Genomic DNA, 56,369 nt, shown 5'->3' with positions numbered 1-56,369 from the left:
GGTCAGGCGCGCTTCCACCGGGGCGGCGCGGGCGTTGCTGCGTGCCTGGGCCAGCCACTGGGCCAGCGCGTCGGCGGGGGCGCCCTTGAGCGTGACGGTGGCGCGGTCGCCCACCACGTTGAGCTGGGCCGCATTGCCCAGGCGTTGTGCGAGCGCCGTGCGCAGCGCACCGACGGAATCGCCGCGCGTATTGCGCGGGGCCGACTGCAGCTGCTGCGCCTCGGAGCGCAGGCCTTGCATGCGCTGCAACTGTGTGTCCAGCTCGGCGTGGCGCGCTGGCGCGGCGCGCAGCGTGGACAGGGCCGGTGCCACGGCCAGCCACCACAGCAGGGCGAAGGCGATGAGGCCACCCGCGGCAAGGACCATGTTTTGCTCACGCGGGGCCAGGGCCTGCCAGCGGGCGCGCAGGGCGGGGGAGGTAATGGTGGTCATGGTGTGCCTTCCGCGCGCAGCAGCAGGCTGCCATCGTCCAGCCGGGCCCGGTAGCCCGCCGCCTGCAGGCGGGCCGAGAGCACGGATTCTTCATCGGGGGCCAGCGTGACACCGCGCAGGCGCAGCTCGCCGGGGGCGTATTCGATGCCCGTGGGCTGGCGGCCGCTGGGCAAGGTTGCTCCAGCGGCAGCGAGCAAGGGCTCCAGGTCACGGGCCGATACAGCACCGGCCGCCTGCCGCAGCTGGGCCAGTTCGCGTTCCATCTGCACCGGGGCGTCCACCACGACCTGCACCTTGGGGAAAGTCTGCGTCAGCGTGGACCGAACGGCTGCCTGTTTGGCGGCCAGCGCCTGGCGCTCCTGCCAGGCCCAGGCATTGAGCCCGATCAGATGGGCCACCACCAGCAGTCCCGCACCCCAGCGCGCCGCGCGCCACTGTGGGGCATTCAGCAGTGCGCTGGCCAGGCTGCCTGCCTTGCGCAGTGCACGGGTGCGGCCTGTGCTGGCCAGATCGAACTGGGCCAGATCCCAGTCGCCGCGTGCGGCGTCCAGCGCCCGCTGGCTGGCGGTGAGCAGTGCCACGCGCTGGCCCAGGGTGCGCTCTGCCAGGGCCGCGACCGCAGGCTCGGCGCGCACCACCGGTGCATTGTCTTCGTCCGTGGCTGCATCCTGGGGCAGCCCGGCACGGGCCAGCATCACGGAGGCAATGGACAGGGGCAACACGGCCACGCCGTGGTCCGCACCCTGGCCAGTCAGCACCACGCAGGCGTCTTCGGGGGTGCCCAGGGCACACAGCTCGGGACGGCCACTGGGGGTGGGGCCAGGGGCGAATTCAGGCACGACACGCGACACACGGCGGCCGGCGGCTTCCAGGGCCTGCAGGTTTTCGCGCAACCAGTTGCGGTCACACACCGCCACCCACACGGGTTCGCCCGCATTTGCATCGGGCTGGATGGCGAAATGCAGTTGTGCTGCATCGTCGAGCACGCGGTCTTCGAGCAGCCCCTCCAAGGCCGACCTCAGGCGCGGTGTCTGCTGGCCCGCGCCCAATGCCAAGCCAGGCGGCAGTTGCACCCGTTGCCAGGACAGTGCCCGCGCCGGCACCACGGCCACCACTTCGCCGCCAGGGCGTGTGGGTTCGGGCAGCAGCGCGGCCGGGGCGATGGCGTGGCGAAGGGCGGTGTGGCCGTCCGCCGTCAGCGTGTAGCTGTACTCGGTGGCCGGCCCCGGACGGGCCGGCGGCAGGAAAAGAATGAGGGTGCTCATGGACAGGTTTTGCGGGCCATTTTAGGGGGCGGGCTTGACGGTGCGGGCCGAACCTGCGGATGTGTTGCAGATGTGTCAGATTTCAGCGCGTTGCCTCCGGCGTGCCGGGGGCAGTTTCGCGGTCAAAAGCACCCCGTTCGCGCCACAGCGTTGTGACCTCGATGCCCTGTTTGCGCACCAGCGATCGCTCGTCCACCATGGCATCGCCCAGGCGCAGGCGGCCGCGCACCTCGAAGTACGAGGAGGCCACGGCATGTGCGCCTTCATTGATGTCGATGCTGGCGCCCAGCAGGTCGCGCACCTCGCTGAGCGTGCGGAAATGCCGGGCTTCGCGGGCTTGCAGCATCTTTTGGGCACTGGCCATGTCCAGGCCGTCGATGGCGGCCAGCAGCACATCGATGTCGGCGGTGTTGAGGTTGACCGGCGCGCGCACGGGCAGCAGCGTCACGTGGGGCGCCAGGCGGGCCACGGTGGTGGGCGCCAGGCCCAGCCAGCCCAATTGGGACATGGTGGGGGGCAAAAGAGGGGCGGTGTTGACGTCGGCGCCGGTGGTGGCCTGCGCGCGCCGCAGAGCGTCGGTGAGCAGGCTCAGTTCCTGCTGCGGAAGTGCCAGGCGCTCGAACAGCCGCGTGAACTGCCGCAGCGTCAGGGTTTGCACATTGCCGCCATCGACCAGGTTGGTCAGGTTCAGCCGGCCCTGCATGTCCGAAATCTGCCCCGACAGAAACGCCTCGGTGGTGTCGGTGGTGGCGTCGTCCACCTGGCTCACGTTCTTGTCGGCCGCGAGAAAGGTGGACAGCCGCGCCTCCTGCAGTGGCACGGCCCAGGGCTCGGCCAGGTGGTCGGCGCCGCCCGAGCGGCCGTCTTCGCGCAGGATCAGGCGCGACCAGTCGAGCGCGCCGACCAGAATCCAGGTGGACTGCACGCGGCCGCGCTCGGCCGTCTCGACCTCCACCGCGCGCCACTGCTGCCACATGGACGCCGCCGCGAAAGTGGCCACGAGGGTGACGGTGAGCATGGCCAGCAGCAGTGCAGCGCCGCGCTCCCTGCGAACCGGGCGCGGCCACGTGTGGAATCCCCCTGAGGCGCTGTGAAACTGGCGCGACCCAGACCAGTGCCACCGTGGAACTGGCTTTGCCAGGCCACGGGTGGCGTCCCCCTGGGGGGAAGCGGCGCAGCTGCTCAGGGGGGGGCTTGTCATTGTCATGTCCGCCCCCCACCCAGCACGGGGTTCACCCAGTCGCGCGTGAGCCGGCCCACCAGCGCCTGGCCGGGCGGCAGGGTGATCTGCAGGCGCACGCCATCGGGGATGGCCGAGGTGCCCGCCGGCGTGGCGCCGCTGCTGGACAGCGGGTTGGACCACGCACCGCCCCGGTAATAAAAGATCTGCCAGTCCTCCAGTGGCAGCAGCGTCATCTCACGGCGCCGCTCGGCCTCGCCCGGGCTGCGCGCCCATTGCCCGGCCAGCTGCCACGCTTCCTGCCATTCGGCGCGCGTGCGCACCGGTGGCGACTGCCAGCGCATCCACTGGCCGACACCCTGGGCACCCCGGCGCGTCCACGCCACCACCAGGGCGCCCTCGTCGGGCACCGCGCTGCTGCGCCGCGTCAAACGCAGCACCTGGCCATCCCAGTCGAGCGGCGTGGTGTTGGCAATGGGCATCAGTGCATCCAGGTCCGTGCCCCACTGGCCCAGGGCCGACTGCAGCACCAGCATCTCGTCGGCCCGCTGGCGCGTGATCTCTTGCGCCCGCACCATGCCATCAAGCCCCCGCCAGCTCAGGATGGCCAGCAGGCTCATCACCGCAATGGCCAGCAGCAGCTCCACCAGCGTGAAGCCGCGCGCGCCTTTCAAAACCGGCGCGGCGCGAGGCCAGTGCACCCGTGGAACTGGCTCTGCCAGGCCACCGGGTGCGTCCCCCCCAAGGGGGGAAGGCGCGAAGCGACTCAGGGGGGACATCTGGTCAATACCTTCCGATGATGGTGGAGATGCGCAGGATGGAGTTGTCGCCATCCAGCACCTGCGCGTCCATGCGGCGGAAGCTCGGGTTGGGCGTGGGCCGCACGATCAGGGCCACGGTGAGCTGGCGCCCGGCCTGTTCGCAGGTGAGCTGGCTGTCGCCCACGCTGGGCATCTGGCGTGAAAGGCGCGCATAGACCAGTTCGTTCTCGGCGCACAGCTGGGCCAGCACGATGTCTGACTGGCGCAGCGCATTGCGCGTGAGCGCCGTGGTGGCCTGCAGCCCCGCCATGAGTGCGATGGCCACGATGCTGAGCGCCACCAGCACCTCCACCAGCGTGAAGCCGTGCAGTCGCTTGCGGCGGCAGGGGGGCAGGGGGGTGTTCATTGGACGGTCTCGACGGTGAAGGGACGCACCCCGTCGGTAGCGACGCGCAGCGTGCGCTCGGGATAGGCGTGGTGGGTGATCAGCACCTGCTGGGGCCCAATGAGGGGCTCCGGCCCCAGCACCAGCAGCGTGGGCGCGCGCACCGTGGTGCCTGCATCCAGCCACTGGCCGGGCATTGCCGCCAGTGCGCTGGGCGGCAGGCCCTCGAACCGGAAACCACGCGCGTCGGCACGCCAGCGCACAGGCATGCCCCCGGCGCGCGACTGGGCCCGCGCGGATTCCAGCAGCGCCGCGAGCCGGGCCGCCTCGCGCTCGACCAGCGTCTGCCCGCTGTCGCGCATCGCCAGCCCTACCCCGGCCGTGGCCAGGGCAATGATGCTGATGACCACCAGCAATTCAAGGAGGGTGAAGCCGCGTGAGCGGTTCATGGGCCTATGCAACGTGAGGTTGCAACGGTCGCGGCGTTTCCAGAAGGCGAGCGGCCGCAGCGCCGGGCCGCCCCAAGCAAGGCCCGGCCCCCTCGGGGGGCAGGGAGCGACACGCAGTGCGCGACCGTGGGGACCACACTACTGCCAGCTGCCAACATCCGCGTCCTTGCCTTCGCCGCCCGACTGCCCATCGGCGCCGAACGACATCACGTCGATCTCGCCCTTGATGCCGGGGTTCAGGTACTGGTACGGACGGCCCCAGGGGTCGTTGGGCAGTTTTTCGAGGTACAGCTTCCAGTTGTTGGGCACCGGCCCCGAGGTGGGTTTGATGATGAGCGACTGCAGGCCCTGTTCGGCCGTGGGGTAGCGCTGGTTGTCCAGGCGGTACAGCTTGAGCGCCTGCATGATGTTGGTGATGTCGGTGCGGGCGGCGGTCACGCGGGCATCGTCGGCACGTTCCAGCACATTGGGCACGATGAGGGCGGCCAGCACGCCGATGATGACGAGCACCACCATGAGTTCGATGAGGGTGAAGCCACGGGCCACATTCCTGGCCAGGCGGTGGTGTGCGGAGCGCAAGAGGCGGGGAAAAGAAGTGTTCACTGCTGGCGGTCTCTCGGATGGTCGAATCGCGTGAATCATAATCCCCGCATGGTGACCAATACGTACAGCAAATGGGGCGTCCGCCTGGGGACTCTGGCGCTATGGGCCGCCGCAGGCGCCAGCGTGGTCTTTTGGGGACTGCGCCTGTCGGCCCCTGCGGCCGGAACCGCAGCGCCCGTGGTGCTGCCCGCGCCCGTGGCGCCCGATGCGCAGGCCTTGGCCCGGCTGTTGGGGGCTGTGCCCGCAGCCCCGGGTGTGGTGGCGGCCGCCCCGGTGGCGACGCTGGCCAGCCGGTTCGCGCTGATCGGGGTGCTTTCGGGCCGCAACAGCGGGGGCGGTGCCGCGCTGATCGCGGTGGATGGCAAGCCCGCCAAGCCGTTCCGGGTGGGCACGGCGGTGGATGAGGGGCTGCTGCTGCAGGCGGTGGGCCCACGCCAGGCACAGCTGGGGCGCGAAGCCGGTGGCCCGGCCACGCTCACGCTGGACATGCCGCTCAAGCGTTGATTCCGGGGCTGCGGGTTTCTGGCATTTGCGCTAGCCCAGGTCGATTCTTTCCCACTCGCCCCAGCCCGGCGCGGCGACGGGCCATTCTTCCGGGCACGGCAGCACGCCGCTGCCGTGCGCCTTCAGCCACGCCACACTGCGGATGACCCCGGCGTGGGTGATCCACACCACATCCTGCGTGGCCCCACGGGGGGCATGGCCGCCGGGGCCGTGGTCCTGCAGCGCAGCCGCCACGCGGGCCAGCACCGCCGCCAGGTTTTCCCCCTTGCCTGGGCGGTAGTGGGCAAATGCGGCTGTCCAGGCGTCGATGTCGCTGCGGGCAATGGAATCCCAGGCCTGCCCCTCCCAGCTGCCAAAGTCCATTTCGCGCAGGCGGGCGTCGGGTTGTGGGGTCAAATCAGGCCGCATCGCTTGCAGTTCTTGCGCAAGCTGCTCACATCTTTGTAGCGTAGAGTGAACCACCCGCGTCTGGGTCGGCAACGCGGTGGCCAGGCGTTCTGCGGCAGCGCGGGTGGCGGTGGGGTCGGCGGGGATGTCCAGCGCGCCATAGCAGGTACCGGGTGCCACCAGAGGTTGGGCGTGGCGCACCAGCCAGAGGCGGGCACCGCGCTGCGGTTGAGCCAGGGGCTTCACATCCAGCGCAAGGCCAGCGCCGCGCCCAGGTAAAAGCCGATTTCGCTGACCTGCTGCGTGGCCCCCAGGCAATCCCCCGTGAAGCCCTGCAGCCGGCGCGCAAACCAGCGCGCCATCCAGGCGGCGGCGAGGGCACTCAGCAGGATAGACGCTATTAAAAATATAGCTTTTTGCGCTTGCCAGACAAGCGCCAGCGGCACAAAACACCATAAAAATGCCGTCACCAGCGCCGCGCCCGAGATCTGGTCCGCCAGCGGCTTGCTTTTGGACCGGGCCGTGTCGCCCACATGCGGCAGTTTGCGCACGATGAGCAGCGGCCAGAAGCGCGACACCACATGCGCGCCCACCAGCCCGGCCAGCGCAGCCGGCAGGCTGTGGGCACCCAGCAGTGCCAGCAGGCTGAGCTTGGCGAGCAGCGCCAGCACCAGCGCCATGGCCCCGAAGGCGCCGATGCGCGAGTCTTTCATGATGTCGAGCGCCCGCTCGCGGTCGGCACTGCCGCCCAGGCCGTCGGCCACATCGGCCAGGCCGTCTTCGTGAAAACCCCCGGTCATCAGCACCGTGGCGATGGTGCAGAACACGGCAGCCACGGCCGGGGCGAGCGGATTGGGCGCCAGGGCCCAGTGCAGCGCGGCATACACGGCGGTGGACAGCAGTGCCGCCAGCCAGCCAATGCCCGGAAAATGCGCCGCGCTGGCCCGCAGCATGGCGGGGCTGTAGCCCACCCAGTCTGCCAGCCGACCGGTGACGGGAATGCGGGTGAAGAACTGCACGGCCAGCAGGTAGTGGCGCAGGGCTTGCATGGGCTGGCGGTGGTTATGTCAGATTTGATAGCTGCCAGCGCTTATTGGATAAGCGCTGGATGCCAATTTGACCCATATTCTGGTTATTTGGAACGCAAGAACAATCGGTAGGCCGGGTTCAGCGTCTCTTCCACATACGGATAGCCCAGCGTGGCCAGGAAGGCGTCGAACGTGACAGCGTCCTCGGGTGGCACCTGCATGCCCACGAGGATGCGGCCATAGTCGGCGCCCTGGTTGCGGTAGTGGAACAGGCTGATGTTCCAGGTCGGCTGCATCAGGCTCAAAAACTTGAGCAGCGCGCCCGGCCGCTCGGGGAAGGTAAAGCGCATCAGCCGCTCGTCCTGCGCCAGCGCCGAGTGCCCGCCCACCAGATGGCGCAGGTGTTCCTTGGCCAGCTCGTCGTGGGTCAGGTCCAGCGCTTCGAAGCCGTGGAGGCTGAAGTTCTGGGCGATGGTTTCGGATTCGCCCTTGCCCTGCGTGGTCAGGCCCACAAACACATGGGCCTGGGCGGCGTCGCTGATGCGGTAGTTGAACTCGGTCACGTTGCGCGTGCCACCTGGCAGTTCGCCCACCAGTTCACAAAAGCGCTTGAAGCTGCCGCGCTCTTCGGGAATCGTCACCGCAAACAGCGCCTCGCGCTCCTCGCCCACCTCGGCGCGCTCGGCCACGAAGCGCAAGCGGTCGAAGTTCATGTTGGCGCCGCACAGGATGGCGGCGTAGGTCTCGCCCTGGGTCTTGTGGGTGTCCACATACTGCTTGATGGCGGCCACGGCCAGCGCCCCTGCGGGCTCGACGATGCTGCGCGTGTCCACGAAGATGTCCTTGATGGCGGCGCAGACGGCATCGGTGTCCACCGTGATGAACTCGTCCACCAGGCCGCTGTGGGTGATGCGGAAGGTTTCCTCGCCCACCAGCTTCACGGCGGTGCCGTCGGAGAACAGGCCCACGTCTGCCAGCGTCACGCGCTCGTGCGCCTTGACGGACTGGATCATGGCGTCCGAGTCGTTCATCTGCACGCCAATCACCTTGATCTCGGGCCGCACGGCCTTGATGTAGTTGGCCACGCCCGAGATGAGCCCACCACCGCCGATGGCCACGAACACGGCGTCCAGCTGGTTGCTGCCCAGGCTTTGCAGCTGGCGCAGGATCTCCATGGCGATGGTGCCCTGGCCCGCAATCACGTCCGGGTCATCAAAGGGGTGCACAAAGGTCAGGCCCTGTTCCTTCTCGAGCTTCACCGAGTGGCCGTAGGCGTCGGAATAGCTCTCGCCAAACAACACGACCTCGCCGCCCAGCGTTTTCACCGCGTCGATCTTGAGCTGCGGCGTGGTGGTCGGCATGACGATCACTGCGCGCGTGCCGAGCTTGTGGGCGCTCATGGCCACGCCCTGGGCGTGGTTGCCGGCCGAGGCGCAGATTACGCCGCGCTGGAGCTGCTCGGGCGTGAGGTGCGCCATCTTGTTGTAGGCGCCGCGCAGCTTGAAGCTGAACACCGCCTGCTGGTCCTCGCGCTTCAAGAGCACCTTGTTGTTCAGGCGGCGGCTGAGGTTCTTGGCGGGCTCCAGGGCCGACTCCACCGCCACGTCGTACACGCGGGCGGTCAGGATTTTCTTCAGGTAGTCGGCGGGGGTCAGGTGCTGGGTCATGGCAGGGCAGGTGGGGCCGCCACGGGGCAGCGGCGGGGGTCCACATCATAGGGGGTCGGTTTTTGCAGGCCGATTCGCCGGTGGGGGCCGCTGCGCGGCCGGTCCAGCCAAAAAAAAGCCCCGGGCCGTGAGGCCTGGGGCTAATCCATCCTTTGAGGAGATGGAGGAGACAATCGGTGCGGGGCAAGATCCAGATGCCGGGCTTCTTGCCATCTGCCTTTTCTATCCAGAAAAAGCAGCGCTTGGGGGAAGTTTAGCGCGAGTCTTGTTGCATTGCAGCAAAATCAACACCAAATTTTTGTTTCGCCGGGCCATTCCGTGCGAAAAAACCACGTATCACACAGGAGAAACACAATGGAATGCACAGTCAGCTGGACCGGCGGGTCGGGAACCCGTTCCGGCATGGGTTTTGTGGCCGAGACCGGCAGCGGCCACGTCTTGACCATGGACGGCGCGCCCGACGCGGCCAATCCGGCCAACGGCGGCCAGAACCTGGCGCCCCGGCCCATGGAGACCGTGCTGGCCGGCACGGGCGGCTGCACGGCCTACGACGTGGTGCTGATCCTCAAGCGGGGCCGCCACGATGTGCGAGGCTGCAGCGTCAAATTGACCACCGAACGTGCACAGACGGACCCCAAGGTGTTCACTAAGATCCACATGCACTTCACCGTGACGGGCAAGGGCATCCCGCCCGCTGCGGTGGAGCGCGCGATTGCCATGAGCCATGACAAATATTGCTCGGCCAGCATCATGCTGGGCAAGACGGCGGAGATCACCACCGGGTTTGAGGTGGTCGAAGCATGAAATAACCCCCCCTGAGTCGCCTTCGGCGCCTTCCCCCCAGGGGGACGACGCCAGTGGCCTGGCGAAGCCAGTTCCATGGCGTCTGCTGGCCTAGCCTGGGCTGCGCCAGTTTCAGAGGCTGTGGGCGCGCGGCACCTTTTGCGGTCCCCGTCTGCGCGTTCGCTGGGCGGTAGCGGTCAGAGGTAGTGTGCGGTGGTGGTCATCACCTTGGCCGCTGCCTTCATCGCCGCCCGAGCGGGGGGCGGCAGCTCCAGCGCGCCGGAGGCCCGGGCCTGGGCCGCGTGGCGTTCCTCGTCGTCCTTCATGCGGGCCACCACGGCCCGCGAGGCCAGATCCTGCGTGGGAAGCCGTGCAAGATGGCTCTGCAGGTGCGCCGCCACCTGGTTTTCCGTTTCTGCCACAAAACCCAGGCTCGCCCGGTCGCTGACCTTGGCCGCGACCAACCCCAGCGCGAAGGCGCCCGCAAACCACAGGGGGTTGAGCAGGCTGGGGCGCGCGCCCAGGGCGTCCAGGCGCTGCTGGGTCCATGCCAGGTGGTCTGTTTCTTCGCGGGCGGCCTCCAGCAGGTGAACCCGGAGTGCGGGGTCGCGCGTGACGGCTGCCTGCGCCGTGTAAAGGGCTTGCGCACAGACTTCACCCACGTGATTGACGCGCATCAGTGCCCCCGCCAGCTTCTTTTGTGCAGGGTCGAGTGTGCCTTCCTCCATGCCGCGCGCTGGCGTGGGTTCGGAGGCACGGGGGGTTGCAAAAAGGGTGCGCAGGGCAGTGTCGGCGGCAGTGAGCAAAGAGTCCATGGAGGCTTTCAGATTGGCAAGGGCTCGGAAACACAAATTTCACTTGGATACAAATATCGGAGGCTGCCGGGAAGCCGTCCCAAGGCGAGCAGATCGATTTTGCCGCTGTTCATTGAAATGTTGCAACACTGCAACGATTTTCCCCTTTCGGGGCGATTGTGGGTGAATTCCTTTGCGAAACCTGGCCGGGTCTGGTGCAATAAGAGCAACTTCCCCACCAGGAGGTTGGCCCGGGGAACCGGCGGGACTGTGCAGGTGCTTTCACCATAGACCCCCCGTACCGGCGCCCTATGTTTAACCTTGGAGTAACTCGCAATGAAAAAATCCCTGATTGCCCTGGCTGTGCTGGCTGCTTCCGGCGCTGCAATGGCTCAATCGTCCGTGACCCTGTTCGGCGTGGTTGATGCAACCTACGCTTACGGTTCCGGTAGCGTCGCTAACAAGTCCCAACTGACGAACTCCGGCTACAACAGCAGCCGTCTGGGCTTCCGCGGCGTTGAAGATCTGGGTGGCGGCATGTCCGCTTCGTTCTGGCTCGAAGCTGGTCTGAACAACGACAACGGTACCGGCGGCGTTACCAACACCAACAACCAAGCAGCTGTCAGCTCCGGCGGCGGTCTGGTGTTCAACCGTCGTTCGACGGTCAGCCTGAACGGCGGCTTCGGTGAAGTGCGTCTGGGCCGTGACTACACCCCACAATTCTGGAACCTGACCGTGTTCGATCCGTTCGGCACGAACGGCGTTGGCACCAGCCAAACCCTGAACTCCAGCCTGGGTGGCCCAACCAACGTGCGCGCTTCGAACGCCATCGGCTACTTCCTGCCTGGCAACCTGGGCGGCTTCTACGGCCAAGCACAGTACTACATGGGTGAAAACCTGAGCAACACGGCCAACAAGAAGGACGGCAACGGCCTGGCCCTGCGCGCTGGTTACGCCAATGGCCCCATCAACGTGGCTCTGGCTTTCTCTGACACCAAGTTCCTGAACGCCAACATCAAGGCGTTCAACCTGGGTGGTCAGTACGACCTGGGCGTGGCCAAGATCATGGCTCACTACAACAGCGACGACATCAAGAACGGCAACGAAGGCAAGGGCTTCCTGATCGGTGGTCTGGTGCCCGTGGGCGCTGGCGAAATCCGTCTGGCTTACTCCACCTACAAGATCGAAACCCCCGGTGCCGATCCACGTGCCAACAAGCTGGCTCTGGGCTACGTGCACAACCTGTCCAAGCGCACGGCTCTGTACGCTACGTACGCTCACGTGAGCAACAAGAACGGCTCCGCTCAGTCCCTGAACGGTTCCGTGACTGCTGCTGGCGACAACTCCAACGGCTACGACTTCGGTATCCGTCACAGCTTCTAATATTGAAACTGGCTTTTGGCCAGTTGACGATATCCAAGCTAAAAAGCCGCCTTCGGGCGGCTTTTTTTCGTTCTCATTTTGGTTTTTGATGAGGCTGCCGAGGGTCGCTAGATTCCGGGCGTACCAAGCGCCCTTCCTCATTCACCCGTCGTTTGTCTTGGGAGCATGGGGTAATCGCCATCGCAGTGTTTCTTGGGGGAGAACTCGGAATGTTGATCTCCCAAGCCACCCATTTTCATCCGTTCTGGCATGTAACTCCGGGAACATGCCGACCACCTCTGTGCCAAGCGATGCCACGTGATGGCATTTTTGGACTGTCTCCGAGGTTTCTTCCCCTTCTTTGCATTGGTGCAGATTATTGGCACCATCCTTGCGTACTTCACCTCTACAAAATCGGCCTTCAAGGCCCTTCGTGGTGCCGGGGATTCAGGGATTTCCCGTTGGCTATAGAGCAACCTTTACTGCATAGTAAAACTTTTATTCAAGAGGGTTCCATGAAACTCAAATACAGTCTTTTGTCCGTGGCTGCGGCGGCTGCACTGCTGGCAGCGCCAGCGCTGCACGCCAAGCCTTTCAAATGGGCGAGCCAGGGGGAGATCGCGACCTGGGACATTCATTCGCAGAACAATGCGCTCCAGAACGGCATCCATGCGAACGTGTACGAAAGCCTGGTCTACTACAACAGCAAGACCTTTGACGTGGAACCCGTGCTTGCAACTGCCTGGAAAGAGGTCAGCCCCACACAGGTGCGTTTTACGCTGCGCCAGGGTGTGAAGTTCCATGATGGTTCGGCCTTTACGGCCGACGATGCGGTGTATTCGCTGCAGCGCGCGATGGCCAAGACATCGAATTTCACCCCTTACATCCAGGGCATCAGCAAAATCAACAAGGTGGATGCGCAGACCATTGACGTCATCCTGACCGCGCCGAACCCAGTGCTGCTGCGCCAGATGACCGAACTGCGCATGATGAGCAAGGCCTGGGCGGAAAAAAACAAGTCCGTGGAGCCCAAGGACATCAAGGGCACGGATGAAAACTTTGCCCACCGCAATGCCATGGGCACTGGCCCCTACACGCTGGACTCGTGGCAGCCGGACGTGAAGATGGTGTTCAAGCGCAACCCCAACTGGTGGGGCAAGATGGACGGCAATGTGACCGAAATCGTCTACACCCCGATCAAGTCTGCCGCCACGCGCATTGCAGCCCTGTTGTCGGGCGAAGTGGATATGGTGCTGGACCCCACTCCCCAGGATCTGGGCCGCCTGCGCGCCAGTCCCGATCTCAAGGTGATCGACGGCATTGAGAACCGCACCATCTTCCTGGGCATGGACCAGTTCCGTGAAGAACTGCCGGGTTCCAACATCAAGGGCAAGAATCCGCTCAAGGACGTGCGCGTGCGCAAGGCCTTGTACCAGGCGATCGATGCGGAAACCATTTCCCGCAACATCATGCGCGGCCTGGGCAAGCCCACGGGCACCATCGTTGCCCCACAAGTGGCGGGTTATACCGAGGCGGTGGGCAAGCGTTTTCCCTACAGCGTAGAGGCCTCCAAGAAGCTCCTGGCCGAGGCTGGCTACCCTGACGGCTTTGAAGTGGACTTTGCCTGCCCCAACAACCGCTACATCAACGACGAAGCCATCTGCCAGGCCGTGACCGCCATGTGGTCGCGCGTGGGCGTGAAGGCCAAGCTGCGCACGTTGCCGCTGGTCAACTACTTCCCCATGATCCAGCGCTACGAAGCCAGCATCTACATGCTTGGCTGGGGCGTGCCTACCTTCGATGCGCTGTACAGCCTGCAATCGCTGGTCCGCAGCGTCGGCCAGGGTGGTGACGGCAACTACAACGTGGGCCGCTACAGCAACCAGCGCATGGATTACCTGGTGGACCGCATCAAGGCCGAAACCGATGCACCCGTGCGCGCCCGCATGCTGACAGAGGCGCTGCAACTGTCCAACGACACCGTGTCCCACATTCCTCTGCATGACCAGGTGATCCCATGGGCCGTGAAGAAGAACATTGAACTGGTCCACCGCGCAGACAACCGTGTGGACATGCGCACCGTCAAGGTGAATTGACCGGTTCCTGACACACTGAGAACAAGGGCCCTGAGGCCCTTGCTTTCTTTGGTTCGGTTTTTGGTCTGGTTTGACGACCGCCTATTGCCTGCCAGCGCCCTGCCATCAAAAGTGGCTGCGGCGTTCCCATCGAACACTCAATCGACTCTCCGATGCTCGCCTTTATATTGCGCCGCCTGATACAGGCTGTGATTGTCATGGTCACGGTGGCCTTCATCTCCTTCATGCTGTTCCAGTACGTGGGAGACCCTGTGGTGTTCCTGCTGGGCCAGGACGCCACCCCGGAGCAGATCCGTGAACTGCGCGCCTCCCTGGGCCTGGACAAGCCCTTTTTCATTCAGTTCTGGCACTTTCTGGTCAACGCAGCCCAAGGCGAGTTTGGCCTGAGCCTGCGCCAGGGTGCCAAAGTCTCGCGCCTCATCGCGGAGCGCTTCCCTGCCACGCTGGAGCTGGCGCTGGTGGCGGCCGTACTGGCCCTGGCCATTGGTGTTCCCATGGGCGTGTATGCGGCCCTCAAGCGTGGCACCTTCACGAGCCAGTTGTTCATGACGCTGTCTCTGCTGGGCGTGTCGCTGCCGACCTTCCTCATCGGCATCCTGCTGATCCTGGTGTTCGCGGTCACGCTGGGCTGGTTCCCGAGCTTTGGACGGGGCGAGGTGGTGCAGATGGGGTGGTGGAGCACCGGCCTGCTCAAGGCCAAGGGCTGGCACCACATCACGCTGCCTGCCATCACGCTGGCGATCTTTCAGCTCACGCTGATCATGCGGCTGGTGCGCGCCGAAATGCTGGAAGTGCTGCGCACCGACTACATCAAGTTCGCACGCGCCCGGGGCCTCTCCAACCGGGCCATCCACTTCGGCCATGCGCTCAAGAACACGCTGGTGCCCGTGATGACCATCACCGGCCTGCAGCTGGGTGGCTTGATTGCGTTCGCCATCATCACCGAGACCGTGTTCCAGTGGCCGGGCATGGGCCTGCTCTTCATTCAGGCCGTCACCTTTGCCGACATCCCGGTGATGGCCGCCTACCTGTGCCTGATTGCCTTGATCTTTGTGGTGATCAACCTGGTGGTGGATCTGCTGTACTTTGCCGTGGACCCGCGCCTGCGCGTGGGCAAGGCAGGAGGGCACTAGAGATGATGCACCCCCTGAGTCGCTTCGCGCCTTCCCCCTCTCTCGTTTCGCTTCGCGAAGCGGGAGGGGGACGCCCCCAGCGCGGCGGGGCGGCCCTTGCGCGGGGGCACTGGCCTGGGCCGTGCCGGTTTCAAGCGCCGTGGGGCCTGTGCAGCTCCGTGGCCAATTGAAATGCAGTCGCTTCGATACAAAGCCGGTGGCCGGGCGTTTGCGCACATTGCGCAGTACCACCCCGAGTTGACCGCGCTGCGCCGGGATCTGCATGCCCACCCTGAACTGGGTTTTGAAGAAATCTACACCAGCACGCGCGTCAAAGAGGCCTTGAAGCTCTGCGGCGTGGACGAGATCCATGACGGCATCGGCCGCACAGGGGTCGTGGGCGTGATCCGGGGCCGCAGCACCTCCAGTGGCAGCATGGTGGGCCTGCGCGCCGACATGGATGCACTGCCCCTGTCCGAACACAACGATTTTTCGTGGAAGTCGTGCAAGCCCGGCCTGATGCACGGCTGCGGCCATGACGGCCACACAGCCATGCTGGTCGGGGCTGCGCGCTACCTGGCTGAGACCCGCAATTTCGACGGCACGGCCGTGCTGGTGTTCCAGCCTGGCGAAGAAGGCTTTGCCGGGGCCCGCGTGATGATGGAAGACGGCCTGTTTGACCGCTTCCCGGTGCAGTCCATCTATGCCATGCACAACTGGCCGGCGATGAAACCCGGCACGGTGGGCATCAACTCGGGCCCCATGATGGCTGCGGCCGATCGCTTCACCATCGAGATCACCGGCCGGGGCGGCCATGGCGCCCATGCCTACCAGACGGTGGACGTGGTGGTGGTGGCCGCACACATCATCACGGCCGCGCAAAGTATCGTCTCGCGCAATGTGCGACCCATTGAAAGCGCCGTGGTCAGCCTGTGTGCTGTGCAAGCGGGTGATCTGGGCGCCTTCAGCGTGCTGCCCGGCTCCGCCACCCTGGTGGGTACCGTGCGTACGTTCGACCCTGTGGTGCAGGAGATGGTGGAGAAGCGCCTCAAGGAGCTGTGCAACGCCATTGCCCTGGGGTTCGGGGCCACGGCCACCGTGCATTACGAGCGCATCTACCCGGCCACGATCAACAGCGAGAGCGAAGCCATTTTTGCCGGCGATGTGGCCGAGTCCCTGCTGGGTGCCGACCATGTGGTGCGAGACCTGGAACCCAGCATGGGCGCCGAGGACTTTGCCTTCATGCTCCAGACCCGCCCCGGTGCCTACCTGCGCATCGGCCAGGGCACGGGGGCCAGCGGCAGCGCCTTGCACAACAGCCGCTACGACTTCAACGACGACATCCTGCCCCTGGGCTCGGCGTTGCACGCAAGCCTTATCGAGCAGGCCATGCCTTTGGCGGCAGCTTGAAGCACAGTCCTGCCTGCCCATTTGCACTACCGCGCCACGGCCCACCCCTTTCACCCCGCTTTCCCCAACCTGGAGGTTTCCATGAAATTCCATAAAAAAATCGCTCTGACCGCTCTCTTTACCGCGTTGGCGGCGGCGAGCCTGGTGGCCCAAGCTCAGACCATCCGCATCGCCAACCAGGGCGATTCCCTGTCGATGGACCCCCACTCGCTCAACGAGTCGCTGCAGCTGAGCGTCACCGGCAACGTCTATGAGCCACTGGTGGGCCGCAACAAGGACCTGAGCCTGGCCCCCGCGCTGGCGACCAGCTGGAAGCAGACATCCCCCACCGTGTGGCGCTTCGAGCTGCGCAAGGGCGTGCAATTCCACGATGGCACTCCTTTCACGGCCGATGACGTGGTGTTCAGCTTCGGGCGCACCCAGGTGGAAGGCTCGGACATGAAGAGCTACACCAACGACTTCAAGGAAGTGCGCAAGGTGGATGACCACACGGTCGAAATCGAAACCAAGACCCCCTTCCCGATCCTGCCGGACGTGATCTCGCTCGTGTACATGATGAGCAAGAAGTGGTGCGAGACCAATCAGGCCGTGGGCCCGGTGGACCGCCGCAAGGGTATCGAGAACGCGGCCTCGTTCCGCGCGAATGGCACGGGTCCCTTCCGCCTGCGTGAGCGCCAGCCCAACGTGCGTTCGGTGTTCACGCGCAACGGCACCTATTGGGGCAAGATCGACGGCAACGTCAGCGAAGTGGTGTTCACCCCCATTGGCAACGATGCAACCCGTGTGGCCGCCTTGCTGTCGGGTGAAGTGGACGTGATGGAGCCCGTGCCAGTGCAGGACATCGAGCGTGTCAATGGCAGCGCCAACACCCGTGCCATCACCGGCCCCGAACTGCGCACCATCTTCCTGGGCATGGACCAAAAGCGTGACGAACTGCTGTACTCCAACGTCAAGGGCAAGAACCCCTTCAAGGACAAGCGCGTGCGCCAGGCCTTCTACCAGGCCATCGACATCGACGGCATCAAGAAGACCGTGATGCGCGGCGCATCCAACCCATCGGCCCTGCTGGTAGGCCCAGGCATCAACGGCTTCCAGCCAGACGCGAAGCGCCTTCCCTACGATGTGGAAGCCGCCAAGAAGCTGATGGTGGAAGCGGGCTACCCCAATGGTTTTGAAGTGGCCATGAACTGCCCGAACGACCGCTACGTGAACGACGGCCGCATCTGCCAGACCGTGGCCGCCAACCTCTCGCGCATCAACGTCAAGATCAACCTCCAGGCCGAGACCAAGGGCACCTACTTCCCCAAGGTGCTGCGCCGCGACACCAGCTTCTACATGCTGGGCTGGACACCCGCTACCTACGACTCGCACAACGCGCTCAACGCCCTCATGCGCTGCGTGGATGACAAGGGATCGGGCCAGTTCAACCTGGGCGCCTACTGCAACCCCAAGGTGGATGAGCTGACGCTCAAGATCCAGGCCGAGACCGACAAGGTCAAGCGCAACGCGATGATCAAGGAAGTCTTCGATCTGCACGCGGCCGATGTGGGCCACATTCCACTGCACCAGCAAGCGTTGGCCTGGGGCGTGGGCAAGAACGTCAAGCTCGTGCAGCTGGCCGACAACTTCATGCACTTCAAGTGGATGAGCATCAGCAAGTAAGACGAAGCGCAGAAGTCCCTCAGTTAGTAGATCGCCGAGAAAAGAGAGAACGACCGGTTCTTTGAAAGTCCACACCACGCAGGGCCCCTACCCGGGCCTTGCGTTGGTGCTTGTTTACTGGTTCCCACAATGAAAAAAACCCTTGCCCGCTGGTTTGACAGCGATATCGGCTACAGCTTCCGCACTTCGCCCATGGCGATGGTGGCTGCCGCCATCGCGCTGATCTGTGTGTTCTGTTCGGTGTTTGCCGGATGGGTCGCACCCCACAACCCTTTTGACCTTGCCACGCTCGAACTCAGCGATGCGCGGCTGCCCCCCGCCTGGAGCCCCGAAGGCTCCCTGAAGTACCCGCTGGGCACCGATGACCAGGGCCGCGACATCCTGTCCGCGCTCATCTACGGTGCGCGCATCTCCCTCGTGGTGGGCCTCGCTTCCGTGGTGCTTTCCGTGGTGGTGGGCGTGGCGTTTGGGCTGCTCGCCGGTTTTCGGGGCGGCTGGATCGATGCGGTGCTCATGCGCCTGTGCGACGTGATGCTGTCCTTCCCCGCCATCCTGGTGGCGCTGCTGATTGCCGGTGTCGGCCGGGCGCTCTTCCCCAACGCGCACGAGTCGCTGGCCTTTGGTGTGCTCATCATTTCCATCTCGCTCACCGGCTGGGTGCAGTACGCGCGCACGGTGCGCGGCTCCACCCTGGTCGAGCGCAACAAGGAATATGTGCAGGCCGCCCGCGTGACGGGCGTCTCGCCGCTGCGCATCATGCGCAAGCACGTGCTGCCCAACGTCATGGGCCCCGTGATGGTGCTCGCCACCATCCAGGTGGCCACGGCCATCATCACCGAGGCCACGCTGTCCTTCCTGGGCGTGGGCGCACCCCCCACATCGCCTTCGCTGGGCACGCTGATCCGCATCGGCAATGACTACCTGTTCTCCGGCGAATGGTGGATCACCGTGTTCCCCGGTGCCATGCTGGTGCTGATTGCTCTTTCCGTGAATCTATTGGGCGACTGGTTGCGTGATGCCCTCAATCCGCGCCTGCGCTGAACAAGAACAAGAAAAGCGATATCCCCATGAGCCTTCTAGAAGTCAAAAACCTCGTTGTCGAATTCCCGGGCCGCCGCGGTACCCTGCGCGCCCTGGACGACATTTCCTTCTCCATTGCACCCGGCGAGATCCTGGGTGTGGTGGGTGAGTCTGGCGCGGGCAAGTCGCTCACCGGCGCCGCCATCATCGGCCTGCTGGAGCCACCAGGCCGCGTCGCATCCGGCCAGATCCTGCTCGAGGGCCAGCGCATCGACAACCTCAGCAATGAGGAAATGCGGCACATCCGTGGCCGCCGCATCGGCGCGATCTTTCAAGACCCGCTGACCTCGCTGAACCCGCTGTACACCGTGGGCCGCCAGTTGACCGAAACCATCCTGGCCCACCTGCCCGTGACGCCCGCCGAGGCCCGCCAGCGCGCCATTGCACTGCTGCAGGACACCGGCATTCCGGCTGCGGCAGAGCGCATCGACCACTACCCGCACCAGTTCTCCGGCGGCATGCGCCAGCGCGTGGTGATTGCCCTGGCCCTGGCGGCCGAGCCCAAGCTCATCGTCGCCGACGAGCCCACCACGGCGCTCGACGTGTCCATCCAGGCGCAGATCATCACGCTGCTGAAAAACATCTGCAAATCGCGCGGCGCCGCCGTGATGCTGATCACCCACGACATGGGTGTGATTGCCGAAACCTGCGACCGCGTGGCCGTGCTGTATGCCGGGCGCGTGGCCGAGATCGGCCCGGTGCACAACGTGATCAACAAGCCCTCGCACCCCTACACCAGCGGCTTGATGGCTTCCATCCCCGACATGGCGGTGGACCGTGAACGCCTGAACCAGATCGACGGAGCCATGCCCCGCCTGAACGCCATTCCCCAGGGCTGCGCTTACAACCCGCGCTGCCCCAAAGTCTTTGACCGCTGCATGACCGACCGCCCCAACCTGATGGACGCAGGCCCCACCCGCGCCGCCTGCTGGCTGCACGCTGGCGCCACGACCACCAAAGCCGAGGTGGCCGCATGAGCGCCGCCGCTACCACCCCCACCACCTCCCAGACCGGCGCCGTGAAAAGCAAGGCCCTGGTGCAGGCGCACGATCTGGCCAAGACCTTTGACGTCTCAGCACCGTGGCTCAACCGCGTGATCGAACGCAAGCCGCGCACGCTGCTGCATGCCGTGGACGGCGTGAGCTTCGAGATCGAAAAAGGCAAGACGCTGGCCCTGGTGGGCGAGTCTGGCTGTGGCAAGAGCACCGTGGCACGCCTGCTCGTGGGTTTGTACGAACCCACGCGCGGCGGCCTCACGTTTGACAGCCAGGATGCACACGCCGCCTTCAAGGGCAACGATGCCAAGGCCATGCGCCGCCGCATCCAGATGATCTTCCAGGACCCGTATGCCAGCCTGAACCCCCGCTGGCTGGTCGAGGACATCATTGGCGAGCCGCTGAAGGAGCACGGCCTCATCACCGACAAGGCCGAGCTGAAACAGCGTGTGGGTGAGCTGCTCAAGTCCGTGGGCCTGTCGCCGCTGGACATGGTGAAGTACCCGCACCAGTTCTCCGGCGGCCAGCGCCAGCGCATCTCCATCGCGCGCGCCCTGGCCACTGAGCCCGAGTTCCTGGTGTGCGACGAACCGACGAGTGCGCTTGACGTGTCGGTGCAGGCCCAGGTGCTCAACATCATGAAGGACCTGCAGCGCGAGCGGCAGCTGACCTACCTGTTCATCAGCCACAACTTGGCCGTGGTGCGCCACGTGAGCGACCAGGTCGGCGTGATGTACCTGGGCCGCCTGGTGGAGCTGGCCGACAAACACACGCTGTTCGACACCCCGCGCCACCCCTACACGCGCATGCTGCTCGATGCCATCCCCAAGATGCACGACACCGGCAAGGCGCGCACCCCCGTGCAGGGCGAGGTGCCCAACCCTTTGAACCCGCCTCCCGGCTGCGCCTTCAACCCGCGCTGCCCCCATGTGAACGAGCGCTGCCGTGCCGAGCGGCCGCAGCTGCTCAGCATCGGTGGCATCCGCATTGCGTGCCATGCGGTGGAAGAAGGACGGATTTGAGCGAATGCTCCTGAAAATATAGCTGCTTGCGCTTGATGGATAAGCGCCAGGGGCCAATTGGGTTCATAAACCGGTCGGCTCGATGCCACGGGCAGGCGTGATGGCCCCATTTGTCCGCAACACCACGGGCTCCTTCGGGAGCCTGTGGTGTTTTGATGGCCGGCGGGAGAAGCTGACGGCCGACGTGAACGCGGACGCAGCCGTCCGCCCATTGGCTTGCGCTGCCCGCGCCCAGTGCCCCGCCAGACATCCTGCGATCGCAACGAACGTTGTGGCACATGCAAGGTGCCACGTGCTGTACGCTCCTTGGCGTGAACAATGTCCCGCATTCAAGTCCCAACGCCATGAACCCAAACCGCGGAAAAACACTGGCCCTGACGGTCTCCGCCCTGTTCGCCGGGCTGGTCCTGGGCCTGCCCGTGGTCTACGGGCGTTGTGTGGAGGGTTTTTTCAGCCTCTGGATGTTGCCGTCCTGGACCGTGCTCGTCTTTGCCGTCTTCGCGGCGAAGTCCAGGTTCCCGTTGATGTCAGTCCTGGTGTGTCTGCTGTGGGCGCCCATGCACTATGCCTTGGTGACGGAGCCTTGCACGCCGCCCAGGTCGCAGGGTGCGGGTGGGTTCATCTATCTGCTCGCCCTGGCAGCGCTGCCGTTGGTCCTGGCAGGTGGCGCGCTTCTGGGCCGACTGCTTCACTTCCTGGGGGCGTTCTGCAAAGGGTTGCCGCACTTTCGGCAGCGGTGACACGTGCCGGGTGCCGCGCGGTCCTTCAATGGAACAACCTGAAAGATGCAGTGATACGGGGTGTGAGATTTGCTATTGTTTTGGTAGCTGTCAACGCTTTTCACACAAGCGCTAGAGCCCAAAAAATCCAAAATTCACGCGTACCGCTTCGCCCGCAGGTTCTCTTTCATCTGCTGCAGGATCGGCTGCAGCGAGCTGCCAATGCGCAACGCCACACAGGTCGCCAGCACGTCAATGATCATCAGGTGCATCAGCCGCGACACCATGGGACTGTAGCGGTCGTAGCCCTCGGGGTGGTCCGCGGCCAGGTGGATCTGGCAGGTGCTGGCCAGGGGCGAGCCGCTGGCGGTGATGGCAATGGTGGTAGCGCCGTTCTTGCGCGCGATGTCGGCGGCGTCCATCAGGTCGCGGGTGCGGCCGGAGTTGGAGATGATCACGGCGCAGTCGCCCGGGCCGAGCAGCGTGGCGCTCATCACCTGCATGTGGCCATCGCTGGTGGCAATCGACGTGACGCCCAGGCGAAAGAACTTGTGCTGTGCGTCCTGGGCCACGATGCCTGAATTGCCCACGCCATAGAACTCGATGCGCTTGCCGGTTTTCCAGGTGGCGGCAATGCATTCGGCTGCGCGCTCCAGCGCCACGGTGCTGGCGGCGTTGCGGTATTGCAGGAAAGCGGCCACGGCGTTGTCCACCACCTTCACGAGCACGTCGCCCGTCTTGTCGTCGGCATCGACGCTGCGGTGGATGAAGGGCACTCCCTCGCTCACGCTGCCCGCGAGCTTGAGCTTGAAATCCGCGAGCCCGTCATACCCCATGCTGCGGCAAAAGCGCACCACCGTGGGCTTGCTCACGTGTGCGCGCTCGGCCAGTTCGCGCACGGGCAGGCGTGCAAAGGTGCGCGGGTCGGTCAGCACCAGCCGGGCGACGCGCTGTTCGGCGGGGGCCAGTGAAGGCAGGGAGGCAGTGATGCGGTCGAGCATGTCTCAGTCAGGGTGTGCAGCGCGTGCTGCTCAGGTGAGGCCTTCGAACAGGTTGGGTCAGCCATTCTTAATGTAACTTGGTTCCCAACGTGGCGGGGAGGGCGCTATCCCTGCCTTTCATCCCGCTTGCACCGGGCCTGGGAGTTTCCCCCCTGACCCTTGGCAGGCCTGCGGGCTAGCATCCTTGCATCACGTTATCCAGATACTGAGGAGCCTTCCATGCGCAAACCTTTGCTGACGAATCTACTGGCCGGTGCGGCCCTGCTGGCTGCCACCTCCGGCAGCTGGGCCCAGGGCCAGGTCAACATCATCTGTTCGGTGCAGGCCGAATGGTGCAACCTGATGTCCACCGTGTATGCCAAGACCACGGGCACCAAGGTGAACATGGCGGCCAAGGGCTCGGGCGAGGCGCTGGCGCAGCTCAACGCGGAGCGCGCCAACCCCAAGACCGACATCTGGTTTGGCGGCACGGGCGACCCGCACCTGCAGGCCGCCGAGCAAGGCCTGACGCTCGAATACAAGTCGCCCCAGCTTGCGCAGTTGCACCCCTGGGCGCAGAAGCAGGCGGTCGACTCCAAGTACCGCACCGTTGGGGTGTACCTGGGCCCGCTTGGTTTTGGCTACAACAAGGAGCTGCTGGCCAAGCGCAAGCTCAACCCGCCGCAGTCGTGGGCCGACCTGCTCAAGCCCGAGTTCAAGGGCGAGGTGCAGATGGCCAACCCCGCATCCAGCGGCACGGCCTACACCATGATCGCCACGCTGGTGCAGATCATGGGCGAGGAGAAGGCGTTTGAATACCTCAAGGCCCTGCACCCCAACGTGAGCACCTACACGCGTTCGGGCACGGCGCCTGTCAAGGCCGCAGCCCGGGGCGAGACCACGGTGTCGGTGAGTTTCGTGCACGACGTGACCACCGAGGCGGTCAACGGCTTTCCGGTGGGCTCGATCACGCCATCGGAAGGCACGGGCGCCGAGGTGGGTTCGATGAGCATCGTCAAGAACAGCCCCAACACCGAGGCCGCCAAGAAGTTCTACGAATGGGCGCTGACCCCCGGTGGCCAGCAGTTTGGCCTGGCAGCCAAGCAGTTCCAGCTGCCCAGCAACACGCTGGTGCCCAAGGACCCGCGCATGACCGATCCGGCCAAGATGAAGCTCATCAACTACGACTACGCCAAATACGGCGCGAGTGCCGAGCGCCGGCGCCTGATTGCGCGCTGGGAAAAAGAAGTCCAGAACGCAGCGCGCTGAGGAACCCACCATCATGTCGGTAGCAACGGCGGCGTACGCAACCCCACGAACCAACGCGACGGGCGTTGCGGTCAACCGGCCCCTGTGGGTCTGGCTGGTCGTGGGCGTGCTGGGGTATCTCGTGTTCCCCTGGTATGCGCAGCAGGACGCCAATGGCCTCCTTGCGGTGGGCCAGGTTTTCAGCAGCGAACAGGCGGGCAATGGGTTGATGCAGGCGGCACTGTTTGGCCGGTCCTGGCTGTGGCTGGGCCTGGTCGGACTGGCGGTGGCCGGGCTGGGCGCCTGCCTGCCGGCGGGCCGCAAGCAGGGGGCAGTGCTGGCTGCCGGTGGCGCGCTGGGGTTGCTGGCGCTGTTGCTCAGCGGTTTTGCGATTGGCGCACGCGGCTGGGCCTTTGAATGGATGAACACCAGTCTGGGTGAACTGGGTGCGCGCCAGCCCGGCATGGGTTGGGGCGGGTTTGTGGTGCTCTCTGCGCTGCTGGTGCTGCTGGCGTTTGGCGTCGCGCGGCGCGGCTTCTTCAAGGGCGACCTCTTCGTGGCGGCGGCCGTGCTGGGTTGTGGCAGCCTGCTGGCGCTGTTCATCGTGTTCCCGGTGCTCAAGGCGCTGTCGGCCGCGTTTTTCCTCGAAGACGGCCCGTTCTCGCTGGCCGTGGTGTGGGAGCGCATTGCGCACGAGCGCAACTTCGGCCTGTCGTGCCTGGCCGGGGGGCAGCGTTGCGGCGTAGCCTGGAACACGCTGTTCCTGGGGCTGATGACCGCCACCAGCACCACGCTGCTGGGCAGCTTCATGGCGCTGATGGCCGAGCGCGCCTCGCGCCGCTATGCACGCCCGCTCAATATCGTGGCGCTGCTGCCCATCATCACGCCGCCGTTTGTGGTGGGCCTGGGGCTCATCCTGCTGTTTGGCCGCGCCGGGGTGTTCAACCAGTTTCTGGAAGTCGCCTTTGGCATCACGCCCACGCGCTGGTTCTATGGCTGGTTTGGCGTCTGGGTGGCACAGACCTTTGCGTTCACCCCCATCGCCTTCATGATCATGCGCGGTGTGGTGCAGGGCGTGGCGCCCAGCCTGGAAGAGGCCGCGCAAACCCTGCGCGCCAGCCCGCACCGCACCTTCATGACCGTGACCTTGCCGCTGCTCAAGCCCGGCCTGGCCAACGCGTTCCTGGTGGGCTTCATCGAAAGCATGGCCGACTTCGGCAACCCCATCGTCGTGGGGGGGCAGTTCTCGGTGCTGTCCACCGAAATCTTCTTTGCCATCGTGGGCGCGCAGTACGACCAGGGGCGTGCGGCCTCGCTGGCCTGGATCCTCACGTTCTTTGCGCTCACGGTGTTTGCGATCCAGCGTGGCCTGCTGGGCAAGCAGAACTTCACCACCGTGTCGGGCAAGGGCGACGCGGGCATTGCCATGCCGCTGCCTGCGGGCGTGCGGCGTGTGGTGCATTCCATTGCGCTGCCCTGGATGGCGTTCACGCTCATCGTTTACCTGTTTGCGCTGGCCGGTGGTTTTGTGCAGACCTGGGGGCGCGACTACACCATCACGCTGGCGCACTTTCGCACCGCGTTCAACGTGGAATGGGGCCAGTTCGGCGTGGTGTGGGCAGGCACGGCGTGGAACTCGTTCTTCACCACGGTCAAGCTGGCGGCCATCTCGGCGCCGCTCACGGCCACGCTGGGCATCGGCATTGCGTGGCTGCTGGCGCGCACCGAGTTCCGGGGGCAGGGCGCGTTTGAATTTGCGGCGCTGCTCGCGTTTGCCATCCCGGGCACGGTGCTGGGCGTGAGCTACATCCTGGCCTTCAACGTGCCACCGTTCGAGCTGACGGGCACCGCGCTCATCATCGTGCTGTGCTTCATGTTCCGCAACCTGCCGGTGGGCGTGCGTGCGGGCACGGCGGCCTTCAAGCAGCTGGACCGCTCGCTCGATGAAGCGTCCGTCATGCTGCGTGCGGGCAGCGTGCAGACGCTGCGCCATGTGGTGCTGCCGCTGCTCAAGCCCGCCCTGGTGGCAGCGCTGGTCTACAGCTTTGTGCGTGCCATCACCACCGTGAGCGCGGTGATCTTCCTGGTCACGGCCGAGAACGAACTCGCAACGACCTACATCATCGGCCGCGTGGGCAATGGCGACTATGGCGTGGCGCTGGCGTACTGCACGGTGCTCATCGTGTTGATGTCCGCCTCCATCGGGCTGATCCAGCTGGTGGTGGGGGAACGCAAGCTGGGCCGGCGTGGCGCTGCCGCGCGCGTGGCGCACTGATTTTTTGATCTTTCTCTTGCACACAGGAATCGAGTTCGATATGAACGACAACGCGGCAGGCATCGTTTTTCGCGACATTACCAAGCGCTATGGCAGCGACCCCTCGGCGGGTCTGGCCGTCAAGGGCATCAACTTCGAAGTGCCGCGTGGCACGCTGGCCACCATCCTGGGGCCCTCGGGGTGTGGCAAGACCACCACCTTGCGCATGATCGCGGGGCTGGAGTCGCCCACCTCCGGCACGATCCTGATTGGCGGCAAGGATGTGACCACGCTGGGCCCCGCGCAGCGCAATGTGAGCATGATGTTCCAGAGCTACGCGCTGTTTCCACACATGAACGTGGTCGAGAACGTGATGTACGGCCTGCGCATGTCGGGCCAGCCCAAGGACGTGGCCCGCACCAAGGCCGTGGAGGCCCTGCGCGGCGTGGGCCTGGTGGGGTATGACGACCGCCTGCCCAGCGAGCTCTCGGGCGGCCAGCAGCAGCGGGTGGCGCTGGCGCGTGCGCTGGTGCTGGAGCCCGAAGTGCTGCTGTTCGACGAGCCCTTGTCCAACCTGGACGCCCGCCTGCGCCGCGAGATGCGCGAGGAAATCCGTGCGCTGCAGCAGCGCCTGTCGCTGACGGTGGCCTATGTCACGCACGACCAGGCCGAGGCCATGGCCGTGAGCGACCAGATCATCGTGATGAACCAGGGGCTGATTGCGCAAAAGGGCACGCCCCGCGCACTGTATGAGACACCCCACAGCGAATTCGTGGCGGGCTTCATGGGCGAGGCGATGTTGTTCCCGGCGACCGCACAGGCCGATGGTTCGGTCTCGCTCGGGCCGCTGGTGCTGCGCCCCCGCATGGCGGTGCGCAGCGGGGCCGTGAAGGTGGCAGTGCGCCCGGAGGCCTGGCGCATTCACCGCCAGGGCGCAGGCCTGCTGCCGGCCCGGCTGGACAAACTGGCCTATCTGGGTGCGGTGCACGAATACACCTTCGAGACGGCGCTGGGCAGCATCTTTGTGGTGTCGTCCGACCTGGACGATGTGCTGTCTGTGGGTGACGACGTGCAGCTGAGCCTGGGTGCGCACGGCGTATCGGTGGTTGGTAGTACCGAAGGCGCTCAGCGCGATGCGGAATAATGGCGCCATGACGAACCAACTCGACGCCCTCAAACAGTTCACCACCGTGGTTGCCGACACCGGCGACTTCAAGCAACTGGCGCAGTTCCAGCCCCAGGATGCCACCACCAACCCCTCGCTGATCCTCAAGGCTGTCCAAAAGCCCGAGTACGCGCCGCTGCTGCAAGACACCGTGGCGCAGTTCCGGGGCCGTCCGATGGACGAGATCATCGACCGCCTGCTGGTCCGCTTCGGCCGCGAAATCCTGGCCACCATCCCGGGCCGGGTCTCCACCGAGGTCGATGCCCGCCTGAGCTTTGACACCAGCGCCACCGTGACCCGTGCCGAACGCATCATCGAGCTGTACCAGGCCGAAGGCATCCACATCGACCGCGTGTTGATCAAGGTTGCCGCCACCTGGGAAGGCATCAAGGCTGCCGAGCAATTGGAGCGCAAGGGCATTCACACCAACCTCACGCTGCTGTTCTCGTTCGCCCAGGCCGTGGCCTGCGGCCAGGCCAAGGTGCAGCTGATCTCGCCGTTTGTCGGTCGTATCTACGACTGGTACAAGAAGCAGGCCGGCGCCAGCTGGGACGAGGCCGCGCGCGCCGGGGCCAACGACCCGGGCGTGCAATCGGTCACGCAGATCTACAACCACTACAAGCACTTTGGCATTGCGACCGAGGTGATGGGCGCGAGCTTTCGCAACGTGGGGCAGATCACGGCGCTGGCGGGTTGCGACTTGCTGACCATCGCACCCGATCTGTTGGCCCAGCTGGCCGCGAGCGACGCGCCGTTGCAGCGGGCGCTCAATGCCGATGCGGCGAAGGGGATGGACTTGCCTGCGGTGAACTATGACGAGGCAGGGTTCCGGTTTGCGCTGAATGAAGATGCCATGGCGACGGAGAAATTGGCCGAGGGCATTCGGGCGTTTGCGGTGGATGCCGTGAAGCTGGAGAAGCTGATCCTGGCGGCTTGAGGTCGGAATTTTTAGTGTTTAGGCGGCTGGCGCTTGTGTAGCAAGCGCCAGCCGCTATTGTTTTTATAGCTTTGTGGTTTCCACAGCCCGAACGGCAAGCGCGAGAACCAGCTGCTATTAAAACAATAGCTGTTGGCGCTTATTCAGCAAGCACCAGGCTCCAAAAACACCAAAAACCTCACCCCGCGGGCAGCCGCATCCCCACCCGCAACCCCCTCGGCACGATCCCCTCGGCCACCGTCCGGCCGCCGTGCCGCAGCGCAATCTCCTCCACGATCGACAAGCCCAGCCCACACCCGCCCGCCTTGTCCGATCCGCGCCAGAAGCGTGCAAACAGATCGCCCAGGTGCTCGGCCGGCACGCCCGGCCCATCGTCCTCCACCACCAGCAGGGCCCAGCGCCCGGGCTCCTCGTGGCCCACGCGCACCGTGACGGTGGCGCCTTCGCCTGCATAGTGCAGTGCGTTGTCGATGAGGTTGTTGAGCGCCTCGCGCAGCAGCAGCGGATGGCCTTGTACCGCCAGCCGCTCGTCGCCCTCATAGCCCAGGTCCATGCCCTGCGCCAGCGCGCGGGCCGCCCATTCACGGGCCACTTCGCGGGCCAGGCTGCCGAGGTCGATGGTCTGCATTTCCACGTTCGATTCCGAGCGCGCCAGCTGCAGCAGCTGGTGCACCAGGTGGGCGCTGCGCTGTGCGGCCGACAACACCTTGTGCAGCCGCTCCTGCACAGCGGGCTCGTGGCTTTCGTGCAGGGCCAGCTCGGTCTGGCCAATGAGCCCGGCCAGCGGTGTGCGCAGCTGGTGCGCCGCGTCGTTCAGGAAGCGTTTTTCCTTTTGCTGGCCGCGTGCCACGGTCTCCAGCAGCCGGTTGATGGTGCTGGCCAGCGAATGCACCTCCTGCGGGGCCGAGGTCAGCTCGATGGGGGGCAGCGGCGTGGTGCCGGCCTGCGGCAGGGCGCCGGCCCGTTCGATCTGGGCCTCCAGGCGTTTGAGGGGCTGCAGGCCGCGCAGCACACCCGCGTAGACCACAGCGCTCAAGGCCAGCCCCATCAGCCCCATGGGGAACACCATTTGTTCCAGCAACTCGCGCGCAATGCGTTCGCGCACCGTCAGGCTTTGGGCCACCTGCACGCGCAGGCGCTGCCGGGTGGAGGCGGTACCGTAGTCCACGTCCAGCAAGGCTACGCGCACGGGTTTGTCGTCCACCCGTGCCTGGTACAAAAACGCCTCGCCCACAGCCACCTCCACCAGCGGGGGCGCGGGCAGCTGTGCGTTGCCCAGCAAAAAGCGGCCGGGCGGGGACGACACCATGTAGGTGATGCGGTCGGCCGGGTCCTGCTCCAGGATGTCCTGCGCAGCCTTGGGGAAGTCCACCAGCAGCCCGTCGCCAATGGGCTTGATCTGCCGCGCCAGCGCACGCACGGACTGGGTCAACGTCTGGTCGATGCCCTTCTCCCCGTTCTGCAGCGCAATGCGCCAGGCCAGAAACCCGCCCGACAGCCACAGCACCAGCTGCGGCAACAGCAACCACAGCAGCAGCTTTCGTTGCAGAGAAACACCAGGGACTTGGCGCATGAATGACCGTAAAAATTAAGCGGCACGCGGCTTGCAACTGGCGCGACCGAGGCCAGTGCCGCGCAAGGGCCGCCAAGCCGCAGATACGGCGCTGCGCTTGTGTGCGCTGGCGGCGTCCCCCCCACGGGGGGAAGATGCGAAGCATCTCAGGGGGGGCTTCATGGCCTGTTCAGCATGTACCCCAGCCCCCGGATGTTGCGGATGGCCAGCGGCGAGGTGTCGAGCTTCTTGCGCAGGCGGTGCACATACACCTCCAGCGCATTGGAGTTCAGGGGCGCGGCGGTTTGTCCGGGTTCCGGGGGGCTGGCGCGCCAGGCGGCCAGCACATCGTCGCGCGTGACGACCTCGCCGCAGCGGTGCACCAGCAGCTCCAGCAGTTCCCACTCGCGCTGCGTGAGGTCGAGCAGGTCGCCATTGAGCGCCGCTGAATGGCTGGCGTGGTCCAGCACCAGGGGGCCGATGGTGGTGCTGGCGCCGCCTGCGGCGCTGCTGGCCTGGGTAAAGGCGGGCTGGCGTGCACGGCGCAGCATGGCCTGCAGGCGGGCTTGCAGCTCCTGCATGTTGAAGGGTTTGGTGATGTAGTCGTCGGCCCCGGCATTGAGGCCCAGCACGCGGTCCTCCACGCCATCGCGCGCGGTCAGGATCAGCACGGGCAGGCCGGCAATGTGGGTGCGTGCCCAGGTCAGCAGCTCCATGCCGTCGGCGCCGGGCAGGCCCAGGTCCAGGATGATGCCGTCCACTGCCTGCGACTGCAGCAGCGTGGTGGCCTGGGCCACACTGGAGGCCGTGTGCACGCCGAATTCCAGCTGCTCGAGCTGGCCAGTCAGCGCGTCCAGCAGCAGGGCATCATCTTCAACAATCAGTATCGTGGCCATGGGATTGAGCATAACAAAGCACCCTGCCAAAGGCCCCTGCGGGGTGGCAATGCCTGCACGCGCAGCGGTTGGTAATTCAATAACGGACTAATGGCGTTGGTATGTAACCCACACCCGGGAAAGCCCTGATATGTTCATTAATTATTGTAATTAAAGTACCGACTGCGCTGAACAGCACCGGATTCCGGCGCACCCAACGGATTCAAACATCGAGGAGACAAGGGTATGTGGAAGTTGACAAAAATCGCCGCAGTGGCGGTGGGCCTGGCGGCAGCGATGTCGGCCAGCGCGGGGGAGGTCGAGGTCTTGCATTACTGGACTTCGGGCGGCGAGGCCAAGTCGGTGGCCGAGCTCAAGAAGATCATGCAGGCCAAGGGCCACACCTGGCGCGATTTCGCCGTGGCAGGTGGCGGTGGCGACAGCGCCATGACCGTGCTCAAGAGCCGCGTGATCTCGGGCAACCCCCCTTCGGCCGCCCAGACCAAGGGCCCGGCCATCCAGGAGTGGGCGTCCGAAGGCGTGCTGGCCAACATGGACACCCTGGCCAAGGCCGAGAAGTGGGATGAGCTGCTGCCCAAGGTCGTTGCCGATGTCATGAAATACAAGGGCGCCTATGTGGCCGCCCCCGTCAACGTGCACCGCGTCAACTGGATGTGGGGCAGCTCCGAGGCCCTGAAGAAGGCCGGCGTGGCCGCCATGCCCAAGACCTGGGACGAGTTCTTTGCCGCGGCCGACAAGCTCAAGGCCGCCGGCCTGGTGCCCGTGGCCCACGGTGGCCAGAACTGGCAGGACTTCACCACCTTCGAATCCGTGGTGCTCGGTGTCGGTGGTCCCAAGTTCTACCAGGACGCACTGGTCAAGCTTGACGACAAGGCCATCAACAGCGACACGATGAAGAAGTCGCTCGAGACCTTCCGCCGCATCAAGTCGTACACCGACCCTGGCGCCCCCGGCCGCGACTGGAACCTGGCCACGGCCATGCTGATCCAGGGCAAGGCAGGCTTTCAGCTGATGGGCGACTGGGCCAAGGGCGAGTTCCTGGCGGCCAACAAGGCGCCCGGCAAGGACTTCCTGTGCGCCGCAGCACCGGGCACGACCACGTCGTACACCTTCAACGTGGATTCGTTCATCCTCTTCAAGCTCAAGGATGCCGCCGCCCAAAAGGCGCAGAGCGACCTGGCCAGCTCCATCATGAGCACCGAGTTCCAGGAAGTGTTCAACCTGAACAAGGGCTCGATCCCGGTGCGCGCCGGCCAGAAGATGGACAAGTTCGACGACTGCGCCAAGGCCTCGGCCAAGGACTTCGTCGACACCGCCAAGAGCGGCAGCCTGCTGCCCAGCGTGGCCCACGGCATGGCGATTGCGCCCGCCACCGAAGGTGCCATCAAGGATGTTGTCAGCCAGTTCTGGAATGACGACAAGGTGAGCGTTGCCGACGCGATGAAGAAGATCGCGACCGCCGCCAAGACCAAGTAAGCCAAGTAAACCACCACTAGAGGGATCCCATCATGATGAAAAGAAACCGCCTCACGGCGGTGGCTTTAGCCGCCGCATGCGCGATGAGTAGTGCCATGGCAATGGATGTTGCCGGCTTTGAGTTCAACGGTTACTCACGGGGCGGCCCGGTGTTCAACCACTCCGACGGCGTCAAGGGCAACCTTTCGCTCGGCGGCGAGCTGCAGAAATACCGCCTGGGCAATGAGGGCGACAACGGCATCGAAGTCAACTTCGCACGCGGGTTTGAAGCCGGCGGTGTCAAGTGGAAGGTGAACTACATGCCCGCCAAGTGGGGCAGTGGCGACATCAGCACCGAGCAGGCCTTTGTGGAAATGAGCGGCTTCTCGTTCTCCCCCGAAGCCAAGTTCTGGGTCGGCCAGCGCCGCCTGCGGATTCAGGACGTGCACATCGTCGACTACTTCCTGCTCAACTACGGTGACAACATCGGTGCGGGTGTGACCGATGTGCCGATCGGTGGCATGAAGCTGGGTGTGGGCGTGTTCACCGGCGACAAGTTCGACGGTGGCTTGCCCAACAACGTGAAGGCGCACCGCATCAACGCCGACCTGTCGGAGATCAACACCAACCCTGGCGGCAAGCTGCGGGTGCTGCTGACGGCAGTGGGTGGCAAGGGCCAGGTCAACGGTGGTTCGGGTTCGGGCATCTCCTTCATGCACAACCAGAAGGAATTCCTGCTGCCCAGCATCAGCAATACCCTGTACCTGCAAACGTCGCGGGGCCATGCACGCATCGACGGAGAGTTCGAGGCCATCGAGGGCACGAGCGCGGGCAAGCGCGCCACCCGCATCGCCGACTCCATCAACTGGCAAAGCGGTCCGTTTGGTGGCCAGGCCCTCATTGGCTACCAGACCAACAAGGCCGACCTGACGGGCGTGGAGACCAAGGACTTCTCGCTGGGCGGCCGCGGTTCGTACGCGTTCACCAAGAACTTCAAGGGCCTGGTGGAACTGTCCACCACCACCCGCAAGGGCACCGGCCCTGACCAGCGCCTGTCCAAGGCAACGCTGGCGGGCGCCCTGGCCCTGTCGGAAGACTTCTGGTCACGTCCCGAGTTGCGCCTGTATGTGACGAAGGCCAACTGGAACCAGGCGGCTGCGGTGGCCAATGCGGCCACGTTCGGCGCCAACGGCAAGACCTCGCGCACGCTGGTGGGCGTGCAATATGAGGTCTGGTGGTAAGTGATTCCACTTCGGGCCGCAGGGAGCGCGGGGCGCTCGTCCCGCAAAGCCTTGTGGCCCGGACATGGAATGGTTGAGTGAGTTAGCGAGTTAGTCAGAGGTTACTTTGTTCATTTGGGGGGCACTCCTGCGTGCCCCCCGCTTTTTCTAGTGCAGGACGATGACAAACACATACCGTGGCCATGAGCAAGAACACGTTTGAAACATGGCTGCCCAAGCTGGTCGTGACACCGGCTTTTGTTCTGGGCTTTGCCTTCATCTATGGCCTGATGGTCTGGAATGGAGTGTTGAGCCTCTCCGCATCGCGCATGCTCCCCAACTACGAGTGGGTGGGCCTCGCACAGTACGAAAAACTCTGGGAGATGGACCGCTGGTGGGTGGCCCTCAAGAACCTGGGCATCTTCGGGGTGGGCTACGTGGGCGGGTCCCTGGCCATCGGTGTGGTGCTGGCGGTGCTGCTGGACCAGAAGATTCGCGCCGAGGGCGCGCTGCGCACCATCTACCTGTACCCCATGGCGCTGTCCTTCGTGGTCACGGGCACGGCCTGGAAGTGGCTGCTGAACCCGGGCCTGGGCATCGAAAAAATGGTGCGCGACTGGGGCTTTCCCAATTTTGAATTTGGCTGGCTGGTGGACACCGAGATGGCCATCTATTGCGTGGTGATCGCGGGCATCTGGCAAAGCGCGGGCTTTGCGATGGCGCTGTTCCTCGCCGGCCTGCGCGGCATCGACGACAGCATCATCAAGGCCGCCCAGGTCGATGGCGCCTCGCTGCCCCGCATCTACTGGCGCATCGTGCTGCCGGCGCTGCGGCCCGTGTTCTTCTCCACCGTCATGGTGCTGTCGCACCTGGCGATCAAGAGCTTTGACCTGGTGATGGCACTCACGGCCGGTGGCCCCGGCTTTGCCACCGACGTGCCTGCAACGTTCATGTACACCATGTCGTTCTCGCGCGGCCAGATCGGCCTGGGCGCCGCCAGCGCCACCATGATGCTGGCCACCGTGGCGGCCCTGGTCATCCCCTACCTGTACAGCGAACTGCGCAGCAAACCCCATGACCGCTAAGCCTTCTGTCTTTCCTTCCGTGGGCCGCCTGCTGGTCTATGCGGTGCTGGCCCTGGCCACCGCCTTCTTTTTGCTGCCGCTGTATGCGATGCTGGTCACGTCGTTCAAGGACGCCGAGGAAATCCGCAGCACGTCGCTGCTGGCCTTGCCCGCAGCGCTGAACTGGTCGGCCTGGGGTACCGCGTGGTCCAGCGCCTGTACGGGGGTCGACTGCAACGGACTGCGTCCGTTTTTCCTGAACTCGGTGGCCATGGCCGTGCCGGCCGTGATGATCTCCACCGTGTGGGGCGCGCTCAATGGCTATGTACTCAGCCTGTGGAAGTTCCGGGGCAGCGATGCGCTGTTTGGCATGCTGCTGTTCGGCGTGTTCATGCCCTTCCAGGTGGTGCTGCTGCCGATGAGCCAGGTGCTCGGCTGGCTGGGGCTGTCGAGCTCCATCACCGGGCTGGTGCTGGTGCACTGCCTGGCGGGGCTGGCGGGCACCACGCTGTTCTTCCGCAACTACTACGCGGCCATCCCGAAAGAGCTGGTGAATGCCGCACGCATGGACGGCGCGAGCTTCTTCCAGATCTTCTGGCGCATCGTGCTGCCGCTGTCCACGCCCATCATCATGGTCACGCTGATCTGGCAGTTCACCAACATCTGGAACGACTTCCTGTTTGGCGTGGTGTTCTCGGGCACCGACTCGAAGCCCGTGACCGTGGGCCTGAACAACCTGGCCAACACCAGCAGCAGTGTGAAGGCCTACAACGTGGACATGGCGGCCGCGATCATCGCAGGCTTGCCCACCATGGTGATCTACGTTCTCGCAGGCAAGTTTTTTGTGCGCGGCCTGACGGCTGGCGCGGTGAAAGGTTAAGGAAAATCATGGCGTCTTCATTGGACATCGCGGGCATCAACAAGCGCTTTGGCAAGGGTGAAAAGAGCGTGGAAGTGCTGCGCAAGATCGACATCCACGTGGCACCGGGCGAATTCCTGATCCTGGTCGGCCCCTCGGGCTGCGGCAAGTCCACGCTGCTCAACATCATTGCGGGCCTGGACGAGCCCACCGAAGGCGAGATCCGCATCGCCGGCAAGAACGTGGTGGGCATGCCTCCGCGCGACCGCGACATCGCCATGGTGTTCCAGAGCTACGCGCTGTACCCCACGCTCTCCGTGGCCGACAACATCGGCTTTGCGCTGGAGATGCGAAAGATGCCCAAGCCCGAGCGGCAAAAGCGCATCGACGAAGTGGCGGCCATGCTGCAGATCAGCCACCTGCTGGACCGCCGGCCCAGCCAGCTCTCGGGCGGCCAGCGCCAGCGCGTGGCCATGGGCCGGGCCCTGGCGCGCCAGCCGCAGCTGTTTTTGTTCGACGAGCCTTTGTCCAACCTCGACGCCAAGCTGCGCGTGGAGATGCGCGCCGAGATCAAGCGCCTGCACCAGGCCAGCGGCATCACCAGCGTGTACGTAACGCACGACCAGGTCGAGGCCATGACGCTGGGATCGCGCATCGCGGTGATGAAGGGCGGCGTGGTCCAGCAGCTGGGCACGCCCGACGAGATCTACAACCGCCCGGCCAACACCTATGTGGCCACGTTCATCGGCTCACCCACCATGAACCTGCTGCGCGGAGGTGTGCAGCCTGCCGGGCACTTTGGCATCGAAGGTGCATCGCTGAGCCTGGCACCGCCCATGGGTGCCGCAGAGATGCTGCTGGGCGTGCGCCCCGAGCATCTGCAACTGCAGGACGACGCGCCCTGGCGCGGGCAGGTGAGCGTGGTGGAGCCCACGGGCCCCGACACCTATGTGATGGTGGACACCGCCGCAGGCAGCGTCACGCTGCGCACCGACGCACAAACCCGCGTGCAGCCGGGCGACCACGTGGGCCTGACGGTAGCACCTGCCAACGCCCACTGGTTCGACGCGAAGTCCGAAGAGCGGCTGACGGGCTGAGAGGGGCGAGCCCCGTCCGCTGGGTCGCCGCAAGAAGGGACTTTGGTCTTTGCCTGAAGGGGTAATTCAGGTAAAAAGAGGCTCCAGCGCTTATCCGTCAAGCGCGAATAGCTATATAAATAATAGCATTCTCGATCCACGGGCCGCCGTCTGCCGGAGGGCAGCGGGGGCGTGTGACCTTTGGCCTCCATCTTTTTCCTATGCAACCTCAGCGCCTCCTCGCCGACATCGGCGGCACCAACATCCGACTGGCCTGGCAGAACGAGCCGGGCGGTCCCTTGAACGAAACGCGGGTGCTGCCCTGCGCGCAGTTCCCCACCGTGGACGCTGCGCTGGCGACCTATCTGAAAGAAGTGGGTGTGCCCACCCCGCGCGAGGCGGCTTTCGGTATTGCCAACCCCGTCACGGGCGACGCTATCCGCATGACCAACCACAGCTGGAGCTTTTCGCAGCGCGCGGTGCGCGAGGCGTTTGGTTTCGAGCGGCTCGTGGTCATCAACGACTTCACCGCATTGGCACTGGCGCTGCCCCTGCTGACGCCCGACCTGCTGCGCCCCGTGGGCCGCGGCGAGGCCGTGCCGGGTGCTGCGATTGCGCTGCTGGGCCCAGGCACGGGCCTGGGTGTGTCGGGGCTGGTGTTCCCGCCCGGCTCCAGCAACGGCGTGCCCTTGTCGGGGGAGGGCGGGCATGTGTCGCTGGCGGCGCAGACGCAGCGCGAATTCGATGTGCTGGCCATCCTGCAGGAGCGCTACGGCCATGTGTCGGCCGAGCGCGCTGTGTGTGGTGCGGGGCTGGTGGACCTGTACCACGCGCTGCGCCGCCTCGCGCAGCGGGGTGGCAAGGAGGTCAGCTCGGCCTCCCAGGTGACTGAGCTGGCCCTGCAGTCCAACGACGTCCTGGCGCTGGAGGCGCTGGATCTTTTCTGCGGCTTTCTGGGCAGCGTGGCGGGCAACCTGGCCCTCACCCTGGGGGCGCGCGGAGGCGTTTTCATCGGTGGTGGCATGGTGCCGCGCCTGGGCACGTGGTTTGACAAATCCTCGTTCCGCGCGCGGTTCGAGTCCAAGGGCCGCTTTCAGCCCTACCTCGCGTCCATCCCGTGCTGGATCATCGACCCCAGCGCCACGCCAGCGCTGTATGGCGCGTCGCGCGCGCTTGACATCGCGGGCTCTGAGGGATGAGCGACGGCCCCGCCGCGCTGCCCGCGCTGCAGGTCAGCGGTGTGCACCATGTGGCCATCATCGCCAGCGACTATGCCCGCTCGCGCCGCTTCTACACCGAGGTGCTGGGTCTGCGGGTGGTGAACGAAGTCTTTCGGGCGGAGCGGCAGTCGTACAAGCTGGATCTGCAACTGCCCGATGGCACGCAGGTGGAGCTTTTTTCCTTCCCCAACTCCCCGGCGCGCCCGTCGTACCCCGAGGCCTGTGGCCTGCGCCATCTGGCTCTGCGCGTGGCCGACATGGAGGCCAGCCTTCTGGCCCTGGCCGCGCACGGTGTGGCGGCGGAGCCGGTGCGGGTCGATCCGTTTACCGGTGCGTTGTTCACCTTTTTTGCCGACCCTGATGGGTTGCCGATTGAGTTGGTGGGGGGAGCGCGATAGACAGAACGCTAGGGCTGACTGAGCTTCCTACGCGAATCACAACGCCTTTTTTGTTTGCTTTGTCACTGCCTTGGCTTCGAGCGATCCCAACTGCTGGGTCTCAGAAAGGTGAAACCACACGGAGTAACCTCGTGCTGAGGTGCGTTTGAACTGAAGCCAGTAGTCGCACCGATAGAGGCGGGCATTGACCTCTTCACAGGTGGATTCCATGAATCTGCTGGTTTCTTTGACTTCTTCCAGGCTGGAGCCAATAGGAATTTTGCGTAGGAAGCCAGAGACAACCATTGCATTGTCCAGCTTGTCGAGATCCACAGAAGCTGAGAGAGGTGACCCTTCCGTTTCCAGCGACAGGAAACCCACAAAACCCCAGTCCGTAGGGATGCATCCGCAGGCAGATTTCCAACCGTCAGGACCTGACGGCGCAAAGAAAGCTAGTGCTCCGATCAACGGAATGCTCAGGAGGACGGATAGTAGCGTTCGCTTCGTGAGCATGGCTGTGAGTCTGGGTTATTCGGGAACCGGTGGAGCGTTCGAGGCTACCACCTGCCGCTCACATCTCCTCGCTCCAGCAATACCCATCGCGCGCAATCATTGCGCTCGCCGAACTCGGGCCCCAGCTGCCCGCCATGTACGGGCGCGGCCCCACCGGGTCGGTCTTCCAGTGCTGCAGGATGGGCTCTACCCAGCGCCAGGCTTCCTCCTGTTCGTCGCTGCGCACGAACAGGTTCAGGCGGCCTGCAATCACGTCGAGCAGCAGGCGTTCGTAGGCACCCACGCGCTCGGTGCCAAAGCGTTGGTCGAAGTCCAGGTTCAGCTGCACCTGCGACAGGGCGGGCTCCGTCTGGTGCTGGGCGGCGCCCTGGGCCAGCAGGTGGAGCTCCAGCCCGTCCTTGGGTTGCAGGTTGATCACCAGGCGGTTGGCGGCACCTGCGGGTGTTTTGAAGATGGGGTGCGGCACGGGGCGGAAGTTGACAACGATGTGCGCGTCGCGCCCCGCGAGGCGTTTGCCGGTGCGGATGTAGAACGGCACGCCGGCCCAGCGCCAGTTGCTGATCTCGGTGCGCAGCGCCACAAAGGTTTCGGTGGTGCTGCCGGGGGCCACGCCTTTTTCCTGCAGGTAGCCGGGCACGGCGTGGCCCTGCGCGTTGCCTGCGCTGTATTGCCCGCGAATCACATGCTGGCCGATGGTCTCCATGCTCCAGGGCTTGAGCGACTGCAGCACCTTGAGCTTTTCGTCGCGGATGGCGTTGGCGCTGGAGTTGATGGGTGGCTCCATGCCAATCGCGCACAAGAGCTGCAGCGCGTGGTTCTGCACCATGTCGCGCAGGGCGCCTGTCTGGTCGTAGAACGCGCCACGCGTTTCCACGCCCAGTTCTTCGGCAATGGTGATCTGGATGTTGGCAATGGTTTCGCGCCGCCACAGGGGCTCGAACAGCGCATTGCCAAACCGCATGGCAAACAGGTTCTGCACCGAGGGCTTGCCCAGGTAGTGGTCGATGCGAAAGACCTGTTCTTCCTTCAGTACGCGGCGCAGGGTGTCGTTGATGGCCTGGTTGGATTTGAGGTCGTGGCCCAGCGGCTTTTCCAGCACCACGCGGGTGGTGGGGCCGTTCAGGCCGACGGCGGCGATCTGCTCGCACACATTGGTGAACAGGCTGGGTGCGGTGGCCACATACATCACCACCGAGTCGGCATTGCGCTCGTGCAACATGGCGGCCAGACGCGCATAGTCGTCGGTTTTGGACAGGTCCATGCGCAGGTAGTGCAGCAGCGCGCCAAAGCGTTCGAACTCGTCCGGGGTGGGGCGCTTGGCCAGTTCCACGCTGTCAAAACGCGACTGGATCAGGCTGCGGTATTGTTCATGGCTCAGCTCGTCGCGTGCCACCGCAATGATGCGGCCCCCCTCTGGCAGGGTTCCATGCCGGAACGCCTGAAACAATGCGGGCATGAGCTTGCGCCAGGCCAGATCACCTGTTCCACCAAACAGGACAAGGTCAAAACTCATGGGGTCTCCGTATCAGGGTGTTGTTGTGCGTCTGAGGCTGGAAATTGTAATCTCGTTACATTGAATTGTGTAGCTGTAGAGGATGTAAAACGTTTTTTGACAGTTCGTGTGCAGAAAAGTATCGGATAAATTGTGTAATCAAGTTACTATCTCGCCGGTTTTCACCTCCCCACATCCTGAATCCACCATGTCCCTCCGTTGCGACCAAACTCCGCAGTGGCCTCAGTTGCAGGCCGCGTTCTCCGCAGATGGCAGCCGCCTGGATCTGCGGGAGGCCTTTGCCAGAGATGCGCGGCGCTTCGGGCACTTCAGCCAGCATGCGCCCGAGGTGTTTGCGGATCTGTCCAAGAACCTGTGGGACGCTGCCACTGAAACACTGCTGCTGGACATGGCCCGTGCCTGTGGCCTCACGCAGCACCGCGACGCCATGTTCGGCGGCCAGCCCATCAACAGCACCGAAGGCCGCGCCGTGCTGCACACGCTGCTGCGCCGGCCCCGGGGCCTGGCGTTGCCCGGCGACGGGCCGGACATTGCGCAGAAGCTGGACCAGGTGCACACCACGCTGGATGCCATGCTGGCCTATGCCGACACGGTGCGTGCGGATGGCGCCATCACCGACGTGGTGAACATCGGTATCGGTGGCTCGGACCTGGGCCCGCACATGGCCGTGCTGGCGCTGGATCAGTTCCGCGCACCGGGCAAGCGGCTGCACTTTGTCTCCAACGTGGACGGGCATGAGCTGCACACCACACTGCGCACGCTCAAGCCCGAGAGCACGCTGTTCCTCGTCGCCTCCAAAACCTTCACCACCGCAGAAACCATGACCAACGCGCGCTCGGCGCTGGCCTGGTTTGCCGCGCAAGGCGGGCAGGATGTGGGGCGCCACTTTGCAGCGCTGACCACCAACGTCGATGCCGCCCAGGCGCTGAGCATCACCACCACGTTCGGCTTCTGGGACTGGGTGGGCGGGCGCTACTCGCTGTGGTCGGCCATTGGCCTGCCTATCGCGATCGCGATTGGCTCCGAGGGCTTCCGCAATCTGCTCACCGGTGCCCATGCCATGGACGAGCACTTCCGTACCGCACCCCTGGCGCAGAACCTGCCCGTGCGGCTGGGCCTGCTGGACATCTGGTACCGCAACTTCCATGGCTTCACCAGCCGCTGCATCGCGCCCTACCACGCGGCGCTGCGCCGCCTGCCGGCCTATCTGCAGCAGCTCGAGATGGAAAGCAATGGCAAGCGCGTGGGGCTGGATGGCCAGCCGCTGCCCTACGCCACGTCGCCCGTGCTGTGGGGCGAGCCGGGCACCAACGGCCAGCACGCTTTTTTTCAGATGCTGCACCAGGGCACCGACGTGCTGCCGCTGGAACTCATCGCCGTGCGCCAGCCCACCCACCCCCTGGAGGGCCACCACAACAAGCTGCTGGCCAACGCCCTGGCGCAGGCCCAGGCGCTGATGGTGGGCAAGGAAGGCGAAGACGGCCACCGTCACTTTCCGGGCAACCGGCCCAGCACCTTCTTGTTGCTGGATGCACTCACCCCCGCATCGCTGGGCGCGCTGATCGCGCTGCAGGAGCACCGCGTCTTCGTGAGCGGCAGCCTGTGGGGCATCAACAGCTTTGACCAGTGGGGCGTGGAGCTGGGCAAGGTGCTGGCCAAGGACATCGAGGCGCGTCTGGCCAGTGGCGACGCTGCGGGGCTGGATGGCTCCACGGCAGGGTTGCTGGAGCGTCTTCGCGCCCACGACTGAACCCCCAAAAAACCCAACACGTTCGCCCCACCCCTTCCGTTCGGGCTGTGCTTGTCGAAGCCTGGGCGCAGCGCTTCGACAAGCTCAGCGTGCTAGGTGGTGATGGCGGCAGCCGAGGAACCTTGCATGACCGCATCCCAGCCCGATTTCCGCTCGCCCGACTTCCTGCGCGCGCACATCCGCCAGACCATGGCGTTCTACGAGCCCGTGGCCACCGACGCGAGCGGCGGCATGTACCACTTCTTCCTGGACGACGGCACGGTGTACGACACGCGCACCCGCCACCTGGTCAGCGCCACACGTTTTGTGGTCACGCACGCCATGCTCTACCGCACCACGGGCGAGGCGCGCTACCAGGCCGGCATGTTGCACGCACTGCAGTTCCTGCGCACCGCGTTCCTCGACCCTGCCACCGGCGGCTACGCCTGGCTCATCGACTGGCAGGGCGGCCGCGCCACTGTGCTGGACGGCACGCGGCACTGCTACGGCATGGCGTTTGTGATACTGGCCTATGCGCGGGCTTTTGAAGCCGGTGTGCCCGAGGCGCGCGGCTGGCTGGCCGAGGCTTTCGACACCGCCGAGCAGCACTTCTGGCAGCCTGCGCAGGGCTTGTACGCCGACGAGGCATCGCCCGACTGGGTGCTGACCGACTACCGGGGCCAGAACGCCAACATGCACGCCTGCGAGGCCATGATCTCGGCCTTTCGCGCCACGGGCGAGGCGCGCTACATCGAGCGCGCCGAGCAGCTCGCGCAGGGCATCTGCCAGCGGCAGGCGTCGTTGTCGGACCGCGCATCGGCCCCCGCTGCCGAAGGCTGGGTGTGGGAGCACTACCATGCCGACTGGTCCGTGGACTGGGAATACAACCGCCACGACCGCACCAACATCTTCCGCCCCTGGGGCTACCAGGTCGGCCACCAGACCGAATGGGCCAAGCTGCTGCTGCAGCTCGACGCCCTGGCGCCAGCAGATTGGCATCTGCCTTGCGCGCGGTTTCTGTTCGACGCAGCGATGGAGAAGGGTTGGGATGCCGTGCACGGCGGCATCGTCTACGGCATGGCACCGGACGGCAGCATCTGCGACGACGGCAAATACCACTGGGTGCAGGCCGAGAGCATGGCCGCTGCCGCCGTGCTGGCTGTGCGCACGGGTGACGATCGGTATTGGCAGTGGTACGACCGCATCTGGGCCTACTGCTGGGCTCACTTTGTGGACCACGAACACGGCGCGTGGTTTCGCATCCTGGACGGTGCCAACCGCAACCACACGCGCGAGAAAAGCAACGCGGGGAAGGTGGACTATCACAACATGGGGGCGTGTTATGACGTGCTGGGGGCGATGGGGCTACTAAAGGTGTAGCGACGGCGGGCCCTGAGTGTTGATGCGTCGACCTAGCGCATCAACGGCTCGTCTTTGTCAGGGGGGCGCTATCCGGTTGCCGGGCTTCATGAGACGGATCTTCCAGCGGAGTGGTGAGCGCGCGGATTCCCCACCAGAACGGAGGCTGTACCAGTGCCGCCAGCGCCATCAGCGCGAAGGCGCCCGCCAAGAGTGCGCCGGCCAGCCAACCCGAGGCGATGCCGGAAACAAGATATGCGGCGGAGGCCGCCGTCACGCCACCGAGCGCGAGGGCAAGTGCCAAGTCCTTACGGGTCTTAGTCTTCATGAAGTGGCAATGTATCGCGGCAGCCTGATTCAGGCCAGAGCAAGAGAAATGAGCTGTCGCAAGTCCCCGCTCATATCAGCTTGCCCGCAAGCTTCAGCCCCTGAAAAGATTGACGGTCAAGCCGGAAACCGCGACGCGTACGCTGAACAGCGACCCCGCGGGCACCTCAGCCTCCTGTTCCTCCACAGGCCGCCCCGCCCGCGCCGACGTGATGTACAGCGTGCGCAGATCCTCCCCCCCAAAACACACCATGGTCGGGCACTGCACCGGCACTTCAATGCGCTGCAGCACCTCACCCGATGGCGAGAGTTGCAACACACAAGCGCCTTCGTACATCGCCACCCAGTAGTTCCCCTCCACATCCACTGCCGCACCATCGGGTCGGCCGCCGTACGGCTGGCCGTCCACCTTGCGATCAAACCGCGCCCAGGGCTGGCGGTTGGCGATGGTGCCCGTGGCCACGTCGAAGTCAAACCGGTCAATGCGGTGCTCCGGCGTGTTGGACCAGTACATGAACCGGTTGTCGGGGCTGAATGCGAGGCCGTTGGCGGTGAAGTTGTCGCCTGCCATGTGCTGCACGGCATAGCCGCCGCCGGATGCCGACAGCCGCCACAGCGCGGCATCGGGGGCCGTGCGGGGGGTGATGACCGAGCCCGCCCAGAACCGGCCCACCGTGTCGCAGCGGCCATCGTTCAGGCGCAGCATGCGGGTGTCGTGCTGGGCCGGGGGCAGCGGCGCCAGCAGGGTAAGTGCGCTGCTGACGGTGTCCAGCAGGTAAAAGCCGTCCCGTAACCCGATTACTATCTTTTTGTCCGCGGCGGGTGCGCAGCAGCCGGGTTCGCTGGGGGTCTTCCATTGCCGGTGCTGGCCGTCCGCCGGGCGCCAGGCGTTCACCGTGAATCCTTGGATATCGCACCAGTAGAGGCAGTTTTCCTCAGGGTGCCAGAACGGCGATTCGCCCAGCTCGGAGGGCGGAAGGGGCAGGCGCTGCAGGGTCATGGGTTGAAGTGGGGTGGTTATCGAGTTACATTCTAGGGCACTCAAACAGTAGCCCCGTATCCAATCCGAGGGCTTACCCACCGATGGAGCATCCCATGCATTCAGTCGTAGCGCGCGTGACGGCCCGCATCATCCAGCGCAGCACGGACACCCGCTCTGCCTACCTCGCCGGCATCGACGACATGCTGGCCCGCAAACCCACCCAGGAGCGCATGGGCTGCGCCAACCTCGCGCACGCCTATGCCGCGCTACCCGGCGCCGACAAGTTCAAGATCACGGTCGAAAAGGCGCCCAATATTGGCGTGGTCACGGCCTACAACGACATGTTGTCGGCCCACCAGCCGTACCAAAGTTACCCCGCCATCCTGCGCGACGAAGCCGCCCTGCACCAGGCCACCGTGCAGGTTGCAGGCGGTGTGCCAGCCATGTGCGACGGCGTCACACAAGGCACACCCGGCATGGAGCTGTCGCTGTTCTCCCGCGATGCCATTGCCATGGCCACTGCGGTAGCGCTGTCCCATGATGTGTTCGATGGTGCGCTGCTGCTGGGCGTGTGCGACAAGATCGTGCCGGGCCTTTTGATCGGTGCACTGCACTACGGGCATCTGCCCTGCGTGTTTGTGCCCGCAGGGCCCATGGGCACGGGCCTGTCGAACAAGGACAAATCCAAGGTGCGCGAGCAGTACGCGCAGGGCCTGGTGGGGCGTGATGAGCTGCTCAAGGCCGAGTCCGCTGCGTACCACAGCCCCGGCACCTGCACCTTCTACGGCACGGCCAACAGCAACCAGATGCTGCTGGAAGCCATGGGCTTGCACGTGCCTGGTGCGGCGTTTGCGCCACCCGGCACCGAAGAGCGCGAAGCCTTCACGCGCCAGGCCGTCCGCACGGTGCTCGACATTGGCAAGCGCGGATCGCGCTTCACGCCCATCGGGCGTGTGGTGGACGAGCGCTGCATCGTCAACGCCATGGTGGCCCTGCTGGCCACGGGCGGCTCCACCAACCATTTGATCCACTGGGTGGCCATTGCGCGCAGCGCGGGCATCCTGATCGACTGGTCGGACTTTGACGAGCTGTCGTCCGCCGTGCCGCTGCTGGCCCGCGTGTACCCCAATGGCGATGCCGACGTGAACCAGTTTCAGGCCGCAGGCGGCCCTGCGTGGATCCTGCGGGAGCTGCTGTCTGGCGGCTTCATGCACCCCGATGTGATGAGCGTGAACGCGGGAGGCATCGCCGCAGGCGGGCAGGGCGCTCCGGCGGTGTCGGGCGACGAGACCGTGTTGCGCCCGGTGTCCAAGCCCTTCTCGCCCACCGGCGGGCTGCGCCTGCTGCAAGGGCGCCTGGGCCGCGCGGTGATCAAGGTCTCGGCGGTGCCCGAAGACCGCCACATCATCGAAGCGCCTGCGCGCGTGTTCGATTCGCAAGAGGCACTGCTTGCCGCCTTCAGCGCGGGCGAGGTGCAGCAGGACATGGTGGCCGTGGTGCGCTTTCAGGGCCCGCAGGCCAATGGCATGCCCGAGCTGCACAAGCTCACCCCGCCGCTGGCCGTGCTGCAGAACCAGGGCTTCAAGGTGGCGCTGGTGACGGATGGGCGCATGAGCGGCGCATCGGGCAAGGTGCCCGCCGCCATCCACGTCACGCCCGAGGCACTGGCCGGTGGCCCGCTGGCCAAGGTGCTGGACGGCGACATCGTGCGGGTGGACGCTGTGGCCGGCACGCTGGATGTGCTGGTCGATGAAGCCACCTGGGCAGCCCGCCCCGTGGCGCCGTACACCGCGCGCCCCGCCACCGGCTTTGGCCGTGAACTGTTTGCCAACTTTCGCCGCCACGCTGGCGGTGCCGAACAAGGAGCCTGCACATGGTTGTAGGCAAGATGCCCCCCTGAGCCGCTTCGCGTCATCCTCCCAGGGGGACGCCACCGGTGGCCTGGCGAAGCCAGTTCCACGGTGGCCCTCGCATTCCATCGCGCCAGTTTCATACGCCGCTTGCGGTACTCAAAATTAAGGAGCAAACCCATGAACCCTCTCGACATCGCCAGCCATGGCCCCGTCATTCCCGTCATCGTGATCGACCGCGTGGAAGACGCGCTGCCCCTGGCCGGGGCGCTGCTGGCCGGTGGCGTGAAGGTGCTGGAGGTGACGCTGCGCACCGCAGCGGGCCTGCCTGCCATTCAGGCCATTGCGCGCCACCTGCCGGAGGCGGTGGTGGGCGTGGGCACGGTGCTCAACGCCGACGACGCCCGCCGTGCCAGCGACGCGGGTGCGCGTTTTGCGGTGAGCCCGGGCTACACCTCCGAAGTGGGCGGCGCCTGCAAGGGGTTGAACCTGCCGCTGCTGCCCGGCGTGGCCACGTCCGGCGAGATCATGGCGGCGCTGGCCGATGGTTTTTCGTTCCTCAAACTGTTCCCGGCCGAGGCTGCGGGTGGCATTCCGCTGCTCAAGTCCTGGGCCAGCCCGTTTGGACAGGTCAGCTTTTGCCCCACGGGGGGCATCAGCCTGGCCACTGCGCCCAACTACCTGGCACTGCCCAATGTGCGCTGCGTGGGCGGCTCGTGGCTGACGCCCGCCGACGCCGTGCGTGCGGGCGACTGGGCGCGCATCACCCAGCTGGCGCGCGAGACACACGCGTTGCGCAAGGCTGCGTGAGTTCGCCAGGATTTGGGATGAAATAGGAAGCTGGCGCTTGTTCAGTATGCGTTGATAGCTATAAAAAAAGAAGCAAGCGCTGCGTGGTGGTTCGGCTGCAAGGTACGGCGGCGGAGGGTGGCCGCAGGCGCTGGGATCACTGGCTTGTGGACTTGCTGCCCTGCGCACCTCTATCATGGCGCGGGGCTTGTCCCTGCCACAACGGCTTCACGTTTCAAAGAGAGGGAGTTCTGTATGGATTTTGTTTCGGCTATCAAAAGCTGTCTGACGCAGTACGCTGGTTTCTCGGGCCGCGCTGTGCGCTCCGAATTCTGGTGGTTCTTTCTGTTCCAGGTGGTGGTGATGGTGGCGGCCAGTTTCCTCGGAGACGTCATCTCCGGCATCGTTTCCATCGCACTGGTGCTGCCCGCATTTGCCGTGGGCGCACGCCGGCTGCACGACATTGGCCGCTCGGGCTGGTGGCAACTGCTGACGCTGACCGGCATCGGTGTGTTGGTACTGATCTACTGGTGGGTGCAGCCCAGCGAGGGCTGATCCTTACGGCGCAGCGGACCTCCTGGGTCCGCCCGCACCAAGCCCGCTGGCCCCACGGCCAGCGGGCTTTTTTGATGGGGGCGGTGAGGGGGTGCCGGTGTTGCGGGTCGATTCTTGGTAAAAAATGGCTCCAGCGCTTGAAGGTAAAGCGTTAATTGCTATAAAAACAGAAGCAAATGAATTGAACTGTTTTGAACGGAGATGTTGTCGTCGTACGACAACGCGCCCGGCAGGCAATGATTGGTTTTTAAAATGGGAATCATTCTTACTCTCATTATTAAAAACCATGGCCATCCTTCATCAAAAGACAGCGGTATGCCTGGGCATCGCGTTGGCATTCGGTCTTCTTCCCGCAAGGGCTTCGGCGCAAGGTGTGAGTGCCACCCTGTCGGAGGTGCGAGTGGACGCCAGCGCCGAGAAGGAGTCCGCCACCGCACCGGTGGTCGGCTACCGTGCCCGCAATGCTGCCACCGCCACCAAGACCGACACACCGCTGGCCGAAACCCCCCAGTCCGTGACGGTGGTCACGCGCGATCAGCTGGTGGACCAGGGCGCCACCACGTTCCAGGGGGCGCTGCTGTACGCGGCAGGGGTGCGCAGCGATGCGTACGGCCTGGACAGCCGGGCCGACAGCGTCCGGGTGCGCGGCAGCACCCCGGACACCTATCTCGACGGGCTGCGCCAGAACTACAACTACTACACCAGCACCACCCCTGCAGAGCCCTATGCGCTGGAGCGCATCGAAGTGCTTCGCGGCCCTTCGGGCATGTTGTTCGGCGCAGGCACGGTGGCAGGCGTGGTCAACATGGTGAGCAAGCGCCCACAGCAAGAAGCGCAGCGCGAAGTGGGCGTGCAGCTTGGCAGTTGGGGCCGCAAGCAGCTGCAGGCCGACCTGACGGGCCCCCTCACCGCGGATGGTGAATGGTCGTACCGCCTGGTGGCGGTGGCGCGCGATGCGAACACCCAGGTGGACCACGTGCCGGATGACCGCCGCCTGATCGCTCCGTCCCTGGCCTGGCGGCCCAGTGCGGCCACATCGCTGATCCTGCAGGCCCATTGGCAGCAGGACCGCAGTGGCACCACCTCGCAGTTCCTGCCCTGGTCAGGCACGCTGCTGCCCAATCCCAACGGCATGTTGCCCATCAGCCGCTTCATCGGAGAGCCCGGCGACTATTACGACAGTGACCGGGAATCCATCGGCTACCTGTTCGAGCACCGTTTCAACGACGCGTGGGCCGTGCGCCAGAACCTGCGCTTGGCCCGCAACGAAAATCGCGGCGGCTACCACTACGCCGACTTCTACAAACTCCCAGGCGGCTGGGGCGAAGACCCCGTCAACCAGCGGCTGATCGGCCGCCTGTACGGCAAGAACATCACGCGCACGCGCATGGCCGCGGTGGACACCCATCTGCAGGGCAACCTCACCACCGGGGCCCTGAGCCACCAGCTGCTGCTGGGCGTGGACTGGAACCGGCAGACCGAAAACAAAAACGAGGCCGACGACGCATACAACGCGCCCATCGATGCCTACGCCCCGGTGTACGGCAACGTCCTGAACCCGACGCTTATCGCGAAACCCGAGAACATGCAGCGCCAGAATGGCCTGTATGTGCAGGACCAGATGAAATGGGGCCGCTGGATCTTCATCGCCGGCCTGCGCCACGACCGCGCCGTGAACAGCCTGGCGGGCCAGTCAGATGACCGCACGAGCGACACCACGAAGCGCCTGGGCGTGATGTACCAGCTGGCCGGAGGCTGGACACCCTACGTCAGCTACGCAGAGTCCTTTAGCCCGGTGAGCGGCACCAATACCTACGGCCAGCGCTTCAAGCCGCTGGAAGGCGAGCAGATCGAGGTGGGCGTGAAGTACGCCCCCGCAGGCAGCGCCACCCAGTTCACGGCGGCGGTGTACGACCTCAAGGAAAAGAACCAGAAGGTGGTTGATCCGGTCAACCCGAACAACTCGCTGCAGGTGGGCCAGACCCGCAACAAGGGACTGGAGCTGGAGTACAAGGCCCGCGTGGCCACAGCGTTCGACCTGACCGCCCACTACAACTACACCGATGTCGATCCGCTGCTGGAAAACCTGCCGCGCCATCAGGCGGCCGTGTGGGGCGTGTACCGGTTCTCCATTGGCGGCGTGCGCGGCTTCTCGGCGGGTGCGGGTTATCGCTGGCTGTCGTCGTTCCGTGATGGCACGGGGCCGAAGGTGCCGGCGGCGGGTGTCGTGGATGCGCTGCTGGCCTACGACAGCCAGGACTGGCGCTACGCCCTGAACATCAGCAACCTGGCCGACAAGAAGTACATGAGCACCTGCCTGGCGCGTGGCGACTGCTGGTGGGCCGCGCGCCGCAATGTGGTGCTGAGCGCGACGTATAGGTTTTAACCCCCCGAGCCGCTTCGCGTCCTCCCCCGAGGGGACGCCGCCCATGCGGCGGGGCGGCCCTTGCACGGCGGCACTGGCACGGCACAGTGCCAATGCGAAGGCCGGGCCCTTTGCTCTGGGTTGGCGCGGTGCAGTGAACCGCGGTACAAATGTCGAAAGCGCAGCCCGCGCCACGACGTGCTTCACGTGTTCCAAGTAAAAAACCCCGCAGGTTTTGCAACCCGCGGGGTTTTTTTGTGCACTACCAAGCAGAACCTGGGTTCCACCCGGAGCGGCTGGCCATTACATGCCCATGCCGCCCATGCCACCCATGCCGCCCATGTCGGGCATGCCACCGCCAGCACCGGCCTCGTCCTTGGGTGCTTCTGCAACCATGGCTTCGGTCGTCAGCAGCAGCGATGCCACGGAGGCAGCGTTCTGCAGGGCCGTGCGGGTGACCTTCGTGGGGTCCAGAATGCCCAGTTCGAGCATGTCGCCGTACGTGTCGTTCGATGCGTTGAAGCCGTAGTTGCCCTTGCCGGCCAACACAGCGTTCACCACCACCGAGGCTTCGCCGCCAGCGTTGTTCACGATTTCGCGCAGGGGCGCTTCGATGGCCTTGAGCACCAGCTTGATACCGGCTTCCTGGTCAGCGTTGTCACCCTTGATCGAGTCACCGACAGCTTGCTTGGCACGCAGCAGGGCCACGCCACCACCGGCCACAACGCCTTCTTCCACAGCTGCGCGCGTTGCGTGCAGTGCGTCTTCCACGCGGGCCTTCTTTTCCTTCATTTCGACTTCGGTGGCAGCGCCGACCTTGATCACGGCCACACCGCCAGCCAGCTTGGCCACGCGCTCTTGCAGCTTTTCGCGGTCGTAGTCGGACGTGGCTTCTTCGATCTGCACGCGCACTTGCTTGACGCGGGCTTCGATGTCACCCGCAGCGCCAGCGCCGTCGATGATGATGGTGTTTTCCTTGCCCACTTCGATGCGCTTGGCCTGGCCCAGGTCGGCCAGGGTCACCTTCTCGAGGGTCAGGCCCACTTCTTCAGCGATGACCTTGCCGCCCGTCAGGATGGCGATGTCTTCCAGCATGGCCTTGCGGCGGTCGCCGAAGCCAGGAGCCTTCACGGCCACAACCTTCAGGATGCCGCGGATCGTGTTCACGACCAAGGTAGCCAGGGCTTCGCCTTCGACTTCTTCGGCAATGATCAGCAGTGGACGGCCAGCCTTGGCAACTTGCTCCAGCGTGGGCAGCAGGTCGCGGATGTTGCTGATCTTCTTGTCGAACAGCAGCACGAAGGGGTTGTCCAGAATGGCGGATTGCTTTTCTGGGTTGTTGATGAAGTAGGGCGACAGGTAGCCGCGGTCGAACTGCATGCCTTCCACGACGTCCAGTTCGGAGTCGAGGGACTTGCCGTCTTCCACGGTGATCACGCCTTCCTTGCCAACCTTGTCCATGGCGTCAGCGATCAGCTTGCCGATGGTTTCGTCGGAGTTGGCGGAGATCGAACCCACTTGGGCGATTTCCTTGGAGGTGGTGGTGGGCTTGGAAGCCTTCTTCAGCTCGGCAACCAGGGCCGTCACAGCCTTGTCGATACCGCGCTTCAGGTCCATCGGGTTGATACCGGCGGCCACGTACTTGAAGCCTTCGCGCACGATGGCCTGGGCCAGCACGGTGGCGGTGGTGGTGCCGTCACCAGCGTTGTCGCTGGTCTTGGAGGCCACTTCCTTCACGAGCTGGGCACCCATGTTCTGCAGCTTGTCCTTGAGTTCGATTTCCTTGGCCACGGACACACCGTCCTTGGTCACGGTAGGGGCGCCGAACGAGCGCTCCAGCACCACATTGCGGCCCTTAGGACCCAGGGTCACCTTGACCGCGTTGGCCAGGATGTTCACGCCTTCAACCATGCGCGCGCGGGCTTCGCCGCCGAAAACTACGTCTTTTGCTGCCATGATGGAGCTCCTAAATTTTGTTCAAATTGACTGCTATCGCTTATCCAGTAAGCGTTAGAAGCTATGAAAAGATGAGTAAGGGAGAGGGTGAGAAATTACTTCTCGACCACTGCGAACAGATCGTCTTCCTTCATGACCAGCAGCTCGTCGCCGTTGACCTTGACGGTCTGGCCCGAGTACTTGCCGAACAGAACGCGGTCACCGACCTTCACGTTCAGGGCGAGCACGTCACCCTTGTCGTTCTTCTTGCCGGGACCGACGGCCAGCACTTCACCTTGATCGGGCTTTTCAGCGGCGTTGTCAGGGATCACGATGCCGGAGGCGGTCGTGGTTTCGCTTTCGATACGCTTGACGATCACGCGATCGTGCAGAGGGCGAAGGTTCATTGCAATGCTCCTGTTTTCAGTAAAAAAAGCTGACTTACTCAGCGTCTGGAGACCCAGGCGCTACCAAACTTCCGACAGGCAAGGTGGTGTTAGCACTCGTCTGTGGTGAGTGCTAATGATACGGGCATTTGTGGCGGTTTCAAGACGTCCAAGGCATTTCCCGATTTCTTCGGATGCGTTGCGGGCGCAGTTGCGGAACGCCACTCTACTTTCGTTTTTCCGCCACTTAACTTTAGATTTGACGACCCGCTGGCGCGCAGGGACTGGGCACGTGATCTGTTTACCACCCTCTGAGCCGCAAAGAATCACAATTGAAAAATTAGAAGTAAGTGCAAACTATCGACTGCATTCGACAGTGACTTGGTTGCTACTACGTCAGCCTAAGGCTGGTTGCAGTCATACGCTGACTGCAAACGAATGAGTACTATCGGCCACAACCGGCCGTTCGCACGACCCGTTAAATGTATGAAGAAATCCACTCGCGCATTCATCGAGGTGCTGGCCAACTCACCAGTTCTGAAGCCAGTTTTGTACGAGGCTGATGAGAGTTGGACGCCGCAAGAGCCGCCGGAGACGACGCTGTTGTCGAGCTTCGTCGATCGGTTGTTGGACGTCTCAAAGAATCCAGCTGCCGCTGAGACACGGCGAGCGATCTTGCTGGTTGAGACCGCGATGGAGAGCGGGGATATTGCTTTGGTGACGATAGTGGCCACAGGGTTCATCGAAGGGCTAGTCGCCTCAGCCAGTGAACTGGGCGTGCTCCCGCAGTTTCTTGCCGCACTTGGCCCATCGTCGCGGCGCCATGCAGATGCCTGGCTGGAGTTCAAGGGCTGAAGCCGGCCAGAACCGGCCGTTCGCCAGTCCGTCAGAATCCTCCGTGAGCCCTCATTCAAGAAGCTATGAACCGCTGGACTCCAATTTCTCGTGACGAGCTGGAGGGGCTATTGTCCGATCAGCTCGCCAAGTGCTTACAAGAACACGCCGAACAGTTTGCCCGCTTTCGCGTCCCATTTCGCACCGCATCGGTCATGCGTGGCGGTGTGAGCGAATCAGTATTTATCGTGGCACAGCTTGGGCAAGTAGCCATCTACTACGAAGACGTTGAAGAAGGGTTTAACGTTTCAGAGGTCGCATCCGACGGCTCCCTTCTCACCCCCGGGTTCGAGCAGTGGACCATCACCGATGCAATTCAACACCTTCTCGCCCTCCCTCACGATAGCGTTCGGAGCGAGCCTGATACTGCCCGTCGTTGACAGGCAAAGCTCGGCCAACAACCGACACTGTGTTGGTGCCGATGCAATCTTGACCAGCTAAACCGCAAAGTGCCAATCCAATATTGACCAGGGTGTTCCACTGACCTGCTGAGAATTTCAGCAGGGATCTGTTGGTGCCGATGCAATCTTGACCAGCTAAACCGCAAAGTGCCAATCCAATATTGACCAGGGTGTTCCACTGACCTGCTGAGAATTTCAGCAGGGATTCAAGGTGATCACCATGGACATGATTGGCAAGGTCAGGCGCATGAGGCTGCGCGACCAACTCTCCCTCAGCGAGATCGCAAAGCGCACGGGCCTGTCGCGCAACACGGTCAAGAAGTGGCTCAAGGCGCCCGGCGATGTTGTGCCGAAGTACGCGCGGGTGAAGTTCGATGGCAAGCTCACGGCGTTCGAGCCGGCCCTGCACCAGGCGCTCACAACCGACAGCCATCGCCCCAAGCAGGGACGGCGCAGCGGCCGTGCCTTGTTTGCTCAGATACAGGCCCAGGGCTACCGCGGCGGTTACAGCGCCGTCACCGACTACATCCGGCGCTGGCGGGTGGAGTCAGCAGCCAGTCCGGCCAAGGCGTTCGTTCCGATGAACTTCGAGCTGGGCGAGGCCTTCCAGTTCGACTGGAGCGTCGAAGCCATGGTCGTTGGCGGCGTGTTCTACAACATGCAAGTTGCGCACCTGAAGCTGTGCGCCAGCCGTGCTTTCTGGCTGGTGGCCTACCCCAGCCAGGGCCACGAGATGCTGTTCGATGCCCACACTCGCTCGTTCCAGGCACTTGGCGGCGTCACCCGGCGCGGCATCTACGACAACATGCGCACCGCCGTGGACAAGGTGCAGCGCGGCAAGCAGCGCACCGTCAACGCTCGATTCGCGGCCATGTGCAGCCACTACCTGTTCGACGCCGACTTCTGCAACGTCGCCTCGGGCTGGGAGAAGGGGGTGGTGGAGAAGAACGTGCAGGACAGCCGCAGGCGCATCTGGATCGAAGCCGCGACCCGTCGCTTCGGCTCGTTCATCGAACTCAATGCCTGGCTGAGCGAGCGGTGTCGTTCGGTGTGGAGCGACACCACGCATCCGATCCACCGACAGTTCACCGTGGCCGAGATGTGGGAGTTGGAGAAGCCTCACCTCATGTCCATGCCGGCCCCCTTCAACGGCTATGTCGAGCGGCTGGCCCGGGTCAGCAGCACCTGCCTGGTGGCCGCCGCGCGCAACCGTTACTCCGTGCCGTGCGAGTGGGCCGGCCACATCGTCAGCACCCGCGTCTATCCCGAACGAATCGATGTGGCGGCCGCAGATGCCGTCGTAACCAGCCATGCCCGGCTGCCGGGCAGTGGCCAGACCAGCTACGACTGGCAGCACTACATCGACCTGGTGCAGCGCAAACCGGGCGCATTGCGCAATGGCACGCCGTTCCTGGACCTTCCGGCGCCGTTGCTGCGTTTGCGCCAGTCGCTGCTCAGGCACCCTGGAGGAGACCGGGTCATGGCACAGGTGCTGGCCGTGGTGCCGCAGGCTGGGCTGGAAGCGGTGCTGGTGGCCATCGAGCTGGTACTCGAAGGCAGGGCCCCCAGTGGCAGCATCAGCGTGGAGCACGTGCGCAACGTGCTGGCCCGCTTGAACAACCCGGCCACGCCGGCGCAGGCGCAGACGTCCTTGCAACTCACCCAGGCGCCCAAGGCCGACACCGCGCGTTATGACCGGCTGCGCCCCACCCACCAGGATCATCTAGACGGGCAGGAGGTGGGCCATGCGTGAGACCTCCATCGATGTACAGGCCCAACTGAAGGCGCTGCGGCTCAACGGCATGGCCACGGCCTGGGCCGATCTGACGGAGCAAGGCGGCGATACGACCCTGGCCGCATCACGCTGGCTGGTGGAGCACCTGCTGCAGGCTGAAGATGCTGATCGGGCGATGCGTTCCATCGCCCACCAGATGAAGGCGGCACGCTTCCCGATGCACCGCGACCTGGCTGGGTTCGACTTCACCGTCGCGCCGGTCGACCGCGCGTTGATCCAGAAACTGGCGGACCTCTCGTTCACGCAGGATGCGCAGAACGTGGTGCTGGTCGGCGGCCCAGGCACCGGCAAAACCCACCTGGCCACGGCGCTGGGAATTGCTGGGCTCACCCGGCACGCCAAGCGAGTGCGGTTCTACTCCACGGTCGATCTGGTCAATGCCCTGGAGCATGAGAAGAGCCAGGGCCGTGCCGGACGCATCGCCATGAGTCTGGTGCGCATGGATCTGGTCGTGCTCGACGAGTTGGGCTACCTGCCCTTCAGCCAGGCCGGTGGCGCCTTGTTGTTCCACTTGCTGTCCAAGCTGTACGAGCACACAAGCGTGATGATCACCACCAACCTGACGTTCGCGGAGTGGTCCACGGTGTTCGGCGATGCCAAGATGACCACTGCGTTGCTGGATCGCTTGACCCATCACTGCCACATCATCGAGACCGGCAACGAGTCCTACCGCTTCCGTCACAGCACGCACGAAGCCCGGGGCCGCATAAAGACGCGCGAGCAGACCAGGAGGGCAGTGGCCGCCCAGGTGAGCGAGACCGCGGAGGAAGGGGCCTCGCCTGATGGCTCGGCCATACCAACCACGAGTTCAAAAAAAGGAGGACCTACCGAAGCATCCACCCTATAGTTATCCACAGTTGGCTTCAAATGGAACCAGCTCTAGCCCCTGGTCAATGTTCGACTGGCACTGCTGATCACGTTTGCACTGGCACTAACAGCTGCGGGCGTTGATCGCCTCTTGCCGGTAGTACGGCAGG

General features: G+C 64.6%; 52 protein-coding genes (1 of these 52 running past the window's edge). 32 read left to right on the top strand and 20 right to left on the bottom strand.

What is annotated here, in order from left to right; all coding sequences use genetic code 11:
* The 7 genes from gspM to gspG form a co-directional block, all read right to left on the bottom strand.
* On the bottom strand, positions 1-432 hold the 5' portion of the coding sequence (gene gspM, locus ASE39_RS16670) for a type II secretion system protein GspM (RefSeq protein ID WP_057271891.1). Its footprint begins 120 nt before the window's first position; 432 of the gene's 552 nt are visible here — the first part of the coding sequence; its start codon is at positions 430-432; the stop codon falls past the left edge of the window.
* Positions 429-1,697, bottom strand: a complete 1,269-nt coding sequence (gene gspL, locus ASE39_RS16665) for a type II secretion system protein GspL (protein ID WP_057271890.1) — start codon at positions 1,695-1,697, stop codon at positions 429-431. The genes gspM and gspL overlap by 4 nt, the downstream gene beginning before the upstream one ends.
* 82 nt (positions 1,698-1,779) lie before the next feature.
* Positions 1,780-2,898, bottom strand: a complete 1,119-nt coding sequence (gspK, locus tag ASE39_RS16660) for a type II secretion system minor pseudopilin GspK (RefSeq protein WP_158004261.1) — start codon at positions 2,896-2,898, stop codon at positions 1,780-1,782.
* A gap of 2 nt (positions 2,899-2,900) precedes the next feature.
* Complete coding sequence (locus ASE39_RS16655) at positions 2,901-3,578, bottom strand: prepilin-type N-terminal cleavage/methylation domain-containing protein (protein WP_242421473.1); 678 nt, start codon at positions 3,576-3,578, stop codon at positions 2,901-2,903.
* 82 nt (positions 3,579-3,660) lie between these two features.
* Positions 3,661-4,044, bottom strand: coding sequence for a type II secretion system minor pseudopilin GspI (gspI, locus tag ASE39_RS16650; protein WP_057271887.1), 384 nt, complete (start codon positions 4,042-4,044; stop codon positions 3,661-3,663).
* Positions 4,041-4,472, bottom strand: coding sequence for a prepilin-type N-terminal cleavage/methylation domain-containing protein (locus tag ASE39_RS16645; RefSeq protein WP_010462302.1), 432 nt, complete (start codon positions 4,470-4,472; stop codon positions 4,041-4,043). The genes gspI and ASE39_RS16645 overlap by 4 nt, the downstream gene beginning before the upstream one ends.
* Positions 4,473-4,610: 138 nt before the next feature.
* The gene (gene gspG / locus ASE39_RS16640) at positions 4,611-5,051 is read right to left on the bottom strand and encodes a type II secretion system major pseudopilin GspG (protein WP_029413934.1); all 441 of its coding nucleotides are present in this window, start codon (positions 5,049-5,051) and stop codon (positions 4,611-4,613) included.
* A 72-nt stretch (positions 5,052-5,123) separates the two neighbouring features.
* Between gspG and ASE39_RS16635 the strand changes: the two genes are divergently transcribed.
* Complete coding sequence (locus tag ASE39_RS16635) at positions 5,124-5,579, top strand: type II secretion system protein N (RefSeq protein WP_010462298.1); 456 nt, start codon at positions 5,124-5,126, stop codon at positions 5,577-5,579.
* Between the two features lie 30 nt (positions 5,580-5,609).
* Here ASE39_RS16635 and ASE39_RS16630 read toward each other — a convergent pair whose 3' ends face one another.
* From ASE39_RS16630 to ilvA, 3 genes are all read right to left on the bottom strand, one after another.
* Entirely contained in the window at positions 5,610-6,212 is a 603-nt protein-coding gene (locus tag ASE39_RS16630; protein ID WP_082615486.1) for a histidine phosphatase family protein, read from the bottom strand.
* Positions 6,209-7,015, bottom strand: coding sequence for an adenosylcobinamide-GDP ribazoletransferase (gene cobS / locus ASE39_RS16625; protein ID WP_057271886.1), 807 nt, complete (start codon positions 7,013-7,015; stop codon positions 6,209-6,211). Before cobS ends, ASE39_RS16630 begins: the two co-directional genes overlap by 4 nt.
* A gap of 83 nt (positions 7,016-7,098) precedes the next feature.
* Complete coding sequence (gene ilvA, locus ASE39_RS16620) at positions 7,099-8,661, bottom strand: threonine ammonia-lyase, biosynthetic (RefSeq protein WP_057271885.1); 1,563 nt, start codon at positions 8,659-8,661, stop codon at positions 7,099-7,101.
* Between the two features lie 354 nt (positions 8,662-9,015).
* On the opposite strand from ilvA, the gene ASE39_RS16615 reads away from it, so the two are divergent.
* Positions 9,016-9,465 (top strand): OsmC family protein, encoded by a 450-nt coding sequence (locus ASE39_RS16615; protein WP_010462291.1) that lies wholly within the window; start codon positions 9,016-9,018, stop codon positions 9,463-9,465.
* A gap of 176 nt (positions 9,466-9,641) precedes the next feature.
* Here the strand turns inward: ASE39_RS16615 and coq7 are convergent, their stop codons facing one another.
* A complete protein-coding gene (coq7, locus tag ASE39_RS16610) occupies positions 9,642-10,259 on the bottom strand; it encodes a 2-polyprenyl-3-methyl-6-methoxy-1,4-benzoquinone monooxygenase (RefSeq protein WP_057271884.1) in 618 nt (205 codons plus the stop codon).
* A 315-nt stretch (positions 10,260-10,574) separates the two neighbouring features.
* On the opposite strand from coq7, the gene ASE39_RS16605 reads away from it, so the two are divergent.
* The 9 genes from ASE39_RS16605 to ASE39_RS16565 all read left to right on the top strand — a co-directional run bounded on the left by ASE39_RS16605 (position 10,575) and on the right by ASE39_RS16565 (position 21,717).
* On the top strand, positions 10,575-11,621 hold the full coding sequence (locus tag ASE39_RS16605) for a porin (protein ID WP_057271883.1): 1,047 nt from the start codon (positions 10,575-10,577) through the stop codon (positions 11,619-11,621).
* Positions 11,622-12,115: 494 nt separating this feature from the next.
* A complete protein-coding gene (locus tag ASE39_RS16600; RefSeq protein WP_057271882.1) occupies positions 12,116-13,696 on the top strand; it encodes an ABC transporter substrate-binding protein in 1,581 nt (526 codons plus the stop codon).
* A gap of 152 nt (positions 13,697-13,848) precedes the next feature.
* The gene (locus tag ASE39_RS16595; RefSeq protein WP_010462283.1) at positions 13,849-14,829 is read left to right on the top strand and encodes an ABC transporter permease; all 981 of its coding nucleotides are present in this window, start codon (positions 13,849-13,851) and stop codon (positions 14,827-14,829) included.
* 171 nt (positions 14,830-15,000) lie between these two features.
* On the top strand, positions 15,001-16,218 hold the full coding sequence (locus ASE39_RS16590; RefSeq protein WP_010462281.1) for a M20 aminoacylase family protein: 1,218 nt from the start codon (positions 15,001-15,003) through the stop codon (positions 16,216-16,218).
* A gap of 81 nt (positions 16,219-16,299) precedes the next feature.
* Positions 16,300-17,880 (top strand): ABC transporter substrate-binding protein, encoded by a 1,581-nt coding sequence (locus ASE39_RS16585; RefSeq protein ID WP_057272106.1) that lies wholly within the window; start codon positions 16,300-16,302, stop codon positions 17,878-17,880.
* Positions 17,881-18,009: 129 nt separating this feature from the next.
* Positions 18,010-18,921 carry an ABC transporter permease gene (locus ASE39_RS16580; RefSeq protein ID WP_057229053.1) on the top strand — a complete coding sequence of 304 codons (912 nt, stop codon included), beginning with the start codon at positions 18,010-18,012 and terminating at the stop codon, positions 18,919-18,921.
* Positions 18,922-18,947: 26 nt separating this feature from the next.
* Positions 18,948-19,937 carry an ABC transporter ATP-binding protein gene (locus tag ASE39_RS16575; protein ID WP_057229051.1) on the top strand — a complete coding sequence of 330 codons (990 nt, stop codon included), beginning with the start codon at positions 18,948-18,950 and terminating at the stop codon, positions 19,935-19,937.
* Entirely contained in the window at positions 19,934-20,977 is a 1,044-nt protein-coding gene (locus tag ASE39_RS16570) for a dipeptide ABC transporter ATP-binding protein (protein ID WP_057271881.1), read from the top strand. The genes ASE39_RS16575 and ASE39_RS16570 overlap by 4 nt, the downstream gene beginning before the upstream one ends.
* Before the next feature lie 344 nt (positions 20,978-21,321).
* Positions 21,322-21,717 (top strand): hypothetical protein, encoded by a 396-nt coding sequence (locus ASE39_RS16565; RefSeq protein ID WP_057271880.1) that lies wholly within the window; start codon positions 21,322-21,324, stop codon positions 21,715-21,717.
* Positions 21,718-21,851: 134 nt separating this feature from the next.
* Here ASE39_RS16565 and ASE39_RS16560 read toward each other — a convergent pair whose 3' ends face one another.
* The gene (locus ASE39_RS16560) at positions 21,852-22,697 is read right to left on the bottom strand and encodes an SIS domain-containing protein (RefSeq protein WP_010462270.1); all 846 of its coding nucleotides are present in this window, start codon (positions 22,695-22,697) and stop codon (positions 21,852-21,854) included.
* A gap of 219 nt (positions 22,698-22,916) precedes the next feature.
* On the opposite strand from ASE39_RS16560, the gene ASE39_RS16555 reads away from it, so the two are divergent.
* Genes ASE39_RS16555 through tal form a run of 4 tightly spaced genes read left to right on the top strand, consistent with a single transcriptional unit; the run spans position 22,917 to position 28,280 of the window.
* On the top strand, positions 22,917-23,945 hold the full coding sequence (locus ASE39_RS16555; RefSeq protein WP_010462269.1) for an ABC transporter substrate-binding protein: 1,029 nt from the start codon (positions 22,917-22,919) through the stop codon (positions 23,943-23,945).
* Positions 23,946-23,958: 13 nt separating this feature from the next.
* Positions 23,959-26,199, top strand: coding sequence for an iron ABC transporter permease (locus ASE39_RS16550; protein ID WP_010462267.1), 2,241 nt, complete (start codon positions 23,959-23,961; stop codon positions 26,197-26,199).
* Between the two features lie 40 nt (positions 26,200-26,239).
* A complete protein-coding gene (locus ASE39_RS16545; RefSeq protein WP_035197148.1) occupies positions 26,240-27,322 on the top strand; it encodes an ABC transporter ATP-binding protein in 1,083 nt (360 codons plus the stop codon).
* Between the two features lie 7 nt (positions 27,323-27,329).
* A complete protein-coding gene (gene tal / locus ASE39_RS16540) occupies positions 27,330-28,280 on the top strand; it encodes a transaldolase (RefSeq protein ID WP_057229041.1) in 951 nt (316 codons plus the stop codon).
* A gap of 178 nt (positions 28,281-28,458) precedes the next feature.
* Here the strand turns inward: tal and ASE39_RS16535 are convergent, their stop codons facing one another.
* Positions 28,459-29,853, bottom strand: a complete 1,395-nt coding sequence (locus ASE39_RS16535; RefSeq protein WP_057271879.1) for a sensor histidine kinase — start codon at positions 29,851-29,853, stop codon at positions 28,459-28,461.
* Positions 29,854-30,011: 158 nt separating this feature from the next.
* Positions 30,012-30,728 carry a response regulator transcription factor gene (locus ASE39_RS16530; RefSeq protein WP_057272105.1) on the bottom strand — a complete coding sequence of 239 codons (717 nt, stop codon included), beginning with the start codon at positions 30,726-30,728 and terminating at the stop codon, positions 30,012-30,014.
* 225 nt (positions 30,729-30,953) lie between these two features.
* Between ASE39_RS16530 and ASE39_RS16525 the strand changes: the two genes are divergently transcribed.
* The 7 genes from ASE39_RS16525 (at position 30,954) to ASE39_RS16495 (ending at position 38,020) form a co-directional block, all read left to right on the top strand.
* Positions 30,954-32,204, top strand: coding sequence for an ABC transporter substrate-binding protein (locus tag ASE39_RS16525; RefSeq protein WP_010462258.1), 1,251 nt, complete (start codon positions 30,954-30,956; stop codon positions 32,202-32,204).
* A gap of 101 nt (positions 32,205-32,305) precedes the next feature.
* Positions 32,306-33,424: a carbohydrate porin gene (locus tag ASE39_RS16520; protein ID WP_010462256.1), complete on the top strand. Its 1,119-nt coding sequence runs from the start codon at positions 32,306-32,308 to the stop codon at positions 33,422-33,424.
* A 182-nt stretch (positions 33,425-33,606) separates the two neighbouring features.
* Positions 33,607-34,488, top strand: coding sequence for a sugar ABC transporter permease (locus ASE39_RS16515; RefSeq protein ID WP_035197039.1), 882 nt, complete (start codon positions 33,607-33,609; stop codon positions 34,486-34,488).
* Positions 34,478-35,347: a carbohydrate ABC transporter permease gene (locus ASE39_RS16510; RefSeq protein ID WP_010462252.1), complete on the top strand. Its 870-nt coding sequence runs from the start codon at positions 34,478-34,480 to the stop codon at positions 35,345-35,347. The genes ASE39_RS16515 and ASE39_RS16510 overlap by 11 nt, the downstream gene beginning before the upstream one ends.
* 8 nt (positions 35,348-35,355) lie before the next feature.
* Positions 35,356-36,423 carry an ABC transporter ATP-binding protein gene (locus ASE39_RS16505; RefSeq protein WP_057271878.1) on the top strand — a complete coding sequence of 356 codons (1,068 nt, stop codon included), beginning with the start codon at positions 35,356-35,358 and terminating at the stop codon, positions 36,421-36,423.
* 200 nt (positions 36,424-36,623) lie between these two features.
* A complete protein-coding gene (gene glk / locus ASE39_RS16500; protein WP_057271877.1) occupies positions 36,624-37,601 on the top strand; it encodes a glucokinase in 978 nt (325 codons plus the stop codon).
* Complete coding sequence (locus ASE39_RS16495; RefSeq protein ID WP_057271876.1) at positions 37,598-38,020, top strand: VOC family protein; 423 nt, start codon at positions 37,598-37,600, stop codon at positions 38,018-38,020. The genes glk and ASE39_RS16495 overlap by 4 nt, the downstream gene beginning before the upstream one ends.
* A 36-nt stretch (positions 38,021-38,056) precedes the next feature.
* Here the strand turns inward: ASE39_RS16495 and ASE39_RS26565 are convergent, their stop codons facing one another.
* Together ASE39_RS26565 and zwf are read right to left on the bottom strand one after the other, a co-directional pair.
* Complete coding sequence (locus tag ASE39_RS26565) at positions 38,057-38,512, bottom strand: hypothetical protein (RefSeq protein WP_139019191.1); 456 nt, start codon at positions 38,510-38,512, stop codon at positions 38,057-38,059.
* A gap of 58 nt (positions 38,513-38,570) precedes the next feature.
* A complete protein-coding gene (zwf, locus tag ASE39_RS16490) occupies positions 38,571-40,025 on the bottom strand; it encodes a glucose-6-phosphate dehydrogenase (RefSeq protein WP_057271875.1) in 1,455 nt (484 codons plus the stop codon).
* 187 nt (positions 40,026-40,212) lie between these two features.
* Between zwf and pgi the strand changes: the two genes are divergently transcribed.
* Complete coding sequence (gene pgi, locus ASE39_RS16485) at positions 40,213-41,775, top strand: glucose-6-phosphate isomerase (protein ID WP_057271874.1); 1,563 nt, start codon at positions 40,213-40,215, stop codon at positions 41,773-41,775.
* A 126-nt stretch (positions 41,776-41,901) separates the two neighbouring features.
* Complete coding sequence (locus ASE39_RS16480; RefSeq protein ID WP_057272104.1) at positions 41,902-43,134, top strand: AGE family epimerase/isomerase; 1,233 nt, start codon at positions 41,902-41,904, stop codon at positions 43,132-43,134.
* A gap of 40 nt (positions 43,135-43,174) precedes the next feature.
* Here the strand turns inward: ASE39_RS16480 and ASE39_RS16475 are convergent, their stop codons facing one another.
* Both ASE39_RS16475 and ASE39_RS16470 read right to left on the bottom strand, forming a co-directional pair.
* Positions 43,175-43,441, bottom strand: coding sequence for a hypothetical protein (locus tag ASE39_RS16475; RefSeq protein WP_057271873.1), 267 nt, complete (start codon positions 43,439-43,441; stop codon positions 43,175-43,177).
* A gap of 93 nt (positions 43,442-43,534) precedes the next feature.
* Positions 43,535-44,440 (bottom strand): SMP-30/gluconolactonase/LRE family protein, encoded by a 906-nt coding sequence (locus tag ASE39_RS16470; RefSeq protein ID WP_057271872.1) that lies wholly within the window; start codon positions 44,438-44,440, stop codon positions 43,535-43,537.
* 95 nt (positions 44,441-44,535) lie between these two features.
* Between ASE39_RS16470 and edd the strand changes: the two genes are divergently transcribed.
* The 4 genes from edd (at position 44,536) to ASE39_RS16450 (ending at position 50,002) form a co-directional block, all read left to right on the top strand.
* Complete coding sequence (gene edd, locus ASE39_RS16465) at positions 44,536-46,305, top strand: phosphogluconate dehydratase (RefSeq protein WP_057272103.1); 1,770 nt, start codon at positions 44,536-44,538, stop codon at positions 46,303-46,305.
* Between the two features lie 147 nt (positions 46,306-46,452).
* Complete coding sequence (eda, locus tag ASE39_RS16460) at positions 46,453-47,082, top strand: bifunctional 4-hydroxy-2-oxoglutarate aldolase/2-dehydro-3-deoxy-phosphogluconate aldolase (protein WP_057271871.1); 630 nt, start codon at positions 46,453-46,455, stop codon at positions 47,080-47,082.
* A 234-nt stretch (positions 47,083-47,316) separates the two neighbouring features.
* Positions 47,317-47,616, top strand: coding sequence for a DUF805 domain-containing protein (locus ASE39_RS16455; protein ID WP_010462236.1), 300 nt, complete (start codon positions 47,317-47,319; stop codon positions 47,614-47,616).
* Positions 47,617-47,902: 286 nt separating this feature from the next.
* A complete protein-coding gene (locus ASE39_RS16450) occupies positions 47,903-50,002 on the top strand; it encodes a TonB-dependent siderophore receptor (protein ID WP_057271870.1) in 2,100 nt (699 codons plus the stop codon).
* Positions 50,003-50,284: 282 nt separating this feature from the next.
* Here the strand turns inward: ASE39_RS16450 and groL are convergent, their stop codons facing one another.
* Both groL and ASE39_RS16440 read right to left on the bottom strand, forming a co-directional pair.
* Positions 50,285-51,937: a chaperonin GroEL gene (gene groL, locus ASE39_RS16445; RefSeq protein WP_010462232.1), complete on the bottom strand. Its 1,653-nt coding sequence runs from the start codon at positions 51,935-51,937 to the stop codon at positions 50,285-50,287.
* Between the two features lie 95 nt (positions 51,938-52,032).
* Entirely contained in the window at positions 52,033-52,323 is a 291-nt protein-coding gene (locus ASE39_RS16440) for a co-chaperone GroES (protein ID WP_008905626.1), read from the bottom strand.
* Between the two features lie 465 nt (positions 52,324-52,788).
* On the opposite strand from ASE39_RS16440, the gene ASE39_RS16435 reads away from it, so the two are divergent.
* From ASE39_RS16435 to istB, 4 genes are all read left to right on the top strand, one after another.
* Positions 52,789-53,157 (top strand): hypothetical protein, encoded by a 369-nt coding sequence (locus ASE39_RS16435; protein ID WP_057223939.1) that lies wholly within the window; start codon positions 52,789-52,791, stop codon positions 53,155-53,157.
* 65 nt (positions 53,158-53,222) lie between these two features.
* Positions 53,223-53,576: a hypothetical protein gene (locus tag ASE39_RS16430; RefSeq protein WP_057271869.1), complete on the top strand. Its 354-nt coding sequence runs from the start codon at positions 53,223-53,225 to the stop codon at positions 53,574-53,576.
* 241 nt (positions 53,577-53,817) lie between these two features.
* Positions 53,818-55,350, top strand: a complete 1,533-nt coding sequence (gene istA, locus ASE39_RS16425; RefSeq protein WP_057272102.1) for an IS21 family transposase — start codon at positions 53,818-53,820, stop codon at positions 55,348-55,350.
* On the top strand, positions 55,343-56,239 hold the full coding sequence (gene istB, locus ASE39_RS16420; protein ID WP_057228265.1) for an IS21-like element helper ATPase IstB: 897 nt from the start codon (positions 55,343-55,345) through the stop codon (positions 56,237-56,239). Before istA ends, istB begins: the two co-directional genes overlap by 8 nt.
* The last annotated feature ends 130 nt before the right edge of the window (positions 56,240-56,369 follow it).

Source organism: Acidovorax sp. Root267 (genome assembly GCF_001429215.1).
Taxonomy (GTDB): domain Bacteria; phylum Pseudomonadota; class Gammaproteobacteria; order Burkholderiales; family Burkholderiaceae_C; genus Acidovorax; species Acidovorax radicis.
The sequence above is the reverse complement of the archived record's forward strand: the minus strand, read 5'-3'. Positions and strand labels throughout refer to the sequence as shown.

Bases quoted from the DNA above. Each gene is read 5' to 3' on its own strand.
- gspL (WP_057271890.1), bottom strand. From the start codon at position 1,697: ATGAGCACCCTCATTCTTTTCCTGCCGCCGGCCCGTCCGGGGCCGGCC.
- gspK (WP_158004261.1), bottom strand. From the start codon at position 2,898: ATGACAAGCCCCCCCCTGAGCAGCTGCGCCGCTTCCCCCCAGGGGGAC.
- gspI (WP_057271887.1), bottom strand. From the start codon at position 4,044: ATGAACACCCCCCTGCCCCCCTGCCGCCGCAAGCGACTGCACGGCTTC.
- ASE39_RS16645 (WP_010462302.1), bottom strand. From the start codon at position 4,472: ATGAACCGCTCACGCGGCTTCACCCTCCTTGAATTGCTGGTGGTCATC.
- ASE39_RS16635 (WP_010462298.1), top strand. From the start codon at position 5,124: ATGGTGACCAATACGTACAGCAAATGGGGCGTCCGCCTGGGGACTCTG.
- cobS (WP_057271886.1), bottom strand. From the start codon at position 7,015: ATGCAAGCCCTGCGCCACTACCTGCTGGCCGTGCAGTTCTTCACCCGC.
- ilvA (WP_057271885.1), bottom strand. From the start codon at position 8,661: ATGACCCAGCACCTGACCCCCGCCGACTACCTGAAGAAAATCCTGACC.
- ASE39_RS16615 (WP_010462291.1), top strand. From the start codon at position 9,016: ATGGAATGCACAGTCAGCTGGACCGGCGGGTCGGGAACCCGTTCCGGC.
- coq7 (WP_057271884.1), bottom strand. From the start codon at position 10,259: ATGGACTCTTTGCTCACTGCCGCCGACACTGCCCTGCGCACCCTTTTT.
- ASE39_RS16605 (WP_057271883.1), top strand. From the start codon at position 10,575: ATGAAAAAATCCCTGATTGCCCTGGCTGTGCTGGCTGCTTCCGGCGCT.
- ASE39_RS16600 (WP_057271882.1), top strand. From the start codon at position 12,116: ATGAAACTCAAATACAGTCTTTTGTCCGTGGCTGCGGCGGCTGCACTG.
- ASE39_RS16595 (WP_010462283.1), top strand. From the start codon at position 13,849: ATGCTCGCCTTTATATTGCGCCGCCTGATACAGGCTGTGATTGTCATG.
- ASE39_RS16590 (WP_010462281.1), top strand. From the start codon at position 15,001: ATGCAGTCGCTTCGATACAAAGCCGGTGGCCGGGCGTTTGCGCACATT.
- ASE39_RS16585 (WP_057272106.1), top strand. From the start codon at position 16,300: ATGAAATTCCATAAAAAAATCGCTCTGACCGCTCTCTTTACCGCGTTG.
- ASE39_RS16580 (WP_057229053.1), top strand. From the start codon at position 18,010: ATGAAAAAAACCCTTGCCCGCTGGTTTGACAGCGATATCGGCTACAGC.
- ASE39_RS16575 (WP_057229051.1), top strand. From the start codon at position 18,948: ATGAGCCTTCTAGAAGTCAAAAACCTCGTTGTCGAATTCCCGGGCCGC.
- ASE39_RS16570 (WP_057271881.1), top strand. From the start codon at position 19,934: ATGAGCGCCGCCGCTACCACCCCCACCACCTCCCAGACCGGCGCCGTG.
- ASE39_RS16565 (WP_057271880.1), top strand. From the start codon at position 21,322: ATGAACCCAAACCGCGGAAAAACACTGGCCCTGACGGTCTCCGCCCTG.
- ASE39_RS16560 (WP_010462270.1), bottom strand. From the start codon at position 22,697: ATGCTCGACCGCATCACTGCCTCCCTGCCTTCACTGGCCCCCGCCGAA.
- ASE39_RS16555 (WP_010462269.1), top strand. From the start codon at position 22,917: ATGCGCAAACCTTTGCTGACGAATCTACTGGCCGGTGCGGCCCTGCTG.
- ASE39_RS16550 (WP_010462267.1), top strand. From the start codon at position 23,959: ATGTCGGTAGCAACGGCGGCGTACGCAACCCCACGAACCAACGCGACG.
- ASE39_RS16545 (WP_035197148.1), top strand. From the start codon at position 26,240: ATGAACGACAACGCGGCAGGCATCGTTTTTCGCGACATTACCAAGCGC.
- tal (WP_057229041.1), top strand. From the start codon at position 27,330: ATGACGAACCAACTCGACGCCCTCAAACAGTTCACCACCGTGGTTGCC.
- ASE39_RS16535 (WP_057271879.1), bottom strand. From the start codon at position 29,853: ATGCGCCAAGTCCCTGGTGTTTCTCTGCAACGAAAGCTGCTGCTGTGG.
- ASE39_RS16530 (WP_057272105.1), bottom strand. From the start codon at position 30,728: ATGGCCACGATACTGATTGTTGAAGATGATGCCCTGCTGCTGGACGCG.
- ASE39_RS16525 (WP_010462258.1), top strand. From the start codon at position 30,954: ATGTGGAAGTTGACAAAAATCGCCGCAGTGGCGGTGGGCCTGGCGGCA.
- ASE39_RS16520 (WP_010462256.1), top strand. From the start codon at position 32,306: ATGGATGTTGCCGGCTTTGAGTTCAACGGTTACTCACGGGGCGGCCCG.
- ASE39_RS16515 (WP_035197039.1), top strand. From the start codon at position 33,607: ATGAGCAAGAACACGTTTGAAACATGGCTGCCCAAGCTGGTCGTGACA.
- ASE39_RS16510 (WP_010462252.1), top strand. From the start codon at position 34,478: ATGACCGCTAAGCCTTCTGTCTTTCCTTCCGTGGGCCGCCTGCTGGTC.
- ASE39_RS16505 (WP_057271878.1), top strand. From the start codon at position 35,356: ATGGCGTCTTCATTGGACATCGCGGGCATCAACAAGCGCTTTGGCAAG.
- glk (WP_057271877.1), top strand. From the start codon at position 36,624: ATGCAACCTCAGCGCCTCCTCGCCGACATCGGCGGCACCAACATCCGA.
- ASE39_RS16495 (WP_057271876.1), top strand. From the start codon at position 37,598: ATGAGCGACGGCCCCGCCGCGCTGCCCGCGCTGCAGGTCAGCGGTGTG.
- ASE39_RS26565 (WP_139019191.1), bottom strand. From the start codon at position 38,512: ATGCTCACGAAGCGAACGCTACTATCCGTCCTCCTGAGCATTCCGTTG.
- zwf (WP_057271875.1), bottom strand. From the start codon at position 40,025: ATGAGTTTTGACCTTGTCCTGTTTGGTGGAACAGGTGATCTGGCCTGG.
- pgi (WP_057271874.1), top strand. From the start codon at position 40,213: ATGTCCCTCCGTTGCGACCAAACTCCGCAGTGGCCTCAGTTGCAGGCC.
- ASE39_RS16480 (WP_057272104.1), top strand. From the start codon at position 41,902: ATGACCGCATCCCAGCCCGATTTCCGCTCGCCCGACTTCCTGCGCGCG.
- ASE39_RS16475 (WP_057271873.1), bottom strand. From the start codon at position 43,441: ATGAAGACTAAGACCCGTAAGGACTTGGCACTTGCCCTCGCGCTCGGT.
- ASE39_RS16470 (WP_057271872.1), bottom strand. From the start codon at position 44,440: ATGACCCTGCAGCGCCTGCCCCTTCCGCCCTCCGAGCTGGGCGAATCG.
- edd (WP_057272103.1), top strand. From the start codon at position 44,536: ATGCATTCAGTCGTAGCGCGCGTGACGGCCCGCATCATCCAGCGCAGC.
- eda (WP_057271871.1), top strand. From the start codon at position 46,453: ATGAACCCTCTCGACATCGCCAGCCATGGCCCCGTCATTCCCGTCATC.
- ASE39_RS16455 (WP_010462236.1), top strand. From the start codon at position 47,317: ATGGATTTTGTTTCGGCTATCAAAAGCTGTCTGACGCAGTACGCTGGT.
- ASE39_RS16450 (WP_057271870.1), top strand. From the start codon at position 47,903: ATGGCCATCCTTCATCAAAAGACAGCGGTATGCCTGGGCATCGCGTTG.
- groL (WP_010462232.1), bottom strand. From the start codon at position 51,937: ATGGCAGCAAAAGACGTAGTTTTCGGCGGCGAAGCCCGCGCGCGCATG.
- ASE39_RS16440 (WP_008905626.1), bottom strand. From the start codon at position 52,323: ATGAACCTTCGCCCTCTGCACGATCGCGTGATCGTCAAGCGTATCGAA.
- ASE39_RS16435 (WP_057223939.1), top strand. From the start codon at position 52,789: ATGAAGAAATCCACTCGCGCATTCATCGAGGTGCTGGCCAACTCACCA.
- ASE39_RS16430 (WP_057271869.1), top strand. From the start codon at position 53,223: ATGAACCGCTGGACTCCAATTTCTCGTGACGAGCTGGAGGGGCTATTG.
- istA (WP_057272102.1), top strand. From the start codon at position 53,818: ATGGACATGATTGGCAAGGTCAGGCGCATGAGGCTGCGCGACCAACTC.
- istB (WP_057228265.1), top strand. From the start codon at position 55,343: ATGCGTGAGACCTCCATCGATGTACAGGCCCAACTGAAGGCGCTGCGG.